At 48.6% G+C, this 57,671-nt stretch carries 47 protein-coding genes and 1 tRNA gene (1 of these 48 running past the window's edge); 29 read left to right on the forward strand and 19 right to left on the reverse strand.

The genetic code is table 11. The features are described from left to right. The first annotated feature begins 386 nt into the window (after positions 1 to 386). The 6 genes from hpnD (at position 387) to apaG (ending at position 5,444) form a co-directional block, all read left to right on the forward strand. Positions 387 to 1,235 (forward strand): presqualene diphosphate synthase HpnD, encoded by an 849-nt coding sequence (hpnD, locus tag DBY97_RS10485; protein WP_107858290.1) that lies wholly within the window; start codon positions 387 to 389, stop codon positions 1,233 to 1,235. Beyond that, positions 1,232 to 2,539 (forward strand): hydroxysqualene dehydroxylase HpnE, encoded by a 1,308-nt coding sequence (hpnE, locus tag DBY97_RS10490; protein ID WP_107858291.1) that lies wholly within the window; start codon positions 1,232 to 1,234, stop codon positions 2,537 to 2,539. The genes hpnD and hpnE overlap by 4 nt, the downstream gene beginning before the upstream one ends. A 95-nt stretch (positions 2,540 to 2,634) precedes the next feature. Next, the gene (locus tag DBY97_RS10495) at positions 2,635 to 3,354 is read left to right on the forward strand and encodes an SDR family oxidoreductase (RefSeq protein WP_107858292.1); all 720 of its coding nucleotides are present in this window, start codon (positions 2,635 to 2,637) and stop codon (positions 3,352 to 3,354) included. A gap of 187 nt (positions 3,355 to 3,541) precedes the next feature. Next, positions 3,542 to 4,498, forward strand: a complete 957-nt coding sequence (gene thiL, locus DBY97_RS10500) for a thiamine-phosphate kinase (RefSeq protein WP_107858293.1) — start codon at positions 3,542 to 3,544, stop codon at positions 4,496 to 4,498. Further along, positions 4,491 to 4,979, forward strand: coding sequence for a phosphatidylglycerophosphatase A family protein (locus DBY97_RS10505; RefSeq protein ID WP_003685386.1), 489 nt, complete (start codon positions 4,491 to 4,493; stop codon positions 4,977 to 4,979). The genes thiL and DBY97_RS10505 overlap by 8 nt, the downstream gene beginning before the upstream one ends. A 96-nt stretch (positions 4,980 to 5,075) precedes the next feature. Further along, a complete protein-coding gene (apaG, locus tag DBY97_RS10510; RefSeq protein ID WP_003682575.1) occupies positions 5,076 to 5,444 on the forward strand; it encodes a Co2+/Mg2+ efflux protein ApaG in 369 nt (122 codons plus the stop codon). 67 nt (positions 5,445 to 5,511) lie between these two features. On the opposite strand, the gene DBY97_RS10515 is transcribed toward apaG, so the two are convergent. Then, positions 5,512 to 5,808, reverse strand: a complete 297-nt coding sequence (locus DBY97_RS10515; protein WP_107858294.1) for a DUF2288 domain-containing protein — start codon at positions 5,806 to 5,808, stop codon at positions 5,512 to 5,514. Positions 5,809 to 6,078: 270 nt separating this feature from the next. Here DBY97_RS10515 and DBY97_RS10525 point away from each other — a divergent pair, with 270 nt between their 5' ends. The 4 genes from DBY97_RS10525 to DBY97_RS10540 all read left to right on the forward strand — a co-directional run bounded on the left by DBY97_RS10525 (position 6,079) and on the right by DBY97_RS10540 (position 10,346). Further along, entirely contained in the window at positions 6,079 to 6,804 is a 726-nt protein-coding gene (locus DBY97_RS10525; protein ID WP_070607635.1) for a metal ABC transporter ATP-binding protein, read from the forward strand. 76 nt (positions 6,805 to 6,880) lie between these two features. After that, positions 6,881 to 7,756, forward strand: a complete 876-nt coding sequence (locus DBY97_RS10530) for a metal ABC transporter permease (RefSeq protein ID WP_003685375.1) — start codon at positions 6,881 to 6,883, stop codon at positions 7,754 to 7,756. Between the two features lie 79 nt (positions 7,757 to 7,835). Further along, positions 7,836 to 8,741 (forward strand): metal ABC transporter solute-binding protein, Zn/Mn family, encoded by a 906-nt coding sequence (locus tag DBY97_RS10535; protein WP_107858295.1) that lies wholly within the window; start codon positions 7,836 to 7,838, stop codon positions 8,739 to 8,741. A gap of 267 nt (positions 8,742 to 9,008) precedes the next feature. Further along, positions 9,009 to 10,346 carry a sodium-dependent transporter gene (locus DBY97_RS10540; RefSeq protein WP_107858296.1) on the forward strand — a complete coding sequence of 446 codons (1,338 nt, stop codon included), beginning with the start codon at positions 9,009 to 9,011 and terminating at the stop codon, positions 10,344 to 10,346. Positions 10,347 to 10,473: 127 nt separating this feature from the next. Here the strand turns inward: DBY97_RS10540 and DBY97_RS10545 are convergent, their stop codons facing one another. Beyond that, a complete protein-coding gene (locus DBY97_RS10545) occupies positions 10,474 to 12,450 on the reverse strand; it encodes a TonB-dependent copper receptor (RefSeq protein WP_107858297.1) in 1,977 nt (658 codons plus the stop codon). Positions 12,451 to 12,789: 339 nt separating this feature from the next. Between DBY97_RS10545 and DBY97_RS10550 the strand changes: the two genes are divergently transcribed. Continuing rightward, entirely contained in the window at positions 12,790 to 13,563 is a 774-nt protein-coding gene (locus tag DBY97_RS10550; protein WP_107858298.1) for a FadR/GntR family transcriptional regulator, read from the forward strand. Positions 13,564 to 13,672: 109 nt separating this feature from the next. Beyond that, positions 13,673 to 14,866, forward strand: coding sequence for an aromatic amino acid transaminase (locus tag DBY97_RS10555; RefSeq protein WP_107858299.1), 1,194 nt, complete (start codon positions 13,673 to 13,675; stop codon positions 14,864 to 14,866). 91 nt (positions 14,867 to 14,957) lie between these two features. On the opposite strand, the gene DBY97_RS10560 is transcribed toward DBY97_RS10555, so the two are convergent. Further along, positions 14,958 to 15,033, reverse strand: a tRNA-Arg gene (locus tag DBY97_RS10560). 285 nt (positions 15,034 to 15,318) lie between these two features. Here DBY97_RS10560 and DBY97_RS10565 point away from each other — a divergent pair. Further along, on the forward strand, positions 15,319 to 16,200 hold the full coding sequence (locus DBY97_RS10565; RefSeq protein WP_107858300.1) for a c-type cytochrome: 882 nt from the start codon (positions 15,319 to 15,321) through the stop codon (positions 16,198 to 16,200). A 216-nt stretch (positions 16,201 to 16,416) separates the two neighbouring features. Continuing rightward, positions 16,417 to 17,754, forward strand: a complete 1,338-nt coding sequence (gene glmM / locus DBY97_RS10570; RefSeq protein WP_107858301.1) for a phosphoglucosamine mutase — start codon at positions 16,417 to 16,419, stop codon at positions 17,752 to 17,754. Positions 17,755 to 17,830: 76 nt separating this feature from the next. On the opposite strand, the gene lolA is transcribed toward glmM, so the two are convergent. Next, complete coding sequence (lolA, locus tag DBY97_RS10575) at positions 17,831 to 18,451, reverse strand: outer membrane lipoprotein chaperone LolA (protein WP_003682545.1); 621 nt, start codon at positions 18,449 to 18,451, stop codon at positions 17,831 to 17,833. Positions 18,452 to 18,740: 289 nt separating this feature from the next. Here lolA and DBY97_RS10580 point away from each other — a divergent pair, with 289 nt between their 5' ends. The 4 genes from DBY97_RS10580 (at position 18,741) to DBY97_RS10595 (ending at position 22,543) form a co-directional block, all read left to right on the forward strand. After that, positions 18,741 to 19,571 carry a ferritin-like domain-containing protein gene (locus tag DBY97_RS10580; protein WP_107858302.1) on the forward strand — a complete coding sequence of 277 codons (831 nt, stop codon included), beginning with the start codon at positions 18,741 to 18,743 and terminating at the stop codon, positions 19,569 to 19,571. A gap of 15 nt (positions 19,572 to 19,586) precedes the next feature. Continuing rightward, a complete protein-coding gene (locus tag DBY97_RS10585) occupies positions 19,587 to 20,531 on the forward strand; it encodes a cation diffusion facilitator family transporter (RefSeq protein ID WP_107858303.1) in 945 nt (314 codons plus the stop codon). Between the two features lie 69 nt (positions 20,532 to 20,600). Next, on the forward strand, positions 20,601 to 21,251 hold the full coding sequence (locus DBY97_RS10590) for an HAD family hydrolase (RefSeq protein WP_107858304.1): 651 nt from the start codon (positions 20,601 to 20,603) through the stop codon (positions 21,249 to 21,251). Between the two features lie 98 nt (positions 21,252 to 21,349). Next, positions 21,350 to 22,543 carry an amino acid aminotransferase gene (locus DBY97_RS10595; RefSeq protein ID WP_107858305.1) on the forward strand — a complete coding sequence of 398 codons (1,194 nt, stop codon included), beginning with the start codon at positions 21,350 to 21,352 and terminating at the stop codon, positions 22,541 to 22,543. Between the two features lie 64 nt (positions 22,544 to 22,607). Here the strand turns inward: DBY97_RS10595 and DBY97_RS10600 are convergent, their stop codons facing one another. Beyond that, positions 22,608 to 23,021 (reverse strand): YqaA family protein, encoded by a 414-nt coding sequence (locus DBY97_RS10600; protein ID WP_107858306.1) that lies wholly within the window; start codon positions 23,019 to 23,021, stop codon positions 22,608 to 22,610. Between the two features lie 274 nt (positions 23,022 to 23,295). Here DBY97_RS10600 and DBY97_RS10605 point away from each other — a divergent pair, with 274 nt between their 5' ends. The 4 genes from DBY97_RS10605 (at position 23,296) to nth (ending at position 27,569) form a co-directional block, all read left to right on the forward strand. Then, complete coding sequence (locus tag DBY97_RS10605) at positions 23,296 to 24,519, forward strand: sugar MFS transporter (protein WP_107858307.1); 1,224 nt, start codon at positions 23,296 to 23,298, stop codon at positions 24,517 to 24,519. 92 nt (positions 24,520 to 24,611) lie between these two features. Then, on the forward strand, positions 24,612 to 25,235 hold the full coding sequence (locus DBY97_RS10610; protein ID WP_107858308.1) for an alpha/beta fold hydrolase: 624 nt from the start codon (positions 24,612 to 24,614) through the stop codon (positions 25,233 to 25,235). A 180-nt stretch (positions 25,236 to 25,415) separates the two neighbouring features. After that, entirely contained in the window at positions 25,416 to 26,795 is a 1,380-nt protein-coding gene (gene nhaC / locus DBY97_RS10620; protein WP_107858310.1) for a Na+/H+ antiporter NhaC, read from the forward strand. 144 nt (positions 26,796 to 26,939) lie between these two features. Continuing rightward, positions 26,940 to 27,569, forward strand: coding sequence for an endonuclease III (gene nth, locus DBY97_RS10625; RefSeq protein ID WP_003685196.1), 630 nt, complete (start codon positions 26,940 to 26,942; stop codon positions 27,567 to 27,569). Positions 27,570 to 27,626: 57 nt separating this feature from the next. Here the strand turns inward: nth and putA are convergent, their stop codons facing one another. From putA to DBY97_RS10650, 4 genes are all read right to left on the reverse strand, one after another. Beyond that, positions 27,627 to 31,232, reverse strand: a complete 3,606-nt coding sequence (gene putA / locus DBY97_RS10630) for a bifunctional proline dehydrogenase/L-glutamate gamma-semialdehyde dehydrogenase PutA (RefSeq protein WP_107858311.1) — start codon at positions 31,230 to 31,232, stop codon at positions 27,627 to 27,629. Between the two features lie 223 nt (positions 31,233 to 31,455). After that, positions 31,456 to 32,982, reverse strand: a complete 1,527-nt coding sequence (putP, locus tag DBY97_RS10635; RefSeq protein ID WP_107858312.1) for a sodium/proline symporter PutP — start codon at positions 32,980 to 32,982, stop codon at positions 31,456 to 31,458. Between the two features lie 452 nt (positions 32,983 to 33,434). Further along, on the reverse strand, positions 33,435 to 34,229 hold the full coding sequence (locus DBY97_RS10640) for a formate/nitrite transporter family protein (protein WP_107858313.1): 795 nt from the start codon (positions 34,227 to 34,229) through the stop codon (positions 33,435 to 33,437). 198 nt (positions 34,230 to 34,427) lie between these two features. Then, positions 34,428 to 36,641: a RelA/SpoT family protein gene (locus tag DBY97_RS10650; RefSeq protein WP_107858315.1), complete on the reverse strand. Its 2,214-nt coding sequence runs from the start codon at positions 36,639 to 36,641 to the stop codon at positions 34,428 to 34,430. An 88-nt stretch (positions 36,642 to 36,729) separates the two neighbouring features. Here DBY97_RS10650 and DBY97_RS10655 point away from each other — a divergent pair, with 88 nt between their 5' ends. Continuing rightward, positions 36,730 to 37,440, forward strand: coding sequence for a GrxB family glutaredoxin (locus DBY97_RS10655; RefSeq protein ID WP_107858316.1), 711 nt, complete (start codon positions 36,730 to 36,732; stop codon positions 37,438 to 37,440). A 57-nt stretch (positions 37,441 to 37,497) separates the two neighbouring features. Here DBY97_RS10655 and DBY97_RS10660 read toward each other — a convergent pair whose 3' ends face one another. From DBY97_RS10660 to DBY97_RS10670, 3 genes are read right to left on the reverse strand one after another with little or no spacing between them, the layout of a single operon-like run. Beyond that, entirely contained in the window at positions 37,498 to 38,016 is a 519-nt protein-coding gene (locus tag DBY97_RS10660) for a PqiC family protein (RefSeq protein ID WP_107858317.1), read from the reverse strand. Continuing rightward, positions 38,016 to 39,677 carry an intermembrane transport protein PqiB gene (gene pqiB, locus DBY97_RS10665; RefSeq protein ID WP_107858318.1) on the reverse strand — a complete coding sequence of 554 codons (1,662 nt, stop codon included), beginning with the start codon at positions 39,675 to 39,677 and terminating at the stop codon, positions 38,016 to 38,018. Before pqiB ends, DBY97_RS10660 begins: the two co-directional genes overlap by 1 nt. Then, the gene (locus DBY97_RS10670; protein ID WP_107858319.1) at positions 39,674 to 40,984 is read right to left on the reverse strand and encodes a paraquat-inducible protein A; all 1,311 of its coding nucleotides are present in this window, start codon (positions 40,982 to 40,984) and stop codon (positions 39,674 to 39,676) included. Before DBY97_RS10670 ends, pqiB begins: the two co-directional genes overlap by 4 nt. 415 nt (positions 40,985 to 41,399) lie before the next feature. Between DBY97_RS10670 and DBY97_RS10675 the strand changes: the two genes are divergently transcribed. Together DBY97_RS10675 and DBY97_RS10680 are read left to right on the forward strand one after the other, a co-directional pair. Further along, a complete protein-coding gene (locus tag DBY97_RS10675; protein ID WP_107858320.1) occupies positions 41,400 to 42,023 on the forward strand; it encodes a biliverdin-producing heme oxygenase in 624 nt (207 codons plus the stop codon). Between the two features lie 175 nt (positions 42,024 to 42,198). Then, entirely contained in the window at positions 42,199 to 44,571 is a 2,373-nt protein-coding gene (locus DBY97_RS10680) for a TonB-dependent hemoglobin/transferrin/lactoferrin family receptor (protein ID WP_107858321.1), read from the forward strand. 77 nt (positions 44,572 to 44,648) lie between these two features. On the opposite strand, the gene mnmC is transcribed toward DBY97_RS10680, so the two are convergent. After that, a complete protein-coding gene (gene mnmC, locus DBY97_RS10685; RefSeq protein WP_107858322.1) occupies positions 44,649 to 46,259 on the reverse strand; it encodes an FAD-dependent 5-carboxymethylaminomethyl-2-thiouridine(34) oxidoreductase MnmC in 1,611 nt (536 codons plus the stop codon). A 124-nt stretch (positions 46,260 to 46,383) separates the two neighbouring features. On the opposite strand from mnmC, the gene DBY97_RS10690 reads away from it, so the two are divergent. Then, positions 46,384 to 46,974, forward strand: coding sequence for a tyrosine-protein phosphatase (locus DBY97_RS10690; protein ID WP_107858323.1), 591 nt, complete (start codon positions 46,384 to 46,386; stop codon positions 46,972 to 46,974). A gap of 273 nt (positions 46,975 to 47,247) precedes the next feature. Here DBY97_RS10690 and DBY97_RS10700 read toward each other — a convergent pair whose 3' ends face one another. Further along, complete coding sequence (locus DBY97_RS10700) at positions 47,248 to 47,661, reverse strand: hypothetical protein (protein WP_049331062.1); 414 nt, start codon at positions 47,659 to 47,661, stop codon at positions 47,248 to 47,250. A 268-nt stretch (positions 47,662 to 47,929) separates the two neighbouring features. Continuing rightward, positions 47,930 to 48,748 carry a serine O-acetyltransferase gene (cysE, locus tag DBY97_RS10705; protein WP_004520667.1) on the reverse strand — a complete coding sequence of 273 codons (819 nt, stop codon included), beginning with the start codon at positions 48,746 to 48,748 and terminating at the stop codon, positions 47,930 to 47,932. Between the two features lie 150 nt (positions 48,749 to 48,898). Between cysE and grpE the strand changes: the two genes are divergently transcribed. The 3 genes from grpE to DBY97_RS10720 all read left to right on the forward strand — a co-directional run bounded on the left by grpE (position 48,899) and on the right by DBY97_RS10720 (position 52,179). Continuing rightward, positions 48,899 to 49,459 carry a nucleotide exchange factor GrpE gene (gene grpE / locus DBY97_RS10710; RefSeq protein ID WP_070735055.1) on the forward strand — a complete coding sequence of 187 codons (561 nt, stop codon included), beginning with the start codon at positions 48,899 to 48,901 and terminating at the stop codon, positions 49,457 to 49,459. Positions 49,460 to 49,763: 304 nt separating this feature from the next. Then, positions 49,764 to 51,692 (forward strand): molecular chaperone DnaK, encoded by a 1,929-nt coding sequence (gene dnaK, locus DBY97_RS10715; protein WP_107858324.1) that lies wholly within the window; start codon positions 49,764 to 49,766, stop codon positions 51,690 to 51,692. A 268-nt stretch (positions 51,693 to 51,960) separates the two neighbouring features. Then, positions 51,961 to 52,179: a hypothetical protein gene (locus DBY97_RS10720; RefSeq protein ID WP_107858325.1), complete on the forward strand. Its 219-nt coding sequence runs from the start codon at positions 51,961 to 51,963 to the stop codon at positions 52,177 to 52,179. A gap of 73 nt (positions 52,180 to 52,252) precedes the next feature. On the opposite strand, the gene DBY97_RS10725 is transcribed toward DBY97_RS10720, so the two are convergent. From DBY97_RS10725 to DBY97_RS10740, 4 genes are all read right to left on the reverse strand, one after another. Next, positions 52,253 to 53,593 carry a DUF2868 domain-containing protein gene (locus tag DBY97_RS10725; protein ID WP_107858326.1) on the reverse strand — a complete coding sequence of 447 codons (1,341 nt, stop codon included), beginning with the start codon at positions 53,591 to 53,593 and terminating at the stop codon, positions 52,253 to 52,255. Between the two features lie 763 nt (positions 53,594 to 54,356). Continuing rightward, complete coding sequence (gene copM, locus DBY97_RS10730; protein WP_070440423.1) at positions 54,357 to 54,731, reverse strand: CopM family metallochaperone; 375 nt, start codon at positions 54,729 to 54,731, stop codon at positions 54,357 to 54,359. Positions 54,732 to 54,960: 229 nt separating this feature from the next. Then, on the reverse strand, positions 54,961 to 56,706 hold the full coding sequence (locus tag DBY97_RS10735) for a DUF927 domain-containing protein (RefSeq protein WP_107858327.1): 1,746 nt from the start codon (positions 56,704 to 56,706) through the stop codon (positions 54,961 to 54,963). Then, a protein-coding gene (locus DBY97_RS10740; protein ID WP_107858328.1) for a DUF7146 domain-containing protein crosses the window boundary here: on the reverse strand, positions 56,703 to 57,671 show its 3' portion. It continues 132 nt past the right edge of the window; 969 of the gene's 1,101 nt are visible here — the last part of the coding sequence; its start codon lies beyond the right edge, outside the window; the stop codon is at positions 56,703 to 56,705. Before DBY97_RS10740 ends, DBY97_RS10735 begins: the two co-directional genes overlap by 4 nt.

The following is a 57,671-nucleotide window of genomic DNA, read 5'->3' on the forward strand; positions in this document are numbered from 1 at the left end:
GGCCGAACCGCTTGCCGGTTCGGGATGAAGGGCGGCTTTGTATGGGCAGTGGCAATGAGAGTTTGGACCAGTGGGGGCTTCTATTGGGTAAAGGGATGAACGGATAAGGTGCCTCTTGTTGGATAGGAAAAGATAAAGGGAATTAAAGATATGTACTTAAAAGCATTTGACGGAAAACGGAATGGGGCAACTGTGCAGAGGGGCTACTCATTGGTACAGCTGTTGGTTTCGATATTGGCGACGTAAGATATTAGGCCGTCTGAAAGATACTTAAGAATAGTTTTCAGACGGCCTTGTTGTAAGATGAATTTTTGATATTGGCGTACTTTTTTAAATACAGATAAAATCCCTGCTAATTATTTATAACGATATTTTTAGGATACACAGTGCTTGCTTTGGATTATTGTCATCAAAAGGCTGCAGAAAGCCATTCCAGTTTTTTATCCGGCTTTCGTTTTTTATCGGTAGAAAAACGAAATGCGATCACTGTTTTATATGCTTTTTGTCGCGAACTGGATGATGTGGTCGATGGCTGTACCGATCCGAATGTAGCTCAGATAACGTTGAATTGGTGGCGCAGTGATTTGGAGAAAGTATTTAATAATGAGATGCCGGAGCATCCCGTTCATCAAGCTTTAAAAGATATTCGGGAAAATTTTGATTTGCCGAAGAATGAATTTGAAGCTTTGATTGATGGGATGCAGATGGATTTGGAGCAGGCTCGTTATGGTAGTTTTGATGAATTAAAGCTGTATTGTCACCGTGTTGCCGGAGTTGTGGGGCGTCTTATTGCACGGATTTTAGGTTTTTCCAATCCGAAAACTTTGGAATATGCGGACAAAATGGGCTTGGCTTTGCAGTTGACGAATATTATTCGCGATGTGGGCGAAGATGCGCGGCAGGGAAGAATTTATCTGCCGATAGAGGAAATGCAGAAATTTGATGTGCCTGCCAACGTCATTATGCAATGTAAACCGACAGACAATTTTGCGAAATTAATGCAGTTTCAAGTGGATAGGGCGCGTGAAACTTATCGTGAGGCTATGTTGCTTTTGCCGGCTGCGGATAAGAAATCGCAAAAAGTCGGCCTGATTATGGCGGCTATTTATTATGCGCTGTTGAATGAAATTGACCGTGATGGCGCACAAAATGTTTTGACTTACAAAATTGCGATTCCTTCTCCCCGTAAAAAACGTATTGCTTTGAAAACTTGGCTGTTTGGATTTAAACCATGAATACTCAGCGTCCAAAAATTGCTGTGATTGGTGCCGGTTGGGCAGGTTTGTCTGCGGCGGTTTCTCTAATTCATCGAGCTGATATTGCTTTGTTTGAGGCCGGGAGACAGGCAGGCGGTAGGGCGCGTGCCTTAGCCGGGAAAAATGATGGATTCAGCTTTTTGGATAATGGGCAGCATATCTTGTTGGGCGCGTATCATGGTGTTCAAACTTTGATGCAACATATTGGCGTTCAACCTGAGTCAGCCTTTTTACGCCAGCCTTTGCAATGGTACATCCATGAGGGATTGCAGTTTCAGACGGCCTCTCTGCCTACACCGTGGCATTTGCTTGTCGGTATCCTGCGTGCAAAAAATCTTTCCTTTTCATTGAAAATCAAATTGCTGTCGGATATGTCGGCATTGCAGCGGTGGGTAGCTCATCATAAAACCGATTTGACGGTTGCGAAGTGGTTGAGAACACGAAATGTTCCGCGCAGCCTGCTTGGACAATTTTGGCAACCTTTGGTCTGGGGTGCCTTAAATACGCCGTTAGAACAGGCATCGTTACGCATTTTATGCAATGTATTGAATGATGGCGTGTGGTCTGAAAAGGCGAACAGCGATTATCTTTTGCCCAAGCAGGATTTAGGGCGGATCGTAGCCGAACCAGCTTTGGATTTTCTACACAAACATGGTGCAAAAATACATCTTGAAACCCGTATTACACATTTAAACCATCATATCGATGGCCGAATTGAAATCAATGGCGAAGTATTTGATGCGGTGATTTTGGCTGTTGCGCCATATCATGTTGACGCGCTTTTGCCTGAAGATACGCCTGACTATATTCAGACGGCCTATCAATCGTTGCATTACCATGCGATTACTACGGTTTATTTGCGTTATGCCCAAGCAGTCAAGCTGCCTGCGCCTTTAACCGGGTTTGCCGATGGTACGGCGCAGTGGGTGCTGCATCGGGGGGCGTTGGGTTTGCCGGATAATGAAGTCGCGGTCGTCATCAGCGTTTCCGATTACACCGAAGCTTGGAAGGATAAAGATTTGGCCGAGAAAATTCATGCGGACATTAAGCGGGTTTGTCCGGATTTGGATAAGCCCGAAGCCGTACGCATTATTACGGAAAAACGCGCGACTACGGCGGCAACGGTTGATTTTGTACAACCTGATTTCTCATGGTTGCACCATCGCCGTATTTATCCGGCCGGCGACTATCTTCATCCGCGCTATCCGGCAACATTGGAGGCTGCTGTTCAGTCTGGCTTTGCAGCGGCTGAAAAGCTTATGCTGGATTTGAGGGTTGAATAAACTGAGGCCGTCTGAATGTTCAGACGGCCTTTTTGACTTTACAAAACTTACCAAGCCGATACAATATCCGAAACCATAAAGTTCAAGGAAAAGTCATGACGACATTAGCGAACAAAACCATCTTGATTACCGGCGCATCCCAAGGCTTGGGCGAGCAGGTTGCCAAAGCCTATGCAGCTGCCGGAGCAACTGTCATTTTGGTGGCGCGTCATCAAAAGCGTTTAGAAAAAGTATATGATGCCATTGTGGCTGCGGGCAGCCCTGAGCCGTTTGCCATCTGCTTTGATTTGATGAGCGCGGAGGAGAAAGAGTTTAAGCAATTTGCGGAAACTATTGATGAAGCAACCGGCGGAAAATTGGATGGCGTGGTGCATTGTGCCAGTTATTTCTATGCCTTGTCGCCATTGGACTTCCAAACCGTATCGGAATGGGTCAACCAATACCGCATCAATACCGTTGCGCCTATGGGCTTGACCCGTGCGCTGTTCCCATTGTTGAAGCAATCCGAAGACGCTTCTGTGATTTTTGTCGGCGAAAGCCACGGCGAAAAACCGCAAGCCTATTGGGGCGGTTTCGGTGCTTCCAAAGCCGCACTCAATTATTTGTGTAAAGTGGCGGCGGACGAGTGGGAACGTTTTGACAACCTGCGTGCTAATGTTTTGGTGCCGGGTGCCATCAATTCGCCGCAACGTATCAAATCTCATCCGGGCGAATCGAAAAGTGAACGTAAAAACTACGAAGATATCCTGCCGCAATTTATTTGGTGGGCAAGTCAAGAGAGCAGGGGGCGGACAGGCGAAATCGTCTATCTGTAAATCTACCTGCTCAGAGTGGTTTGAAAACATGAGGCCGTCTGAAATCTATATTTTCAGACGGCCTTTAACCTATTGAGTTTTATATCTAAATAATGTTGAAGTGTAATGTTTGACGTTTTAGCAGGCAAACATCAGGCTGGCACAAAATTAGATATAGTAATCTAAGTTATAGTTATATTGGATAAATATGACGGAATTTGACTTTATCAGACAATATTTGCAGCGACAAAAATCGGAAGGTCTGATTTTGGGTATAGGGGACGATGCCGCTATTATTCGCCCAAGTAACGGATTTGATTTATGTTTTAGCGCTGATATGTTGGTCAAAGGCAGACATTTTTTTGAAGATGTTTTGCCCGAAGATTTGGCATGGAAAATGCTTGCAGTAAATTTGTCCGATATGGCCGCAATGGGAGCCAAGCCGCGTTGGGTGTTGCTCAGTGCTGCGTTGCCTGAATTGAATCAAGACTGGCTCAAACGCTTTTGCGATAGCTTTTTTGCTTTGGCTGCGCGTTTTGATACGGTGTTGATTGGTGGCGATACCACCAAAGGCGATTTGGTCTTTAATGTAACAATAGTAGGTGAAGTTCCGACAGGGCATGCCCTGCGGCGTGATGCGGCCGAAGTCGGCGACGATATTTGGGTATCGGGTCGGTTGGGTTTGGCTGCCGCTGCGTTGAACAAACATCTGGGGCATTATCAATTGCCGTCTGAAATCATGGCGGTTTGCGATGATAAATTGCTCCGTCCGGAACCGCGTGTTTCATTGGGTCAGGCATTGTTGCCGTTTGCCCATGCTGCGCAAGATGTTTCAGACGGCCTGGCTCAAGATGTGGGGCATATTTTAAAAGCTTCTGCTGTCGGGGCGGAAATATTTGCCGATTGTGTGCCGTCGTTGCCTGAATTGAAAAACGTTTTGTCGCACGAACAATGGTTGTCGGCAGTATTAGCCGGCGGCGATGATTACGAACTGATTTTTACTGCTGCTCCAGAACATAGGGAACGCGTTTATCAGGTAGCGGAACAAAGTGGCGTACCGGTCGCCCGAATTGGTAAAATGACTGACTCAGGCCGTCTGAATATTTTGGATGCCGAAGGCGGCGTATTGGAACTGACTTCTTTAGGATTTGATCATTTTGGCTGAACGTAAACCTACTTTTTCTTGGCTGTTGCAAAAACCATTGTGTTTTTTAGGCTTCGGTTTCGGCAGCGGCTTGTCGCCGGTTGCGCCGGGTACGGCCGGAACGCTGGCAGCATTACCTCTGGCTTTTGTATTGTGCCTGTTGGGCATAGACGGCTGGATATTACTTTTATTGTGTATCGCCCTGTTTTTCTGGGGTATCCGCATTTGCGGTTATACCGAGAGGGAACTGGGTATTCAGGATTACGGCGGTATCGTCTGGGATGAAATTGTCGCGATGCTGCTGGTGCTGTCGCTGATTCCGTTTAAATGGAGCTGGTGGCTGGCGGCTTTTGTTATTTTCCGCTTGTTTGATGCGTTGAAACCATGGCCGATCAAATGGTTTGACCGGCGGATTCATGGAGGTTTAGGCATTATGCTTGATGATTTGATTGCGGCTGCGATGACCTTGATGGTCTTGGGCCTGTTTTATTGGATCGCGTGATGCGTTTTAAGTGTTTCGACCCTTTGCAAAAATAGGGCGGGCACGCCGGAATTATCCGGATTGAAATAAAATAAATACCATACGGGGTAAACAATTATGAATGAAATCGAGATTAACGTGGAGCCGCGTTATATGGCCGGTCAGAGCGACGTCTATCGCGACCGCTACGCCTTCAATTATCTGATTACCATCTGCAACCGCAGTGATGAAATCATTACTTTGCGTCAGCGTTTTTGGGAAATCACCGACGGACACGGTGAAACAGAGCAGGTCGGTCATGCCGGCCTGATTGAAGAGCAACCTGTTTTGTACCCGGGCGAAGCCTATGAGTACAACAGCGGTTCGCAAATCAGCACGCCTTGGGGCAGCATCGAAGGCGCGTATGAGTTTGAAGACAGCATCGGCAAACGTTTCGTTATCGGGGTGCCGAAGCTTGAATTCAAAGCAGGCTTTACTTTGCAATAGGCCGTCTGAAAAAAAACAAAACCGGAACATGTGAAATGTTCCGGTTTTGTTTTTTCAGACGGCCTTATCAGTCTTTGCAAGGCTGTACCAATACCCACGGCGCTACAACGACCGCCCACATTTCCTGATTATCCGCTAAAAATGTGCGCGCCATATCATCGCTGATGGCACCGAATTTGCCTTGTTCCATCCATTGTTTCAATGGCGCGGCTTCATCTTCGGAAACATGGCGGGCGACGGCAATCAAATCCAAATCGGGCGCCACATAGACGGCGGCTCCGCGTGCGAAGTGGGGTTGCAGCTCTTCCCATGAAATGCGGGCGGTTTCGGTATTGAGTTTTTCGTTTAAGAGTGGAATAGACATAGGACGATCATCAAATAAAAAACGGATTGTAACCGATATTCGGCCTTTTGCCCGATGCCGTCTGAAAACGAAAGAAATTTACAGGGTTAACGTTATACAGTATCATTTTAATGTTTTAATTTTCTTTCAGACGGCCTGTTGTCCGTATTCGGGCAAGGGCGGTTTTAGGCTTATGAATTCTGTATTGTTGACCGGATTGCTGCAAAGGCTGCTGATTGCGCTTGTCGCATTGGCGACGTTGTGGGCTGTATATTTTTGGGCGGTATCGCCATGAGTATCGTGGTGGAAAATCTGACGGTCAGCTATCAGCGAAGGCCGGTGGTGCACCATGTTGATATGGTGTTTGAAGATGGCAAGATGTGGACGATTTTCGGGCCGAACGGCGCGGGTAAATCGACTTTGCTCAAAGCCATTATGGGCTTGCAGAAGACGGACACGGGCAGCGTGCGCTATGAAAATATGGCGCGCAAGGACATTGCCTATCTGCCGCAGCAGTCGGATATTGACCGCAGCCAGCCGATGACGGTGTTTGAACTGGCGGCGATGGGGCTGTGGTATGAAATCGGCTTTTTCGGGCGTGTGAACGCGGCGCAGAAAAAGCGTGTGATGGCGGCTTTAGAACGCGTGGAAATGCAGGATTTTGCCACACGCCAAATTGCGCATTTGTCCAATGGCCAGTTCCAACGCGTATTGTTTGCGCGGATGCTGGTGCAGGATGCCAAATTTTTGCTGCTGGATGAACCGTTTAACGCGGTGGACGCGCGGACGACTTATGCGCTGTTGGAAGTTTTGCGCCAGTGCCATCAGGACGGTCAGGCAGTGATTGCCGTGTTGCATGATTACGAGCAGGTGAGGGCATATTTTGCCAACACGCTGCTTTTGGCGCGTGAAAAAGTGACTGCCGGTGCGACGGAAAATGTGTTGACTGATGAATTTTTGGCGCAGGCCAACCGAATGATGCAGAAACAGGAAGCGGCCGATTGGTGCGCGGTTTAATGGACAAGGCCGTCTGAAAGTAAGTGTTTTTCAGACGGCATCAGGCTTTCAGAGATTAATAAAAAAGCGATAAAACATGGATTTATATGATTTGGTCGTCGCGCCGTTCGCCGAATTTGACTTTATGCGCTATGCCTTGGCGTCGATTTTCTGTCTGGCATTGAGCGCGGCGCCTGTCGGTGTGTTTTTGGTAATGCGCCGCATGAGTTTGGTGGGCGATGCCTTGAGCCATGCAGTTTTGCCCGGTGCGGCCATTGGCTATATGTTTGCCGGTTTGAGTTTGCCTGCGATGAGTGTCGGCGGTTTTGCGGCCGGTTTGCTGATGGCTTTGTTAGCAGGTTTGGTCAGCCGGTTTACTTCATTGAAAGAAGACGCGAACTTTGCCGCATTTTATTTGAGCAGCCTTGCCATCGGCGTGGTTTTGGTCAGCAAAAACGGCAGCAGCGTCGATTTGCTGCATTTGCTGTTTGGCTCGGTGTTGGCGGTGGATATTCCGGCTTTGCAGCTGATTGCTGTTTCCGCGAGTGTCACCATTTTGCTGATGGCGGTCATGTTCCGCCCGCTGGTGTTGGAAAGCATAGACCCTTTGTTCCTTAAGGCTGTAGGCGGTAAGGGCGGCTTTTGGCATGTGTTGTTTTTGGTGCTGGTCGTGATGAATCTGGTTGCCGGTTTTCAGGCATTGGGTACGCTGATGTCGGTCGGCTTGATGATGTTGCCGGCAATTACCGCCAGACTGTGGGCGAAAAGCATGGGTTGGCTGATGATTTTGTCTGTCGCATTGGCTTTGCTTTGCGGCTTGGCAGGACTGTTGTTTTCCTACCATATCGAAATCCCGTCCGGCCCTGCGATTATTTTATGCTGCGGCACGCTTTACCTGATTTCCGTCGTGTTCGGTTGGGAAGGCGGCATTTTGGCAAAATGGCTGCGCCGCAAGAAACACCGCACGGCATGATTTTTCAGACGGCCGCTTGAATAATCAGGCGGTCTGTCTTATGATGATGTTAATGTTACGTTATATCACTGGAGAGAATATGAAACATTGGAAACTCGGCATCGTTGCCGCATTATTGACCGGTGCCGCTTATGCCGCTCCTTTGCCTGTTGTGACCAGCTTCAGCATTTTGGGCGATGTGGCCAAACAGATTGGTGGTGACCGTGTGGCCGTTCAAAGTTTGGTCGGTGCAAACCAAGACAGCCATGCCTACCACATGACCAGTGGCGACATCAAAAAAATCCGCAGTGCCAAATTGGTATTGCTCAACGGCTTGGGCTTGGAAGCCGCCGATGTACAGCGTGCAGTCAAACAGAGTAAAGTGCCTTTCGCCGAAGCGACCAAAGGCATTCAGGCTTTGAAAACAGAAGAGGGTGGCCATCATCATGACCACGATCACGAAGGCCATCATCACGATCACGGCGAGTTTGACCCGCACGTTTGGACAGACCCCGTCCTGATGGGTACTTATGCGCAAAACGTTGCCAATGCTTTGATTCAAGCCGACCCTGAAGGCAAAACCTACTATCAGCAACGTTTGGGTAACTATCAAATGCAGCTGAAAAAACTGCACAGCGATGTGCAGGCTGCCTTTAATGCAGTGCCTGCCGCCAAACGTAAAGTCTTGACCGGACACGATGCGTTCTCTTACATGGGCAAACGCTACAATATTGAATTTATCGCCCCACAAGGCGTGAGCAGCGAAGCCGAGCCGTCTGCCAAACAAGTGGCTTCCATCATCCGCCAAATCAAACGCGAGGGCATTAAAGCCGTCTTTACTGAAAACATCAAAGACACGCGCATGATTGACCGTATTGCCAAAGAAACCGGCGTCAATGTCAGCGGACGTTTGTATTCCGATGCATTGGGTGGCGCGCCGGCCAACAGCTACATCGGCATGTATCGCTACAATGTTAAAGTTTTGACCGATGCCATGAAAAAATAAAGCGGCTTAAGGATAAAGGCCGTCTGAAACCTTAAAAACAAGGTTTCAGACGGCCTTTTATATGCTTATTTTTAAAATAAACCGTCAAATTTTAAATATAAAAATAAAATTTGTGCTATTGAAAGTTTAATTATCAAAAATTCATGCTAATTTGCTTACTAAGTACGCACCATCCGTGCGAATTGCTTATCGGCTGTCCGTCAGCCACTCACGGCTTGACTTCACCCTGTTACAATTCGGCATCTTCACGTTTCTTAATATTACATCATGAGCAACCATTCGTCTTGGTCATCCAAAATCGGCTTTGTGCTTGCGGCGGCAGGCTCGGCCATCGGTTTGGGTGCAATTTGGAAATTCCCTTATACAGCCGGTACCAACGGCGGCGCCGTATTCTTTCTTTTGTTTTTGATTTTTACGATTTTGGTAGCCTTGCCGGTTCAACTGGCCGAGTTTTACATCGGCCGTACGGGCGGTAAAAACGCCATCGATTCTTTCAAAGCATTGCGTCCGGGTTCGCAGTGGCCGTGGGTCGGCCGCATGGGCGTGGCCGCGTGTTTTATTTTGCTGTCGTTTTACAGTGTGGTCGGCGGCTGGGTATTGAACTATGTGGTACACAGTTTTACCGGCGAAATTCACGTTGGCGCAGACTTTAAGGCCCTGTTTGAAAATACGATTTCTTCACCGTTTGGCTCGCTGTTTTACCAAGGTTTGTTCATGCTGATTACCATTTGGGTGGTCAAAGGCGGCGTTTCAGACGGCATTGAAAAGGCAAACCGCGTGTTGATGCCGGGTTTGTTTATCCTCTTTATCGCGCTGGCTATCCGTTCGCTGACCTTGCCCGGTGCAATGGACGGTGTGGCATTTTTGTTGAAACCGGATTGGTCGTATTTGAAACCGGGCACGATGCTGACTGCTTTGGGACAGGCATTTTTTGCCTTGAGTATCGGCGTGTCCGCGATGATTACCTATGCTTCGTATTTGGGTAAAGATCAGGATATGTTCCGTTCCGGCCATATGATTATGTGGATGAACCTGTTTGTGTCGCTGCTGGCCGGTTTGGTGATTTTCCCTGCGGTATTTGCCTTCGGTTTTGAACCCGGTCAAGGCCCAGGTTTGATTTTTGTTGTGTTGCCTGCGGTATTCATGAAAATGCCGATGGGTACATATTTGTTTGCCGTGTTTATGCTGTTGGTTGTCTTTGCGACGCTGACTTCCGCGTTTTCCATGTTGGAAACCGTCATCGCGGCAACCATCCGCCAAGACGAGAAAAAGCGCAGCAGCCACGCTTGGGTAACCGGCATTGCGATTTTCATAGTCGGTATTCCTTCGGCGCTGTCATTTGGCGTTTGGGGTGAATTTAAGATTTTCGGAAAAACCATTTTTGACTTGTGGGACTTCATTATTTCTGCCGTCATCATGCCGATTGGTGCATTGAGCGTTGCCGTGTTTACATCATGGGTTCAGGACAAACAGTCTGTCCTGCGTGATGCGGGCATGGGCAGCACCATTCCGAAACAGCTGCTTTACCTGTGGTTGGGTGCGCTTCGCTATCTTGCGCCGATTGCGATTATTGTGGTGTTCATCAATTCTTTGGGTTTGATTTAATCCGATAGTGAGCAAACAGTCTGGCGTTGCATTGCTTCGACGGACTGTTTGTTTAAAAACATCATTAAAAATATTAAGGCCGTCTGAAAAATTTTCAGACGGCCTTTTTATATACACGCGAGGCTGATTAGAACTTCGCTTGCAGTCTCAACCATGCAGTACGGCCGGGTTCGTTCACGCGCATGGTTTGTGTACCGGCAGAAGGGTCGCCGCCGCGGCTGACGAATTCAGCATAGGTTTTGTTGAACACGTTGTCCACGCCGCCTTGCAATGTGGCGTATTTGCTGAATTTCCAACCGGCGTTAAGCGAGAGTACGCCAAAGCCTGAAGAAGCGCCGATGTCTTGGCCGATGATATTGCCTTGGCCTTTGCTGTAACGGTTTTGTTTGGCTACGACGCGCCATAATGCGCCCGCGCTGAATTTGCCGTTGTCAAAGGCGAGGGTATTGTTCCACTCGAGCGGCGGAGTTTGTGCCAAAGGTTTGCCGTCGGTACGGTTTTTGCCGTGGGTGTAGGCGAGGCTGGTGCCGACTTCCCAGTTAGGCGCAAATGTCCATTTCACTTCGGCTTCGCCGCCAAAGCGTGAAGCGTTGATGTTGCGTACGTTGAAATCCATGCCTTGGCGCTCCATCATGATGAAGTCTTTGATGTTGCTGCCGAATACGGATACAGATGCGTGGAGGTTAGGACGTTTCCAGATTACACCTGCATCGATTTGGCGGTTTTGCTCTGCGCGGATGGCTTTGTTTTCAGAGCGCAGGCGTTCCCAGTAGTCAGGTGCGCGTTCGGCAATACCGAAGCCGGCATAGTATTTCAGGCCGTTGTCCGTATTTCTTTCCCAGCGCAGGAAGCCTGAGTTCAAATTGAATTTTTGATGTTTCAAAACGGGGTCGGTCACGCGCGCGGTATCGTAATGCGCTTTGACTTGGTCATGGCGCAAACCTGCTACCCAGCGTTGATTGTCGGTTTGCTGCCAAGAGGCTTCGGTGAAAATACCCCATTGTTTGAAACTTTGGTTGGGCATGTAAGGCTTGTGGCTGTAGCCGTCTCCGCCACGCTCCATGCGTGCGACGTGGACGTCATCCAGATAATCCAAACCGGTTTGCAGGTTGAGCTTGTCCCAGTCGAAAGTGGCTTTCAGACGGCCTGTATCGGTATTGCGTTTAGGGTTGTTGGCATTTTTAATCTGCTTACCGGCAGGATTGTAGATGGTACGCAGGCTGTATGTGTCCATCACGTGGTCGATTTCGCTTTTACCGTAGCGCAGTTCCAACTCGCTGAACCATGGTGTGAGGTTGCGTTGGGTAAAACGGATATTCCACGCATCACGGTCGAATTTGCTGCCGTCCATCATGCGGTCGGCGTAGGCAACCTTGGCTCTGCTGCGCTCGTATGTACCGGCAATGGTGGTGTTTTCTGTCGGGGTAACACCCAGTTGCAACATTTGGCTGTCGCGTTTGAAGTGGGAGTGAATGCGGTTGCCGTCGCCGTCTTTGTAATCGTCGGCTTCGTTATGGGAGATATTGGTACGGACATAGCCGTATTTGCCGCCGAACTCGGCTTCCAGCGAGCCGTCAAGACGGTCGTTGCTGCCTGCCGTCAGGGTGGCGTTGATGTTGTAAGGTTTTTCAGTGAAATCAGGATCTTTACGGATAAATTGCACCGAGCCGCTGACCAAACCCATACCTTGGGTGACAGTTTGTGGGCCTTTGGTGACCACGACTTTATCAAATGAATTTGGGTGAATATAGGCAGTCGGCGGGTCCATGCGCATACCGCAACCGCCATAAATAAACTGGTCGTCGGCATTGACGGAGAGGCGCGAGCCGCCCAAACCGCGAAATAACGGATCGCCCGAGCTGCCGCCTTTGCGGATGATGCTCATGTTGGGCACGGATTGTAAAAGGTCTGCCCCGTCTCCGGCAGGGAGGGGTTGCAAAGCAGCTTTGGGGTTGAAAGTAACGCGATTGGCTTTTTGTTGTTGTGTGCCGGTGACGGTGACAGGAGAAAGGGTAACCGTTTCTTCAGGTGTAGGATCGGTATCTGCCCATGCTTGGGATACAGCTAAGGCAATGGGTAAGATAAGTAATGGTGGGTATTTCATATCGTTTCTCTCTATTATTAGGAATTATGTTGATTAATACCTAAGTATTATACATAAAGTCTAGTTAAATAGAAGCAGTGGGATTTTAATCTAAATCAATATTTTCAGATTTTTGGCGTATAGGTTGTTTATTAAGATTGGTCATACCAAAATGTTGATTTGAAGGCATTGGTGAGGTTACTTGATAAAAATGAATGTGTTCGAATTAAACTGCTTGCAATGGGGAGAATGGCATTTCTTGACGAAAAAATAGGGGATTGATTAGAATGGGCGGCCAATTGGTCAATCCAATTTATGGCCGTCTGAATAAAACTGTCCTTCAATCATCAGGAATACAACATGACGAAATTGGTTCGTCCTCAAAAAATCAGCGATCAGGTCTTAGCCGTTTTGGAAGAACGTATCGCTACCGGCATTTATGAAGAAGGCAGTAAATTGCCTCCCGAACGTACGCTTGCGGAAGAATTCGGCGTGTCGCGTCCGTCGGTCAGGGTGGCGTTGAATATCTTGATTGCCAAGCAGGTTTTGGAAGCGCGGCAGGGCGATGGCTATTATGTTTCCGTCAAGCCGCAGCAGGATTTTTTACAAAGCTGGCAGGAGTTGCTCGGCAAACATAGCAATTGGGAGACAGACGTTTTCGATTTCAGTTGTCACGTTGAAGGCTGTATGGCGGCGCTGGCCGCCGAAAGACGGACTGATGCCGATTTGAAACGCATTGACTTCTGGCGGCAGAAGTTCGAGACGGCCTGCGAAAGCGGAAATTTGGAGCATCAAGCCGAAGCAGACGTCAGCTTTCATCAAACCATTGCCGATGCCGCGCACAATATCCTGTTCAGTCATCTTTCCAGCAGCCTGCTCAAAATGCTTTATCAGCAAACACGCAGCGGCATTATCTATATCCATCAAACCGAAGACCCGCGCCCGACACTGATTGCCCAGCACCGCGCTATTTTTGAAGCCATTGCCCAGGCCAAACCGGCCGAGGCGGCGGAAGCGGCTAAACTGCATTTAAATTATGTCGCCCGCCGCATTTTGCAGGACAGGGAATATCAAAGCCGCAGCGAGCATGCGGATGTATTGGCGCAAAATGATTTGAAACGGGTAGATTGGTAGCGTTTAAAAATAATCAGGCCGTCTGAATTTTTCAGACGGCCTGATTTTGCAAATAAGGCCTTTTAGTGCCACAATCTTCCTCATTCTGTCTGAAAACAAAGGAAGCACCATGTACCGTCATGTCGAGTATTATCCGGGTGACCCGATTTTGAGTTTGGTTGAAACCTTCAAGCGCGACGAGCGTCCTGAAAAAGTCAATTTGAGCATAGGCATTTATTTTGATGACGAAGGCAAAATGCCGGTTTTGGAATCTGTCCGCCGGGCAGAAGCAGAGCGTGCGGCCGTATCGCGTCCATCGCCTTATCTGCCGATGGAAGGTTTGGACACTTACCGAAGCGCAGTTCAGCATTTGCTGTTTGGCAAGGATAATCCGGCATTGGCAGAAGGTCGCGTTGCGACCGTACAGACTTTAGGCGGCTCGGGGGCGTTGAAAGTCGGTGCCGACTTTTTGCGCCGTTGGTTCCCTGATGCAAAAGCCTATGTCAGCGATCCGACTTGGGACAACCATAAAGGCATTTTTGAAGGCGCAGGTTTTGAAGTGGGGACGTATCCTTATTACAACCCTGAAACCGTCGGCGTGAAATTTGAAGAAATGACTGCGTTTTTCAAAACATTGCCGGAAAACAGCGTCTTGATTTTGCATCCATGCTGTCAAAACCCGACCGGCGTAGATATGTCGAAAGCGCAATGGGATGAAGTGTTGGATATTATCAAAACGCACAAGCTGATTCCGTTTATGGATATTGCCTATCAAGGTTTCGGCGAGGATTTGGACAACGATGCCTATGCAATCCGTAAAGCCGTCGAAATGGGCCTGCCTTTGTTTGTCAGCAACTCTTTCTCGAAAAACCTGTCGCTGTACGGCGAGCGCGTCGGTGGTTTGAGCGTAGTGTGTCCCAATAAGGAAGAAGCAGAGCTGGTGTTCGGACAGTTGAAATTTACCGTCCGCCGTATTTATTCCAGTCCTGCCGCGCATGGCGCATACATCGCTTCTGATGTGATGAACAGCAATGATTTGCGCGCTTTGTGGGAAAACGAGGTTTACGCCATGCGCGACCGCATCCGTGCCATGCGTCAGAAACTTTATGATGTTTTGACGGCCAAAATCCCCAATCGCGATTTCAGCTATTTCATCAAACAGCGCGGCATGTTCAGCTATACAGGCCTGACCGTAGAGCAGGTACACCGCCTACGCGACGAATTTGCCGTTTATTTGCTGGATTCGGGCAGGATGTGTGTGGCAGGATTGAATGCATCGAATATCGATTATGTGGCCGAAGCATTTGCCAAAGTGTTGCAATAGCCGTTCAATCTGAAATTGAATGTAGTTTTATTTGAAGTAAATCAAAAGGCCGTCTGAAAAATTTTCATCTTTCAGACGGCCTATTTATAATTGGCGCACCCAACAGGGATCGAACCTGTGACCTCCAGCTTCGGAAACTGACACTCTTCCAACTGAGCTATGGGTGCGAAAGCCGTAAGGTTAACGCATATTGGCTTTATTGGCAAAGTTTATCTTGAAAGTGTCTGAAAGTGGCATTGGCGGTCACTTTTTTGCATGGCTGGAATAATCAATTAACTACAAAGGCTTAGCAGAATTTAGATGGCCTTTTGAGGATTTTTGCGTATCTTTTTCTCAAGATGGATTGGAAAGCCTTTGCGAATTCAGTATAATCCAGCAAAATATTGTTAACTGCGTTTAACACATAAACTATAACTTACAGCACAACCTAACCTAACGGCGAGGCCTACCAAATGAAACAACTCCGCGACCACAAAGCCCAAGGCTCTGCATTGTTCACCCTTGTGAGCGGTATCGTTATTGTCATTGCAGTGATTTACTTCCTGATTAAACTGGCGGGAAGCGGTTCATTCGGCGATGTTGCCGAAACAACCGAAGCTGCGACTCAAACCCGTATCCAGCCAGTCGGCCAACTGAAATTGGGCGACGGTATTCCAGTCGGCGAGCGTCAAGGCGATCAGATTTTCAACAAAATCTGTATCCAATGTCACGCGGCGGACAGTATCGTTCCTAATGCGCCTAAATTTGAAAACAAAGGCGATTGGGCACCTCGCATTGCACAAGGTTTCGATACTTTGTTCCAACACGCTCTGAACGGTTTCAACGCAATGCCTGCCAAAGGCGGTGCGGCTGATTTGACCGATCAAGAATTGAAACGAGTCATTACTTACATGGCCAACAAAGCCGGCGGTACTTTCCCTGATCCTGATGCCGCAGCTCCTGCCGATGCAGCCGCTTCCGGTGAAGCCGCTTCCGGTGAAGCCGCTTCAGCTCCGGCGGCTGAAGGTGCAGCTCCTGCAGAAGCCCCTAAAGCAGATGCGGCCAAAGCAGATGACAAAGGCGCGGCAGCTCCAGCAGCCGGTGGCGCAGACGGCAAAAAAGTTTACGAAGCCAACTGCCAAGCATGTCACGGCGGCGCAGTTCCAGGTGTTCCTCATGTGGGTAAAAAAGAAGACTGGGCTCCTCGTATCAAACAAGGTAAAGACACCCTGCACAAACACGCACTCGAAGGCTTTAACGCAATGCCTGCCAAAGGCGGTAACGGTAGCCTGAGCGATGATGAAGTGAAAGCTGCAGTTGATTACATGGCTAATCAGTCTGGTGCTAAATTCTAAGATTTGATTTTGAATCTCGAATAGAAGGCGCATTCTGCAAAAGGATGCGCTTTTTTCGTGCAGGAAATCCAGATCTTGCTATAATACTGAAGTAGTAAATTATTCTCATGATCAAGGGTCGTCTGAAAGATTCAGACGGCCTTCGAATACAATCAAGATTCTTTTAAAGAAGTTCAACCATATTCACATACGACAAAACAATCACGGAGTTATCTCATGGCAAAAAAATATTTCGGTACTGACGGTGTGCGCGGCGAAGTCGGTCAGTTTCCTATCAATCCTGATTTTGTCCTGAAATTAGGCTATGCGGCAGGTCAGGTTTTGGTGCAGCACGAAGGCGAAATCAAACCAACCGTCTTGATCGGTAAAGACACGCGTATTTCAGGCTATATGCTGGAAGCTGCGCTGATTGCCGGTTTTACCGCCGCCGGTGTCAATGTTATTCAAACCGGCCCTCTGCCGACTCCGGGCGTGGCGTATTTGACCCGTGCTTTGCGTTTGTCTGCCGGTGTGATGATTTCTGCTTCCCACAATGTTTATTCCGATAACGGCATTAAATTCTTTGCCGAAGGCGGTGTGAAGTTGAGCGATGAAATTGAGTTGGAAATCGAAGCCAAAATCGATGAAGAAATGAAAACCCAGCCGTCCAGCCGTTTGGGCCGTGCGCGCCGGATTAATGGTGCGGATGACCGCTATATCGAGTTCTGTAAATCCACTTTCCCAAGCCATTTGGACTTGCGCGGTCTGAAATTGGTGGTCGATACCGCGAATGGTGCGGGCTATGCAGTTGCGCCTAAAGTATTCCACGAATTGGGTGCGCAAGTGGTCAGTATCGGTGATGAGCCAAACGGCTACAACATCAATGAGAAATGCGGTGCGACCCATCCGAAAGCTTTGCAAGCTGCCGTACTGCAAAATGAAGCCGATTACGGCATTGCCTTGGATGGCGATGGCGACCGTTTGATGATGGTTGACCGCAATGGCAAAGTGTATGACGGCGACAGTCTGATTTATGTGATTGCCAAAGCACGCGCACACGAAAGTGTGGAAATCGGCGGCGTGGTGGGTACGGTAATGACCAATATGGCGATGGAAGTTGCTTTAAAAGAGCAGGGTGTTGATTTCTGCCGCGCCAAAGTGGGCGACCGCTATGTGTTGGAACAGCTTCATCAACGCGGTTGGCTGATTGGCGGCGAAGCCAGCGGCCATATTTTGTGTATGGACAAACACAATACCGGTGACGGCATCATTTCTGCGCTGCAAGTTTTGGCTGCACTGCAAACCTTGAATCAAGACCTTGCCACCGTTTGCGCCGATTGGCAGCCGTATCCGCAAACCATGATTAACGTCCGCATCAAAAAAGGCCAAAACTGGCAGGATGCTTCTAAAGATGCTTTGGCCGAAGTGGAAAAAGAACTCGAGGGCAAAGGCCGCGTAGTCTTGCGTGCATCCGGTACCGAACCTGTCGTACGCGTGATGGTGGAAGCCAAGCAGGCAGACTGGGCGAAAAAAGGTGCAGAAAAAATTGCCGCTGCCATTCAAGGTCAAAAGTAACAGTGTGTTTGATTTTGAATTGAACTAAATAAAAGGCCGTCTGTTGTTCAGACGGCCTTTGTGTTTTATTAGAAGCTTAGTTGCTCAAGACATCAACGCCTTTAGGAGGCGTAAATTTGAACATACCACTGGAAAGGTTAGGCTTGGTGTTCAAACCGCTGAAGCTGATGCTGGTTTGGTTGCCGAAGCTGTCTTTTAGCTGCATGGCGGCGAGGTTGTCGCCTTTGAAGCCGATGCGGATGTATTGATAGCCGGCGTTGTTTTTCTTAGGCGTAGCCAAAACGTAGTCGATACCGTTAGCTGAACCGTCTTCTTTCAGCGTGTAGCTGCTGTCCAATGCCGTTTTGTTGGAGAGGATGGCGGCAGGGCTGTCGCCGATGGTTTGGTCTTGTGAGGACTTGGTTACTTGCGCCAAATCTACGTCATAGAGCCAAATGGTTTTGCCGTCGCCAACGATGGTTTGTTTGTAGGGTTTGGTGTATTCCCATTTGAACAAGCCAGGGCGCAGGATTTTGAATGTGCCGTGTGTGGTTTGGGTTTTCTTTTTGCTGTGAACGGTTTGGCTGAAGTTGCCGCTGATACCGTCAGCGTCATTATTGAATTTTTTCAGGGCATCCACTGCGCCAGCTTGTGCAAAGCCGATGGCTGAAGAAAGCAGCGCGGCAGCGGTCAGGGTGAACAGTCGGGTAGTTTTCATGTTTTGGTTCCTTGTTCGGAGAGATGGGTTCAGTATAGACGTTATGGTGTAACAGGCAAGGGGCTGAATGGCGGGTTTAATTTGTGTAAATATGAAAAATCCAATCAAGTGACTGAAATAATTTTATTTCTTCAGATGGCCTGCATTTGGTTTTGACGTTTTTTTAATGAAGCACACAATGGTTTGGTGTGGTATTTAATGTCATTTTACGGAAAGCGTGAAATTATAGTCTTTCTGTTTGCTTTTTAAAACGGTTATAATATTTATCTTTTGAAAACAATGGTTTTGTATGCATCTGAATCCTTATCCTTTATTGGAACAGGCTTTGCTGTCGGACAATCCGGATGAAAAGGGAAGATTGACGCAGGCCTTGTTTGCGCAGTTGGGCGAGGCGGAAGGTTTGACGGTTGAAGAGTCGAAACCTGTGGATTGCCGTTTTGCCGGACATCCGCCCCGTCCGCGTTTGGTTGCGCCTTCGGAGGTTACGCCGCGCAAGATGAATACGGTCGAAGGTTATGCGGCGATGTTGCATGCGATTGCACACATTGAGTTTAATGCGATTAATCTGGCTTTGGATGCGGCGTATCGTTTTCGCAATATGCCGTTTCAGTTTGTACGCGATTGGGTAAGGGTGGCGAAAGAAGAAGTGTTTCACTTCGGCTTGATGCGTGGCCGTCTGAACAGCTTGGGCTACGATTACGGCGATTTTGAAGCGCATGGGCATTTGTGGGATATGGCGTATAAAACCGCTTACGATCCCTTGTTGCGCATGGCTTTGGTACCGCGGGTATTGGAAGCGCGCGGTTTGGATGTTACGCCGGGTATTCGTGCAAAAGTGGCACAGCGTGGCGATGTGGAAACCTGCGATGTGCTGGATATTATTTATCGCGATGAAGTGGGGCATGTCGCCATCGGCAATCATTGGTATCAGCATCTTTGCCGTGAGCGCGGTTTGGAACCGGTTGCCTTGTTCCGCAGCCTGATTGCGCGTTACGATATGTTTATCTTCCGCGGCTACGTCAATATCGAAGCACGGGAACGTGCAGGATTCAGCCGTTTCGAGCTGGATATGTTGGAAGATTTTGAGAAAAGTTTGAAACAGGATAAAAAGGCCGTCTGAAACGGTAAAATCATCATGGCACATCATCACGATCATTCGCACGCGCACACGCATACCGCCAATAAGCAGGTATTGCGTATTTCATTTTTTGTCATTGCCGGATTTATGCTGGTTGAAGCGGTCGGCGGTTGGCTGACCAACTCTTTGGCCCTGCTTTCCGATGCGGGGCATATGTTCAGCGATGCGTTTTCGCTGGGCGTAGCATTGTGGGCATTCAAACTTGGCGAGAAACAGACCACGCTGCAAAAGACATTCGGTTACAAGCGTTTTGAAATTTTGACGGCGATGTTTAACGGATTGTCGCTGGTGTTGATTGCGGCGATGATTTTTTATGAGGCAGTCAAACGATTGTTTTATCCGCCGGAAATTTTGACGGGCGGCATGTTGGTGGTCAGTATCATCGGATTGCTGGTCAACATCGGCGTCGCCGTTTATATGTTGAAAAATGGCGATACCGAAGAAAACGTCAATATGCGCGGCGCGTATCTGCATGTAATCAGCGATTTGTTCGGCTCGATAGGGGCGATTGTTGCAGCAGTGCTGATAATGGCGTATGGCTGGCAATGGGCGGATACAGTTGCCAGCGTATTGGTGGCGGCTTTGGTAGGGCGCAGCGGTTGGACGCTGTTTAAACAGACTTTGCACATTTTGATGGAAGGTGCACCGGAAAACATCCATACCAATGAGTTGCTCAGCGTGATCCGCAATACGGAAGGCGTAAAATCCGTTCATGACTTGCATGTTTGGACGATTACCAGCAATATCCACGTTTTATCCTGCCATATTGTTGTCGATGGTAGCATGACGGTTGCCGAATCCGAACAAATCGCCTACCGCATCGAACATGAATTGGCGCATCACAACATCGGACATTGTACGATTCAGATTGAAAGCGAACGGCACCCGCATAAAGATGAAGTTTTGTGTTTGCAGGAAATGCACGAACACCATCACCATTAACCATATTCAGGCCGTCTGAAACTTGTTGAATTGTTCAGACGGCCTTCTAAAATCATCAAAGGAACACTTATGACCCAAGCCGTATTATTCGACCTTGACGGCACGCTTGCCGATACCGCACTTGATTTGGGTGGCGCGCTCAACACGGTATTGCGCCGACACGGTTTGCCTGAAAAAAGCATGGATGAAATCCGTCCGCAGGCCAGCCACGGTGCGAGCGGTTTGCTCAAACTTGGTGCAGGCATTACGCCCGACCATCCGGACTATATGCAATGGCGTAAAGAGTTTTTGGACGAGTACAGCCGCTGCTATGCCGACCAAACCATCTTGTTCGACGGCGTAAACGAAATGCTGGAAGCCTTAGTTCAACGCGGTATCCAATGGGGCATTATCACCAACAAGCCTATGCGTTTTACCGATGTCCTCGTGCCTAAGCTCGGGTTTACCGTGCATCCTGCCGTGATTGTCAGCGGCGATACTTGCGATGAACCCAAGCCCAGCGTGAAGCCTATGTTTTATGCGTGTGAACGGATAGGTATCGAAGCGCAGCGATGCTTTTATGTCGGCGATGCCGAGCGCGATATGCAGGCAGGCAAAAATGCAGGCATGACGACCGTGCTTGCCGATTGGGGCTATATTTCTGCCGAAGACCAAACCGAAAACTGGCTTGCCGATTTTCGTATTGCCACGCCTTTGGATTTGTTGGCAATCTTGCGTTAAAACCCTGTAATAATCCGTTTTCAGACGGCCTGAAACGGCGTAAAATTACATAAATTTGTATTTTTTCAACCGTTTTACTACTTGTAAAGAGAAAAATCATGTTCTTCAAGCATATCGAAGCAGCTCCTGCTGATCCGATTTTAGGTTTGGGCGAAGCGTTTAAAGCTGAAACCCGTCCCGAAAAAGTCAATCTCGGCATCGGCGTGTACAAAGACGCGTCCGGCGCGACGCCTATTGTCAAAGCCGTCAAAGAGGCTGAAAAACGCCTGTTGGAAAGCGAAACAACCAAAAACTACCTGACCATCGACGGCGTTGCCGACTACAACGAGCAAACCCAAATTCTGCTGTTTGGCAAAGACCATGAAATCATTGCCAGCCGTCGCGCCAAAACAGCGCAAAGCCTTGGCGGTACAGGCGCATTGCGTATTGCGGCCGAGTTTGCCAAGCGTCAGTTGAACGCGCAAACCATCTGGATTTCCAATCCGACTTGGCCAAACCACAATGCCATCGCCAAAGCGGTCGGTATCCAAGACAAACCTTATCGCTACTATGATGCCGCCAAACACGGTTTGGATTGGGACGGCATGATTGAAGATTTGAGCCAAGCGCAAAAAGGCGACATCGTCCTGCTGCACGGCTGCTGCCACAATCCTACCGGCATCGATCCTACGCCCGAACAATGGGAAACTTTGGCAAAACTTTCTGCCGAAAAAGGCTGGCTGCCACTGTTTGACTTTGCCTACCAAGGCTTCGGCAATGGTTTGGAAGAAGATGCCTACGGCTTGCGCGTGTTCTTGAAACACAATACAGAATTGCTGATTGCCAGCTCTTATTCCAAAAACTTCGGTATGTACAACGAGCGCGTTGGCGCGTTCACTTTGGTGGCCGAAGATGAAGAAACAGCAGCCCGCGCCCACAGCCAAGTCAAAACCATCATCCGCACCTTGTATTCCAACCCGGCTTCACACGGCGCGAACACCATTGCGCTGGTGTTGAAAAATGATGATTTGAAAGCACAATGGATTGCCGAACTCGATGAAATGCGCGGCCGTATCAAAGCCATGCGCCAAAAATTTGTCGATTTGCTCAAAGCCAAAGGTGCAACCCAAGACTTTGATTTCATTATTGAACAAAACGGTATGTTCTCTTTCAGCGGCTTGACTCCCGAACAAGTTGACCGTTTGAAAAACGAGTTTGCCATTTATGCCGTCCGCTCCGGCCGCATTAACGTTGCCGGCATTACCGATGACAACATCGATTATTTGTGCGAGAGCATTGTGAAAGTCTTGTAATTGTCGAATTAAAGGTAAAGGCCGTCTGAATCATTCAGACGGCCTTTATTTTTGACTTGTAAGCTTATACGGCAACTGCGTTCATTCCCCAATAAATCATGGCATAGCGCAGCAGTTTGCCTGCAATCAGAATGATGGCGCAATGCAAAGCATTAAGCCTGAGCCAGCCTGCGGCAAGGGGGAGGGCATCGCCGATAATCGGCAACCATGCAAATAATAGCGGCCAAATTCCCCATCTTTGTATACGCGCCAATACTTTTTCAGACGGCCTTTTCTTGGCTGGAAACATTCTGCCCATGTAATACGAAACCATACTGCCCAAGCCATTCGCCAAACCGGCACACAAACATGCGCCGAGGGCATGTTGCGGATATTGATACATAAATGCGGCGTATGCCGCCTCGGATGTACCCGGAAGTAGTGTGGCTGAAGTGAAGGCAGAAGCAATCAGGGCAAGGTAAGCGTAAAGAGGGGGCATGTTTTGAGTTACATCAAGTGATATTGTAAAAAAGAAATAACAGGCTTAATAAGAGGATTATGCCTTTATTTTCTAATCTAATAAAAGATAAATCCAATATTATTGAAATTTTTAAAATTAAACGACTGAAGGATAATGTAGTCGGCTGTTAGAAGATAGTTTTCAAAGTGACGGATTATCAGTATGATACGGGCGGCTGTTAATGGGTGTTAAGTTTAATGAACTGATTTAAGCTCATTTTTCCAGCAAATCTTAACAAAACGAAAGGCAAATCATGTCTGCGCATTCACAACAAAATCATACTCCTGCGCTGGTTGTCCTAACCACACTCTTTTTCATGATGGGTTTCATTACCTGCATGAACGATATTTTGATTCCGCATTTGAAAGATATTTTCGACCTAACTTATGTTCAGGCGATGCTGATTCAATTCTGTTTCTTTACCGCTTATGCGATTATGTCGATCCCGATGGGTTATTTGGTCGGCAAAATCGGCTATAAAAACGGCGTGATTAGCGGCTTCGTATTGACTGCCATCGGCTGTCTACTCTTTTATCCTGCTGCCGGCAGTCATTCTTATGCAACTTTTTTGGGTGCATTGTTTATTTTGGCTTCAGGTGTAACACTGTTGCAAGTAGCGGGTAATCCTTATGTGACTTTGCTGTCCAAACCGGGTAAAGAATCTGCAACACTGACTTTGGTTCAGGCATTCAACTCCTTGGGTACGACCATTGCTCCGCAAATCGGTGCATTCCTGATTTTGGCTGATGCGACACGGACTGTCAGCAAAGCCGAGCAAATTTCTTCTGTTCAAATTCCATATTTGGGTTTGGCTGGTTTGCTGATTATTTTGGCTGTGTTCGTCAAAATGATTCGTTTGCCTGATGCGCGTAAAATTGCTGAAGAAGAGAGCGAACACAACCATGATGGCAAACACAGTGTTTGGCAATACTGTCATTTGGTTTTTGGTGCGGCCGGTATTTTCTGTTATGTCGGTGCGGAAGTATCCATCGGTTCTTTATTGGTCAGCGTGTTGGGCTATCTGAAAGGTTTGGATCACGCATCTGCCGCGAAATATTTGTCGTTCTACTGGGGCGGCGCGATGGTCGGCCGTTTCTTAGGCTCTGCCATCATGGCGAAAATTGCGCCTAACCGCTATTTGGCATTTAACGCTACTGCTGCTGTTGCCTTGTTGGGTGTTTCTATGTTGGCAGGTAAAGCCAGTGCAGATGTTGCAATGTGGGCATTGTTGGCTATCGGCTTCTTCAACTCCATCATGTTCCCAACCATTTTCTCTTTGGCAACCAAAGGTCTGGGTCGATTTACCAGCAGCGCTTCCGGTGTATTGTGTACTGCGATTGTCGGCGGTGCGGTTGTGCCTGTGGTACAAGGTTGGGCTGCGGATACTTACGGCTTGATGATTTCTTTCGTTGTATCGGCGATTTGTTATGTATACATCGTCTTCTTTGCTATAAAAGGCTACAAAGCTGACGAATAATCTATCCTGATAAAAGGCCGTCTGAAACCTTATTGGATTTCAGACGGCCTTTTTACTTTGTGGCATAATGATTTAAATGACAGGAGGAAAAAATGACCAAAATCATTTTGCTGCATGGCTTGCACATGCATTCATGGGTAATGAAACCGCTGGCGTATTTGCTGGAACAAGAAGGTTTTGAAGTTGCGCTGTTCGATTATTACAGTGTTTTACATTCGATGAACCGACATGTTGAAGATCTAGTGCGATGGATTGATGAGAACCATGCTGATGAAACGCTGCACTTTGTCGGTCATAGTTTGGGCGGGTTGGTCTTACGTAATTTTGCGGCGGCATATCCGGATAAAGTCAGCGGCCGTATCGTTACCATGGGTACGCCGCATCAAGGCAGCCGTGCCGCGCAACGTGTGTTCAATTTGGGTTTGCAAAAGCCGGTATTGGGCGGCTCTTACAAAGGGGCGTTGGACGGCAGTATGCCTGAGTTGCCTGTCGGTATTGAGCTGGGCAGTATTGCCGGTAACAAACCGTATGGGCTGGGCCGTGTTTTAGGTTTGCATGGCGAACATGATGGTACGGTTTTGGTCAGCGAAACGCATTGTCCGAATATGCGCGATCATGTCGTTTTACCTGTCAGCCATAGCGGTATGCTGTTCAACCGCAAAACGGTCGAGCAAGTAGTGGCATTTTTGCATGATGGATGTTTTAAAAAGCAATAAAATTTCATTTATTTTAATTTAAAAGTATTTAATGTTAATAATTTGATATATTTTAAATAAAGTGTCGCAGTTTTGCTGGGGCTGTTTTTATAAAATAACAGGCAGGCCGTCTGAAAATCGGGTTTCAGACGGCCTGTTATGCTAAAATCTGTTAAATACTTATTAAAAAGGCAAAAAACAATGTTTGCTTTCAAATCCTTACTTAATATGCCACGTTTTGAGGCCATCGCTGTGGCCTTGGCTTTGGTGGCGGCAATGGGCTATACGATTATTTCGCTTGAATGGCTGCCGCATATGTCGATTGTGACGGCGATTGTGGTCTTGCTGTTGTATGGTTTGATGCGCGGCTTGAAATATCAAGACATGCAAAACGGTATGATAGGCGCGGTCGGGCAGGGCATGGGTGCGATTTATCTGTTTTTCTTTATCGGTCTGATGGTCAGCGCGCTGATGATGAGCGGTGCGATTCCGACGCTGATGTATTACGGTTTCGGATTGATTTCGCCTACTTATTTTTATTTCTCGGCGTTTGCGCTCTGCTCGATCATCGGTATTTCCATCGGCAGTAGTTTGACGACTTGTGCGACTGTCGGCGTGGCATTTATGGGTATGGCGGCTGCGTTTCATGCCGATATGGCGATGACGGCAGGAGCGATTGTGTCGGGTGCGTTTTTTGGCGATAAAATGTCGCCGCTTTCGGATACGACCGGTATTTCCGCTTCGATTGTCGGCATTGATTTGTTCGAACACATCAAAAACATGATGTACACCACTGTGCCTGCGTGGTTGATCAGTGCGGCCTTGATGTTGTGGCTCTTGCCCAATGTTGCCGCGCATGACATGAACAGCGTCGAGACTTTCCGCGCGCAATTGGAAGCAACCGGTTTGGTGCATGCCTATTCGCTGATTCCGTTTGCCTTACTAGTTATCCTTGCCCTGATGCGCGTAAATGCCATTGTGGCCATGTTGTTTACCGTTGTGGTGGCGCTGATTGTCACTTACTTCCACAGTACGCCTGATTTGAAACAGCTGGGCGCGTGGTTTTACAGCGGATACAAACTTGAAGGCGAAGAATTCAAAGACATTGCCCGCTTGATTTCGCGCGGTGGCTTAGAAAGCATGTTCTTTACGCAAACCATCGTGATACTCGGCATGAGCTTGGGCGGCCTGTTGTTTAGCATCGGTGTGATTCCGTCTTTACTGGAAGCCATTCGTGCGTTCTTGACCAATGCCGGACGCGCTACTTTCAGCGTGGCCATGACATCGGTCGGTGTCAACTTCCTGATTGGCGAGCAATATTTAAGTATCCTGCTTTCCGGCGAAACCTTTAAGCCGGTTTATGACAAACTTGGCCTGCATTCGCGCAACCTTGCCCGTACGCTGGAAGATGCGGGTACGGTCATCAACCCGTTGGTGCCTTGGAGTGTCTGCGGCGTATTTATCAGCCATGCCTTGGGCGTGCCTGTTTGGGAATACCTGCCTTATGCCTTCTTCTGCTACTTGAGTTTGGCTCTGACGCTGGTGTTTGGCTGGACAGGGCTGACTTTGAGTAAGAAGTAAACAGTAAACAGCATTTAAAATAGCAATGCTTTTATAAAACAAGGCCGTCTGAAAACAATTTCAGACGACCTTGTTTTACTTGAAGTAGCCGTATCAACATGATTTCACTATAATTGCTGCGCCAATAAAAAAATAATCTAAACAATGAACAAACAAATCCGCCAAGAAATTTTCGAGCGTTTCCGCGCTGCCAATCCTCATCCGACTACCGAGTTGAATTTCAGCTCGCCGTTTGAGCTGCTGATTGCCGTTTTATTGTCTGCACAAGCGACTGATGTCGGCGTGAACAAGGCGACTGCCAAACTCTTTCCCGTTGCCAATACGCCGCAAGCTATGTTGGATTTGGGGCTGGACGGCGTGATGGAATACACCAAAACCATAGGCCTCTACAAAACCAAATCCAAACACATCATGCAGACTTGCCGTATTTTGCTGGAGAAATACAACGGCGAAGTACCTGCCGACCGAGAGGCTTTGGAATCTTTGCCCGGCGTTGGCCGTAAAACCGCCAATGTGGTGTTGAATACTGCATTCGGGCAACCTGTTATGGCGGTCGATACCCATATTTTCCGTGTTTCTAACCGTACCAAAATTGCTCCGGGCAAGGATGTGCGCGAAGTTGAAGACAAGCTGATGCGCTTTATTCCCAAAGAATTTTTGATGGATGCCCATCATTGGTTGATTTTGCACGGCCGCTATACATGTAAGGCTTTGAAACCGCAATGCAGCAAATGTTTGATTAATGATTTGTGCGAATATCCGGCAAAAATGTAAATAAAAAAACATAAAAAAGGCCGTCTGAATTTCAGACGGCCTTTGATTTGGCTACGATTAGTCGGCAACTGCCATCAGGCTGGCGTTACCACCGGCAGCGGTAGTATTGATACTGCAAGAGATTTCTTCAAATACTTGCAGGATATCCAGACCTTGTTCAGAAGGCAGGATGCGGATGAGCGCACCGTCGCGGCCGGCCAACTCTTGTTTGCGCTCGCTGCTCAAAGGCTCGATGGCGGCAACATGGCTGATGCCTGCATTTTCAGGTTTGCTGTTGACTTGCAACAAACCGTCCAAATCGGCTGAGTAGGAAGCCAGTGGGCTGTTTGGCTCAACAACGGTTTGAATGCCTGCGGCTGCCAGCTCGGTCAGGGCAGAGAAGGCTTGCAGCAGATTGCCGCCATGCACCCAAACACGTTTTGGAGAGCGCCAGCTCAATGAGTTGCGTTCGCCGGTCGGGCCGACCAATACGGTTTCGGCTTTGCGCAGGGTACGGACGCGTGCGTGACCCAAAGCTGCGGCCGCGGCTTTTTTCTCTTCTGCGTTAAACGGCAGTTTGTGAACCAGGGTTTCCAAACGTTTGAGTGCGTCTTCGTCTGCTTGGCCGATGCGGCTGAGGGTTGGGGCAACCCATTCAGGAGTACGAACCAGGCGTTGCAGATAGAATGAACCGCCTGCTTTTGGACCGGTACCGGACAAGCCGTGACCGCCGAAAGGTTGTACGCCGACAACAGCACCAACGATGTTGCGGTTAACGTAGATGTTACCGGCTTCGATGCGGTCGCGGATATGGTCGACAGTGCCTTCGATACGGCTGTGTACACCGCTGGTCAGAGCATAGCCTTTGGCGTTGATTTGGTCGATGAGTTGATCCAATTCGCTGGCGCGGTAGCGGACAACGTGCAGTACAGGACCGAACACTTCGCGTTGCAACTCGTTCAGGTTGTTCAATTCAAACAGAATTGGACGAACGAAGGTAGAGTTGTTGTCATCAACGTCGGCGGCAGTTTTGATTTCGTGGTAAGCCTTTGCTACGCCTTTCATTTTGTTGATGTGGGCCAACAGGTTTTGTTGGGCTTCAGCATCGATGACAGGACCGATGTCTGTGGTCAGTTGGGTCGGTTTGCCGACAACCAGCTCGTCCATTGCGCCTTTGATGATGTTGATCATTTTATCGGCAACATCTTCTTGAACACACAAGATACGCAGGGCGGAACAACGTTGGCCCGCGCTGTCGAAGGCAGAGTTCAATACGTCGAGGCAGACTTGTTCCGGCAGGGCGGTAGAGTCCACGATCATCGCGTTTTGACCGCCGGTCTCGGCAATTAGGACAGGGCTGTCGTCGCGTTTGGACAGGGCTTTGTTGATCAGGCGCGCTACTTCGGTAGAACCGGTAAAGATCACGCCGCCGATGCGGGCATCGCCGGTCAGGGCAGAGCCGACATCGCCTGCGCCGAGTACGAGTTGCAGCGCAGAAGTCGGAATACCGGCTTGATGCATCAAGGAAACGGCGTAAGTAGCAATCAGGCTGGTTTGTTCGGCAGGTTTGGCGATAACAGTGTTACCGGCTGCCAATGCAGAAACCACTTCGCCGGTAAAGATGGCCAATGGGAAGTTCCATGGGCTGATGGCAACGATTGCGCCGACAGCTTTGGCATCTTTAGGCAGGGTGTTTTCAGCTTCGTTGGCATAGTAGCGGCAGAAGTCAACGGCTTCGCGTACTTCAGCAACGGCGTTGTTCAAAGTTTTACCGGCTTCACGGACGGCCAGCATCATCAATGCAGGCGTATGTTGTTCCAACAGGTCGGCAAAACGGCGCAGGCTGTCGGCGCGTTCTGAAGCAGGTTTGGCGCTCCACTCTGGCAGGGCGGCAACGGCTGCACCAATAGCTTCTTGAGCCAATGCCGCATCGGCAAAGCTGACAGTGCCGACAACATCGTTGTGGTCTGCAGGGTTGCGGACGGGTTGCGCTTCGCCCACGTTACGCGCTTCGCCATTGACGATAGACGCGGCGTGGAAGTCTTCGGAAGAAGCTTGGTTGAGTTTTTCTTGCAGATTTTGCAATACGTTTTCGTTGCTGAAATCGACGCCTTGGGAGTTCAGACGGCCTTTGCCATACAAATCGCGCGGCAGAGGCAATGCCGGATGCAGGTGGATGCCTTGTTCGGCGATGGTGTCGAACGGGCTCTTAATCAGGCGGTCGATGCTGATGTTTTCGTCAACGATTTGGTTCACGAAAGAAGAGTTCGCACCGTTTTCCAACAGGCGGCGTACCAAGTAGGCAAGCAGGGTTTCGTGTGTGCCGACCGGAGCATACACGCGTACACGGCGACCTAAGTTTTGCGGGCCGACCACTTGGTCGTACAGGGTTTCACCCATGCCGTGCAGACATTGGTGTTCGAAGTCTTTGCCTTTACCCATTTGGTAGATTGCGCCCAAAGTGTAGGCGTTGTGGGTGGCAAATTGTGGGAACACGGCATCTTGCGCATCCAAAAGTTTGCGTGCGCAGGCGAGGTAGGAGATGTCGGTGTGGACTTTACGGGTGTAAGTCGGATAGCCTTCCATGCCGTCTACTTGAGCCCATTTCACTTCGCTGTCCCAGTATGCGCCTTTAACCAAACGGATCATCAGTTTTTGGTTGTTGCGGCGAGCCAGGTCAATCAGATAGTCGATAACGAACGGGCAACGTTTTTGGTAGGCCTGAACAACGAAACCGATACCTTTGTAGCCGGCCAAGTCAGGGTCGGAAACCAAAGCTTCCATCAAGTCCAAAGACAATTCGAGACGGTTGGCTTCTTCGGCGTCGATGTTGATACCGATATCGTATTTTTTACCCAAAAGGAACAATTCTTTCAGGCGTGGCAACAGTTCGCTCATAACGCGTTCGTGTTGGGCGCGTGAGTAGCGTGGGTGGATGGCGGAAAGTTTGACGGAGATACCGTTGCCTTCGTAAACACCTTGGCCTGCGGCATCTTTACCGATGGCGTGAATGGCTTGAACGTAGTCGTTGTAGTAGCGGTTGGCATCCTCTTCGGTGTATGCGGCTTCACCCAACATATCGAAAGAGAAGCGGTAACCCATTTTCTCACGCTCTTTACCGTTTTGCAGCGCTTCTTCAATGGTTTGACCGGTTACGAATTGTTTGCCCAGCAGGCGCATGGCGTAGTTCACACCTTGACGGATCAGAGGGGCGCCGCCTTTGCTGATCAGACGGCTCAATGCGGAACTCATCTGTTTGTCGTTTGTCGCGGTCAGTTTGCCGGTAATCAACAGACCCCATGCAGCCGCGTTAACGAAGAGAGAAGGGCTGTTGTTCAAGTGGCTTTTCCAGTTGCCTTCGGAGATTTTGTCGGCAATCAGGCGGTCGCGGGTTGCATTGTCCGGAATACGCAGCAGGGCTTCGGCCAGACACATCAGTGCAACACCTTCTTCACTGGAGAGAGAGAATTCGTGCATCAAGGCATCTACGCCGCTTGCTTTGGTGCGGCTGGAGCGGACTTGAGTAACCAAACGACGGGCAAGCTCGGAGGCGGCATTGCGCTCTTCGTCGGTCATCTGTGCACGTTGCAACATATCCTGAACGGCCTCGATTTCGTCGCGGCGGTAGGCATCAGTTACAGCTTGACGCAGAGGAGTTTGTGTTGGAAAAGCGAAGTTAAACATTATTTATGTTCTCCAAAGGTTTTTTCATGATTTCAGACGGCCTGAATTAAGACTGCTAAAACAAGCATTCTGAAGGATAGTAATATCGTAATAAAATTATGATGCGGATACAAGATGCATCCGCATAAATTGCTGTTTTTTCTGATAAGGCTCAGATTATTTTGAAACAGTTTATTTCGTAAAGACGGCCTGCACGGAATCATGCAGGCCGTCTGAAAACGTCTTATTTAGAGGCGCGGTATTCCGCGTCTGCTTTTTCGAAACGTTCTTGCAATTCGCGTGAAGGTTTTTTGTCGATCAGAGAGACCAAAACAATTACGAGGGTACAAGCGATAAAGCCTGGAACGATTTCATATACGGTAGAGAAGCCTGTTTCTTGTGCGGTCAAAGCAGGTTTTTTGATCCACTCAGCCCAAACAACCACAGTCAGCGCACCAGCAATCATGCCGGAGAGTGCGCCGTAGGCAGTAATGCGTTTCCACAGTACAGACAGGATAACAACCGGACCGAATGCGGCACCAAAGCCGGCCCATGCATAAGCCACCAAGCCCAATACTTTGCTGTTAGGATCAGAAGCAATCAGGATGGAAATCACGGCAATCGCCAAAACCATCAGACGGCCAATCCATACCAACTCGGCTTGTTGTGCTTTTTTACGCAGGAAGCCTTTGTAGAAGTCTTCGGTAATCGCGCTGGAGCAAACCAACAATTGGCAAGACAGGGTGGACATTACGGCGGCGAGAATCGCGCTCAAGATGATACCGGCAATCCAAGGGTTGAAGAGCAGGGTGGCCAAAGCGATAAAGATACGTTCGTGGTTGCCGTTCATTTCATCAACGTGGGCAGGATTGGCACCGAAGTAAGCGATACCGAAGTAGCCGACAGCTACGGCACCGGCCATACACAGAATCATCCAAGTCATACCGATGCGGCGTGCTGAAACCAGAGATTTAGCGCTTTCAGCAGCCATGAAACGGGCCAAAATGTGTGGTTGGCCGAAATAGCCCAAGCCCCAAGCAGCGGTAGAGATAATGCCGATGAAAGTAGTACCGGCAAACAGGCTGCCGTATTCTTTACCGGTAGAAGCGGCAACTTGTTGGATGGCAGCATTCATTTGATCTGCGCCGCCCAAACCCAAGTACACCATTACAGGAGTCAGTACCAATGCAAAAATCATCAAAGAAGCTTGCAGGGTATCTGTCCAGCTTACGGCCAAGAAACCGCCCAAGAAAGTGTAGGCGATGGTCGCACCGGCACCCAGCCACATGGCTTGAGTGTAAGACATACCATGGAACAGGCTTTGGAACAGGGTAGCACCGGCCACGATGCCTGAAGCACAGTAAATAGTGAAGAAGAACAAGATAATCAGTGCAGAAACCACTTTCATCAAGTGACCGCCGGCACCGAAGCGGTGGAAGAAGTAATCAGGAAGCGTCAGTGCGTTGTTGGCGTATTCGGTATGCACGCGCAGACGGCCTGCAACCAAGAGCCAGTTGAGGTATGCACCCACAATCAGACCAATGGCAATCCAAGCTTCATTCAAACCGCTCAGGTAAATGGCACCTGGCAAGCCCATCAAAAGCCAACCTGACATATCGGAAGCACCGGCAGACATCGCGGTCACGAACGGACCTAAGCTGCGGCCGCCGAGAATGTAGTCGTCGAAGTTTCGTGTTGAAAAATAGGCGGCGAGGCCGATCAGTAATACGGCGACCAAATAGATCGCGAAAGTGATATACATGGGATTCATGTACTTATTCCTCATCTAACTTTTAAAACGGGTTTGAAATTGCAAGCAATTCATACCCAAACTTTTTTCTAATAAAAATACAGCTTAAAAATCCTGTTTTTTGCGAGAGAGACAGGATAAATTATTTTCAAATACAATAAAATACGAAATCTTAATGCATTAAATTGTAAATAATTTAAACCAGCATACCGCAAAAAGTCGCTTTTGCAAAGCGAAGAACTCAGCCTTTATTCGAAATTGATGCCGCCTTTTGGCTAAGTCATTTAAAAACATAAAAATATATAAATTTTTACTGATGATGACGAAGGAAAGTGTGTGAAACTATCTTTCCTGATGTTTTTTGGGGATTAAAGAGAAAAAGTAATTAAACGACTTGGACTTTCAGACGGCCCTGTGTAGAACCCCCGTATCTGTGTCGGGTAGATACGGGGTTTTTAGAAAAAAAGACTACATTAAATAGAAAAATCGTCTTTTAGTAAGTGTTTGTAAGCAAAGAGATAAGAGGCTGCGACAAAGGATGACCCGCCCAGAACGTTGCCTAAGAAAACGGGAATCATGTTGTAGAAAAATTGACCCCAGCTGACGTTTGCGCCCGCCCAAATGCCGGCCGGAATGATGAACATATTGGCAACAAAGTGTTGAAAGCCGATTAATACGAAGATCATAACAGGGAACCACATGGCTAAGATTCGTCCTGAAGTATGGCGTGCGCCGAAGTAAAACCAGATGCCCATACACACCATCCAGTTACATGCGATGGCAGAAACGAATGCGCGGCCGAAGTCCATATTGACTTTAGCTTCGGCAATGGCAATGGTTTTCGCTGTGGCCGGCCCTTCGGCAAGGCCGACGTAGTGGCCGAGAAAATAGGCCATGGCAACGGCGCCTGCCAGATTGCCCAAGCTGACAATCAGCCAGTTGCGCACCAATTTGTGGGTGCTGACGCGGCCGGTCAATCTGCCCAAAGCCATAATCATCATATTGCCTGTTGCCAACTCGCCGCCGCCGATTAAGATACAAATCAGTGCGATAGGGAACACGGATGCGCCCAACAGGGCGGCCAGACCGTTCCATTCGGTAGGAATGCCGCTGATGACGCGCAGGCAGGCAAGATAGCCGAAGCCGACATAACCGCCGCCTAAGAAACTCAAAATCACCAACATTTTGATGCTGAATTCAGATTTGGCGCAACTCTTGCCGATGGCGTCCTGCAAAATTTCATGAGGGAACAGGTCTCGTGTATCCATGAAGTTTCCTTAAGGTTAATATAAGAATAAAAATATCTTTCTTTATCATACGGATGGCGAGTTTGCCTGAGAATATGGCGGACAGGAAATAACGGCTGATTGTAAGGATAGAAGCGTAGGTTATATATTGGTAGCCGATGTGTGAAAGGCCGTCTGAAAGCAATACTTTCAGACGGCCTTTAGATGGGGGAATGGGAATTATAAGCGCGTTACGCTTAAAACGCCTTTGATGTCGCCCAAGCTGGCTAATACGCGCGGCAGGTCGTTGACTTGGCGGACTTCAAGGGTAAAGCGCATACTGGCTTCCAAATCGCGCGATTGGGTTTGCACCGCGGTAACGTTGAGTTTATGACGCGCCAGCGCATCCGAAACGTCGCGCAGCAAACCGGAGCGGTCTTGGGCGCGGATTTCAACATCGACGGCAAATACTTGTCCTTCTTGCAAGGCTGCCCAGCTTGCATTTAACACTTTTTCCGGAGCCTGCTCGGCAAGGTGGCGGAAAGAAGGGCAGGTGCAGCGGTGGACGGAAATGCCGCGGTCGCGGGTAACAAAGCCCACAATATCGTCGGACGGCGCGGGTTTGCAGCATTTGGCAAGCGTGGTCATCAGGCCGTCTTCGCCGTCAATCAAAATGCCGTTTTTGCCACCTTTTTTGATTTTAGACTGTTTGACGATATTGGTTTCATCAATCGGTACAGGAGGCGGCTCATTCAGAGCGCCGCAGGCTTTGTGGATGGCGCGGTTGGAAACTTCTCCCTGACCGATGGCTGTATAAAGTTCATCGGTTTTTTTGAAGCCGAGTTTTTCCGCCAATGCTTGCAGATTGGGTTTGGGGAAGATTTTTGACAACTGTTTGTCCAACTGGGCGCGGCCTTCTTCGCGCACGGTATCCGCATTTTGCTGGCGGATGTAGGCACGGATTTTACTGATGGCGCGGTTGGATTTGACCCAGCCTTCGTAGAGCCAGTTGACGGAAGGATTTCCCTCTTTGGCGGTAATGATTTCAACGCGTTGTCCGTTTTCCAACGGCGTTGACAGCGGTACGATTTGTCCTTCGACTTTTGCGCCGCGACAACGGTCGCCCACGCTGCTGTGCAGGGCATAGGCAAAGTCGATGGGGGTGGCGCCCGTAGGCAGGGAGAGGACTTTGCCGTGCGGAGTCAAAACATAAATCGTATCGTTGAACAGCTCGGTTTTAAAGGCGGCGGCAAGGTCTTCTTTACCGCTTTCGGCCATGTTTTCACGCCAATCTAGGAGTTGGCGCAACCAGGCGATTTTCTGTTCGTAGGCGGAATCACCCTTGCCACCTTCTTTATAACGCCAGTGGGCGGCAACACCGAATTCGTTGAATTGGTGCATGTCGAAGGTGCGGATTTGGACTTCCACACCTTTGTCTTCCGGTCCGACGATAACGGTGTGCAAACTTTTGTAGCCGTTGCCTTTCGGGTTGGCGATGTAGTCGTCAAACTCGCCCGGAATCGGCTGCCAGAGGCTGTGGACAATGCCCAAGGTGGTATAACACTCGGGAATGGTGTCCACCAAAATCCGTACGGCGCGGATGTCGAACAAGCCGTCGAAAGTGAGCTTTTTCTTCACCATTTTTTTGTAAATGGAATAGATGTGCTTCGGTCTTCCGGCAACTTCAAAATGAATATTGTATTTTTTCAGTTCCGTACGCAGGATATTGAGGAAGTTTTCGATGTATTCGAGGCGCTCGGTGCGTTTTTCATCCAAAAGCAGGGCGATTTCACGGTATTTTTCCGGCTCTTGATGACGGAAGCCCAAATCTTCGAGCTGCCATTTGAGTTGCCACACGCCCAAGCGGTTGGCGAGCGGGGCAAAAATGTCGAGGGTTTCTTTGGCAACGGCGCGTTTTTCAGGATTGTCGGGAACGTTGCTTAAAAATTGGAGGGTGCGCGTACGCATGGCCAGTTTGATCAGGACGACGCGGATGTCAGTAACCATCGCCAACAGCATTTTACGCATGGTTTCGGCCTGTTGGGCGCGCTCTTCCGGCGTGGCAAGGCTGTCTACGCGGGCGAAGTGGGTCAGTTTCTGCACTTCGTCCACACCTTTGACCAGCTCGCAAACGGTGCTGTTGCAGCGTTCGGTAACCAATTCGCGCCAAGTGGGAACGTATTTGCCGATGTCGGACAAAATCGTAGCGGCCACGGCATCGGGCAAGAGGTCGAGTTCGCTGACGATTTGCATCGAGCCGAGGAAATGTTCCATCAATGGCTCGCCGTAAGTCGTTAGGGCATCGGCAGGATAATGTTCTTTAGACAGGTCAAAGGCCGTCTGAATCAGGTTTTTATCGGGATCAGGCAGCGCGGCAACATAGCCGTCGAACCATGCGAGGAGGCCTTCCAGCGTTACGCTCGATGTTTGGGGCGTTTGGCGAATAGTGGTCATGGCGTGCGTTTTTTTCTTTCTGATAAAAACGCTGCTATTGTAACAGTTTATTGCCAACAGCCCTAGATTTGTATGCGAATGCTGCACTATGTTTCAGGAAGCCTTGTTTCAGACGGCCTTGGGTGTTATGGTTAACCGTTTTGAAATTTTAAGGAGCATTTCGATGAAGCTGTATATTTACGACCATTGCCCGTTTTGCGTCCGTGCGCGGATGATTTTCGGCTTGCGCAATGTGGCGGTGGAAGAAGTTGTCTTGGTAAACGATGACGAAGCTACGCCGATTGGCATGATTGGCTCAAAACAAGTGCCGATTTTGCAAAAAGAAGACGGTTCGTTTATGGGCGAGAGTTTGGATATTGTCCGTTATATCGATCAAGGCCGTCTGAAAGAAGAAGTTCGCCCAGAAATTCAGGCTTGGTTGGACAAAGTGGGCGAATACAATAACAAATTGGTACAGCCGCGCATGGTCAAAATCGGCCTGCCCGAATTTGAGACCGATGAAGCGAAAAAATACTTTATCGACAAAAAAGAGAAAAGTATCGGTAATTTTGAGACTAATCTGAACAAAACGACGCAATATCTAGAGCGTCTGCATCAAGATTTGGCAGAACTGGAAGCGCTGGTGTGCGAAGGCGAGGGCTTGGGCGGTGAAATCAGTTTGGAAGATATCTTGACGTTCCCTATTTTGCGCAACCTGACCGTTGTGCGCGGTATTCAATGGCCGCAAAAATTGATGGATTATTTGTTAGCGATGAGCGAGCGTTCCGGCGTGGCTTTGTATTTTGACCGCGCGTTGTAATGAATGTTTGAAACATAAAAAAAGGCTGTCTGAAAGTTTTTTCAGACGGCCTTTTGTTTAATAAGCAATCGTATCGGCAACCTGTGACAAACCGTTTTCCAGCGATTCGAGCATGGCGGTATAGCCGTCACCTTGTTGCGGCGTGACGGCGTTAAACGGTTTGCTGCGTCCGTCCGACCATTGTGCATATCCGCTGATGGTGGTCTGCCCCTGATAGCTGCCTTGGAAGGCTTCGATATAGACTTTCAAGGTTTGGCTGCTTTGGCTGCGTGAAGCAGGCACGAAGGTGCGATGCGGATTGAGGCGGTTGAGCTTGTTGCTGAGGTTTGCCGCCAATGCGCCATCGAGCGGTGCCGCCCAAAGGTGGTTTTTCGCCAGATTCACATGATAGGCATCGGTTTGGTAAACGAGGCCGCCGTTGGCAAGCGGTTCGGCAAGGTTGACTTTGACCGCGATCTCGTTGCCATACGCAGCAGGTCGGATGTACTGGCTGTCGGGTAGGACGAAATATTGTGTGCTTTGAGCAGTGCCGCAGGCGGCAAGCGTCAGGGCGGCGGCAATCGGGAAGAGGCGCATTATCGGCTTCCTTTCGGGATAGGGTCTTTGCTGCTGCTGTTGAAAATCAGCGCGTTGGGTTTTTCTTTCAAAGTATTAATCACGGGTTGAACGTCTTTTAAGGTTTTGTCCAAACTTTGCAGCGTATTTTGTACGTCGCTGTAGATAGGCGATTGAGGCGATACGCCTTGCAGGGTTTGACGCAACTCTTTCAGGGTTTGGTTCAACTCGTTCGGAATGTTTTGAGTCTGCGGTTTGCCGACCAGTTTGTCGATGGAGCTTAGGGCGGCATTGGCAGATTTGAGTGTGGACTTGAGTTCGGCAAGCGAACCGTTCAAGCTGGCAACGGTTTTATCCAATGGCAGATTGTTGAACTTGTCTAACAAGTCAGCCACTTTTGCCTGCAAATCGTCTAAACCGCCGCCTTGGGTTGCGATAACGGTATCGCCTGCATAAACGGTATGCGGTCGCAGCTTAGGCGAGGCGGAAGGCTGATCGTTTAACTCAATCATTTTGCTGCCGGTCAGCAGGTTGTTGCTGGAGATGGTGGCAGTCAGGCCTTTGTTTAAGGCCGTCTGAAATTGTTGTTTCCAATGTTCTTTGCTTTGTTCGTCGGCATTGATTTCCAAACGGGAAGGCTCGATGCGGATGCGTACGGGAATCCAACCGTTTTCAAACAAATGCAGGCTGTCGTTGCGGTCGAAATAAGGGACATCGGAAACCACGCCGACATTCAGGCCTTTGTATTCGACAGGCGAACCGGCAGTCAGGCCGCGTACGGATTGTTTGAAGAATGCAGTGTAATACAGCGAGCGGTCGTCAGGCAGATTGGCCACTTCGCTGCGGCTGTCATAAAGCGTGAAGCTGTCTTCGCTCTTGACGTTTTTGCTGTCGCTTGTTTTAGGAGAGTCAAAGGAAATCGCGCCGGACAGCAGGGCAGGCAGAGGGGCGGAATTGAGTTTGACACCGCTGCCTGTGGTTTCGATATTAATGCCGCTTTCCAGCCAAAAACGGCTGGCGGAATTAATCAGTTTGTCGTTGGGGCTTTGGATGAAGATGGTGTAATGCACACTTTGGTCGGACGGGTCGAAATGCGCGCTTTCTACTTGGCCGACCATAAAGTTTTCATACAAAACAGGGCTGCTGACGTTGAGGATACGGTCGTTTTTGCCGATCAAATTCAGGCGCAGGCCGCTTTGACCGATGGCGGCAATCGGCGGAATGTCTTGGACGACAAATACATCTTTGGTTTCTTGGCTTTTGCCCGGTGTAAATGCAATATATGAGCCGGAAAGCAAGGTTCCCAAGCCGGTAACGCCGCTTTGGTCGATACGCGGTTTGACCACCCAAAATTGGGTATCACTGCGGATAAGGTCTTTGGCGTCGGCGCTGAGCTGGGCAGTAACTTCCACGCCTTTTTGGTCGTCGCGCAATTTGATGCGGGTAACGTGTCCGACATCGACGTTCAACACCTTAATAACGGTGTTGTTGACTTCGATGCCTTCGGCGCTGTCCATCAACAGCGTAACGACAGGGCCGCGGTTGCGGATGTCTTTAATCAAAAGCCAGCCGCCGGCAATCAGCGCAATCAGCGGAATCAGCCACACGATAGAAGTGAAGACATTGGTTTTCTTGACACGCGCCGGGGCGTGGTAATTGGGTGAAGAATCGTGTTTTTTCATTGTGTTAAGGTCTGGTCAGAATCAAGGCCGTCTGAAAGCTGCTGTTGCTTGTCCCAAATCAGACGGGGATCGAAATAATAGGCCGAAAGCATGGTCAAAATAACGACCAGGCAGAAGTAAATCGCCGCGCCACCCGGCACGACGCGCGCCATATTGGTGTGGAACGAACTCATCAAAATAATAATCACAAAAATATCAATCATCGACCAGCGGCCGATGGATTCGGTAATCCGATACAAAACCGACATTTTGTCCGCGCTCATCACGGGTTTGAAGTATGCGGAATAAATCAAAACTGCCATCGCAATAATCTTCAATACCGGCACCATAATACTGGCGCTGAAAATAATTACCGCAATCAACCTGTCGCCGTCGTTCCACATATACACAATACCGTTGAAAATCGTATTGATCTCCAAAGCCGTCGGATTGGACGAAATCATAATCGGCAGGATGTTGGCAGGGAAATACAGGATAAACGCCGCAACTAAAAACGCCAGCGAAATACTCAGGCTTTTCGGGCGGCGGCGGTATAAGTCTGCGCCGCATACGCCGCAAGGCTGCTCGTCTTTATTGCGGAAATACAGGCAGCGGCTGCAACAGATTTTGTCTTCAGTGGCCGTCTGAACCGCATGGCCGCCGGTTAAACGGTGAATCTTATAATAAACCCAATGCTGCGGAATCGATACCGAAGTCCGAATCAGCATGACCGACAACGGAAACATCAGATAAAACGCTGAGCCGAATTCCACTGTGGCAACGGACGAGAGCTTGATATACGCCACCAAAGTGGAAATGAAAAACACATCCACCATAATCCAATGACGCAGCCGAACCAATACACGCGTCGCAAAGCGCAGCGCAGGGTAGGCCTTTTCGCGTATCAAAGCCGTATAAACATACAGGCAGAGCAGTAAAAACAGTAAAGGCGCGCCAAAGGTGAGGACAAACATCACTTCCGCCAGAAAACCGTAATCCAGCGAAATCAAAAGTCGCATCATTTGCGGCAACGATAAAATCGATGTCACGCCGAACAAATCGACGCGGATATACACCATATTGTACGCGAACGCCATCAGAATCAAGGTTGTCAGCGCATAGGCGATCGGCGCGATATACGGATTGTTTTCCACCTCCACAATTTCATGGTTGCACACCGGACAATGTGCTTCCTGCCCCTGACGCAGGCGCGGAATATCCATACGGCAGCCGCAATCCGGGCATTCCACCGTATGTGCAGGCAGCGTCGCATCAGGAAGATAAGACTTGTAGCGCCACCAGCGATGGTAGGCAGGAATCCGTTTCATGGTTCGGTAGGGGGATAAAGAAGGTGCAAAGAGTGTCGCATTATAAAGGAAAACAGAAGGATAGCCCAAATTTAGGTTGATATTTGATTGAATGGCGGCTGTTTAATAAGGTTTAGGCCGTCTGAAAAGTTTGAAAAGACTTTGGAAGATTATTGCTATGGGCTGTTAAATTTTATTAATAGGTCTTAGTATGGTTTATTGCCATTAGGATAAAAATAAGATATATTCTCAATATTTGGAAACACGATAATCCTTGTATATTTGTGGAAGGTACGCGGTCAACGAACCTGAAGCAGGCTAAAAATTATCTTCTTTGTTTTTAAAACGATTCTTTTCAAATTAGACGGTATTTTTAACCATAAAGGCCGTCTGAAACCATCTGAAACTATTAGTCTCTTAATTCGAAGGAAACATCATGAGTGAAACCCAAGAGCTGACTTTCGCCAAACGCTTGAAAGAGCAAACCACGACAACGCACGACAGCGTTGATAACTTGGTTATGTCCGTTCAGCCTTTTTCCAGCAAAGAAAACTACATCAAATTCTTGAAACTTCAATCTGTTTTCCACAAGGCTGTCGACCACATCTATAAAGATGCCGAATTGAACAAAGCTATTCCCGAACTTGAATACATGGCGCGTTACGATGCCGTGACTCAAGACTTGAAAGACTTGGGTGAAGAGCCTTACCAATTTGACAAAGAATTGCCACACGAAACCGGCAATAAAGCCATCGGCTGGCTGTATTGCGCCGAAGGTTCTAATTTAGGAGCGGCATTCTTGTTCAAACACGCTCAAAAACTCGAATACAACGGCGAATTCGGCGCACGCCACCTGGCTCCTCATCCGAACGGCCGCGGCAAACACTGGCGTGCTTTTGTCGAGCATCTGAACGCTTTGAACTTGACTCCCGAAGCCGAGGCGGAAGCCATTCAAGGCGCGCGCGAAGCTTTTGAATTCTATAAAGTGATTCTGCGCGAAACCTTCGGTCTGCCGGAAGGTGCGGAAGCGCCTGAAGGTATGACGCCGCACAGACTCTAAAAAAATAATTAAATCAAACAGACAAGGTCTCGGCGTAGATGTTTGCAGGGGCCTTTAATTACACAACAAAGTTTTGTTTGAATGGGTTGCTGTCTTATTAATCATTAATGATTATCAGAAATTTTTTATGCATTAACTGATGGATGAACAATCCATTACATCTTGAGTTGATAATATGAAACCATTACAAATGCTCCCTATTGCCGCGCTAGTCGGCAGTATTTTTGGCAATCCAGTATTAGCAGCAGATGAAGCTGCAACTGAAACCACACCCGTTAAAGCAGAAATAAAAGAAGTCCGCGTTAAAGGTCAGCGCAATGCGCCTGCAGCCGTGGAACGTGTCAACCTTGGCCGTATCCAACAAGAAATGGTACGTGACAACAAAGACTTGGTACGTTATTCCACCGACGTTGGCTTGAGCGACAGTGGCCGCCATCAAAAAGGCTTTGCCGTACGCGGCGTGGAAGGCAACCGTGTCGGCGTCAGCATTGACGGCGTAAACCTGCCTGATTCCGAAGAAAACTCGCTGTATGCCCGTTATGGCAACTTCAATAGCTCGCGTCTGTCTATCGATCCCGAACTCGTGCGCAACATCGAAATCGTGAAGGGCGCAGACTCTTTCAATACCGGTAGCGGTGCATTGGGTGGCGGCGTGAATTACCAAACCCTGCAAGGTCATGATTTGCTGTTGCCTGAGCGTCAGTTCGGTGTGATGATGAAAAACGGTTACAGCAGCCGCAACCGCGAATGGACAAATACACTTGGGTTCGGTTTGAACAACGACCGCGTGGATGCCGCTTTGCTGTATTCGCAACGCCGCGGTCATGAGACTGAAAGCGCGGGCGAGCGTGGTTATCCGGTAGAGGGTGCCGGCAGCGGAGCGAATATCCGTGGTTCTGCTCGCGGTATTCCTGATCCGTCCCAACACAAATACCACAGCTTCTTGGGTAAGATTGCTTATCAAATCAACGACAACCATCGTATCGGCGCATCTCTCAACGGTCAGCAGGGCCACAATTACACGATCGAAGAGTCTTATAACTTGACCGCTTCTTCTTGGCGCGAAGCCGATGACGTAAACAGACGGCGCAATGCCAACCTGTTTTACGAGTGGACGCCCGATTCGAATTGGTTGTCGTTGTTGAAAGCGGACTTCGATTATCAGAAAACCAAAGTAGCGGCGGTTAACAACAAAGGCTCGTTCCCGATGGATTATTCTACCTGGACGCGCAACTACAATCAGAAGGATTTGGACGAAATCTACAACCGCAGCATGGATACAACCTTCAAACGCATTACATTGCGTATGGACAGCCAACCGTTGCAACTGGGCGGCCAACATCGCTTGTCGTTTAAAACTTTCGCCAGCCGCCGTGATTTTGAAAATTTAAACCGCGACGATTATTTCTTCAGCGGCCGCATCGTCCGAACAGCCAGCACCATCCAGCATCCGGTGAAAACCACCAACTACGGTTTCTCGCTGTCTGATCAAATCCAATGGAACGACGTGTTTAGCAGCCGTGCGGGCATCCGTTACGACCACACTAAGATGACGCCTCAGGAATTGAATGCCAACTGTAATGCCTGCGACAAAACACCACCTGCAGCCAACACTTATAAAGGCTGGAGCGGATTTGTCGGCTTGGCGGCGCAGCTGAGCCAAACATGGCGTTTGGGTTACGATGTAACTTCCGGTTTCCGCGTGCCGAATGCGTCTGAAGTGTATTTCACTTACAAACACCGCTCAGGTAACTGGTTGCCTAATCCGAACCTGAAAGCCGAGCGCAGCACCACCCATACCCTTTCTCTGCAAGGCCGCAGCGAAAAAGGTACTTTGGATGCCAACCTGTATCAAAGCAATTACCGCAACTTCCTGTCTGAAGAGCAGAAGCTGACCACCAGTGGCGATGTCGGCTGTACTCAGATGAATTACTACTATGGTATTTGTAGCAATCCTTATTCCGAAAAACTGGATTGGCAGATGCAAAACATTGACAAGGCCCGAATCCGGGGTCTTGAGCTGACAGGCCGTCTGAATCTGGACAAAGTAGTCTCTTTCGTACCTAAAGGCTGGAAGCTGTTCGGCTCGCTGGGCTACGCGAAAAGCAAACTGTCGGGCGACAACAGCCTGCTGTCCACTCAGCCTCTGAAAGTGATTGCCGGTGTCGATTACGAGAGCCCGAGCGAAAAATGGGGCGTGTTCTCCCGCCTGACCTATCTGGGAGCGAAAAAGGCCAAAGACGCACAATATACCGTTTATGAAGACAACGGCTGGGGTACGCCTTTGCAGAAAAAGGTAAAAGATTACCCGTGGCTGAACAAATCGGCTTATGTGTTCGATATGTACGGTTTCTATAAACCGGCTAAAAACCTGACTTTGCGTGCAGGCGTGTACAATATGTTCAACCGCAAATACACCACTTGGGACTCCCTGCGCGGCCTGTATAGTTACAGTACTACCAACGCAGTAGAAAAAGATGGAAGAGGTTTAGATCGTTACCGCGCCCCCGGCCGCAATTACGCTGTATCGCTGGAATGGAAATTCTAAGCAGTTAACGGATAGCTAAAGGCCGTCTGAAAGTTTTGATGACTTTCAGACGGCCTTTTTTATTTAAAACGAAATCTTTAAACGGATAACAACGGCTGCTGCCGAACAATCGCGCGGATGATGGCGCGGTTGGGGTGTAGCGCGGTTCTCAGCCTTTGCGATAGCGGATGGGGCAAGCCGAGTATTTCGGCTGCAATGGCGGCGGCGCAGATAGGGGCTGTCGCCAGGCCGCGTGTGCCGTGTGCCGTATTGATGTAGGCATTGGGCAGGTAAGGGCAGGGGATATTGTCGAGGCGGTAGTTTTTGTCCAATGCCAGCTTGGCGTAGGCGGACTGCATGGCGGCGATGTCGCCGAGTGCGCCGACAACGGGCAAGTGGTCGAGGCTGTCGCAACGCAGGGCGGCATGGCCTTGTGTGGATTGGAGCGGGGGAGTTTGCAGGCCGTCTGAAAATAGGGATTGTGCTAATGGCGGATTAAGCTGGTGCAAGGCGGCGCGGTTGTCGGCTTCTTCGTGCGGATACCAAGTTTCATCGTTGCTGTTGAGGACAAATGTCGCGCCGTAGCAGTGGCGGCCTTGCCAGCTCGGGCTGATGTAGCTTTCGCCGGAAATGGCGCAATGCAGCTTTTGTGAAAACGGGCTGGCGGACACAACGCCGGTTTGGCCGCGGATTTGGCGGAAAGGCAGAGCGGAGACGTTGGTGTCGGCGGCATTCGGGCTGTGTGCGCCCATACAGTAAACGATATGGCTGGCATTGAAATGTGCGTTTGGCGTGTGTGCCGTCCATTGTGTGCCGTTATGCGATACGGCGGTCAGCGGCGAGTGTTCGTGCAACTCAATCAGCGGATGATTCAATAAGGTATGCACGACGGCGGGCGGATTCAGCCATACGCCTTGCGGCCAGTAAAGGCCGTCTGAAAATACGTTTATGCCTGCAATGTGTGCAGCTTCTTCGGCAGATACGCTGCGGTAAAGGTGTTTATGCTGGTGTTGCAAACCCAAGGCTTGATTGCGTTTGCGTTCACTGTCGTCAAAATTTAAATGCAATACGCCGTCTCCGCCCCATACGTCGGAATCGGGCAGCAAGTCTTCCAGCAATCGGCGCGTGTAGCCGTAGCCTGTCAGCAGCAGCTCGGTTTGTTCGGTATCGTGTGGTGAGATTTTGGCGTAGAGCAAGCCTTGGCGGTTGCCGCTGCCTGCCTGCGCTGCTTTTCCGGCCTCTAAAACGGTAACGCGTACGCCGTGTTCCGCCAGTTTGCGTGCGGTCGCTGCGCCGGCGATGCCTGCGCCGATAATCAGGACGTGTTCGGGTGCGGCTTGATGTTCAGGCCGTCTGAACCAAGGTTTTAGGGGAGTTGGGGTGGATTGAGGTATGGCTTCGGTTTGCCATTCGATATGAGGGAAATGTTCGTGTAAGCGGTCGGCGCGGTGTGGCGGAACCAGCCAGAAATGTACATCAGGCAATAGGTTTTCTAAAACATTGACGCTGTTGAACTGAAGACATTTCATGGCTTGAACGAGGCGGTTGTTCAGACGGCCTTCAAGCTCGGATGGCTGATTCGATAATGGAAAATCGGGAATATGGTTTTCAGGCAGGCAGACAATCAAATAAAGCGGCGTGGTATGTTGTTCGATGGCGCGGCAAAGGTCGGCAAGGGCGGGTGTGGTGTTCCAAGCAAGGCAGGTCATGATGAAAGGCCGTCTGAAAAAAGAGGCTTTATTGTAACGCGGTTTGCGCGGATAGAATATCCGGACGGGTTTTGATAAAATCTTTCGATATTTGTTTTCTCATTGATTTTCATACAGGAATTTTATGCGCCGTCTTTTATTGTGCCTTCTCGTTTCCGGCTTGCCCGTTGCCTGTTTATCCGCGCCGCCGGATAACGGCGGCAAAGCCTTTCAGTCCGAACGGTGGGCAACACCCATTAAACACGATGCCAACCTTTATCGCATCGATGACAAGCTTTACCGCAGCGAGCAGCCCGTTGCCGAAGATGGCGAAGCCATTGTCAAGCTGGGCATTCAAAGCGTGATCAACCTGCGCTTTTTCGACCGAAACGATGACGACCATTTGAAGGCGTATGGTTTGACCTTGTTAAACCGTCCGTTGCTGTCATGGAGCATTAAGCCGAAAGAGATTGCGGAAATCCTATACCTGATTGAAAAACAACAGCAAAACGGCGCAGTGCTTATCCATTGTTATCACGGCGCGGACCGTACCGGTTTGATTGCCGGAATGTACCGCATCATCTATCAAGGCTGGCCGGTAGAAGAGGCAAAAGCCGAAATGCAACATGGGCCTTACGGTTATCACAGCATTTGGAAAAACATTGCCAAGCTGTTTACCGAAGAGAAAGTCAAGCAGGTTAAAACGCATTTGGAAGCCTTGCGCAAACGCGGTTGATGCCAAGATTCAAAACATAGAAGTTCAAGCCTGTTTTCATCCCGACCAACTTGGCCTTCACTCCCTATAAAGCCAATTTCTCCCCCACTACCGTCCTGGGCAAAGGCCTGACAAGCTAGAGAATATTCCTCATCGTTGTTAGAAAACTGCACCTCTCTAATGTGATCATAAAAGTAAATATCACACTCATCTAAAAGTAATCTTTTTAAATGCTGATTATTTCTGATTATTTGTAGCCTATCCATCTTTATCCCTCTCCAATATTTGGAATTGTCAGTGAATGATGACTTTGATATGATAGTTTTTCGTTTCATTTTTTAGATTTCTGACAAGCTTATCATTCTCTTTTGATTGGCCAAAGAAAAAGGCCAGAGCTTTTCCGTTCTTTTGTTGGATACTCAAAAAATATCTAGCTCCATTCAATTTAACACTTGGAATAAAATGGACCTCAATCTTTTTAATATTATTCAGTGGTATAATTCGCTTTCTAAAAACATAAGCATTATGGATATAAAATCTTCCCTTAGCAATATGAAATGGGGCAAAAAAGTTTCCACCACTTTGACGCACAATGATATAACGGCGCCATAGAATCAGTAAAAGAAGGAAGGACACAAAGTAAATAGCAAAAGTCAAAACCGAGCTTTTCATCATCGATTTTATCCCAATCAAAAAATAATCTATCATAATCAAACCGCCTTTTTACCTTATTTATACCACTTTTATTGAGCAACTAGTTTTATGGACATAGTATCTCAAAACATATGCCTTTGCCTGTTCGTAAAACCCCTTCAATACGAGAATTTCTTCCATTTTCTTTATCTTCTCCCAGCAAAGAATTATTTTTCTCTATAAAATCAGATTACCACTTCATCATTTCCATGAATTTTTAAACCAATTAAAAGGCCGTCTGAAAGATTTGTTTTTTCAGACGGCCTTTTTAATGACAGACGGTTTAAATCACAAAATCCGTAGTCGATAATTGAATGCTTTGATCCATATCGGCAGACGGAGTTTTGGAAGAGCGGCCGACCGGTTTGGCCGGTACGCCGACAACGGTAATCGAAGACGGTACGTCGGCAACCACCACGCTGCCTGCGCCGATTTTGGCATTTTCGCCGATGCGGATGTTGCCCAGAATCGAAGCGTTCGCACCAATCATCACGCCATTGCCGATTTTCGGGTGACGGTCGCCGCTTTCTTTGCCCGAACCGCCCAGCGTTACGCCGTGGAGGATGGAAATGTTGTTGCCCAAGACGGCGGTTTCACCGGCGACAAAACCGGTGGCATGGTCGAGCATCAAACCGTGACCGAAACGGGCGGCAGGGTGAATGTCAACACCGAAGACTTCCGACATGCGGTTTTGCAGGAAATACGCCAGCGTTTTACGGCCGTTTTGATAGAGCCAGTGGTTGATGCGGTGTGCCTGTACGGCGTGGAAACCTTTGAAATACAACAGCGGCAGCGAATATTCATCACAAGCCGGGTCGCGCTCGTAAATGGCTTTTAAGTCGGCCTCGACACATTTGCTGATACGGGTGTCCACGCTCAAAGCCTGCTGATAAATTTCAAACAGCGCGCGCACGTCCATAATCGGACTGCCGAGCTTGCTGGAAAGATGGTAGGCAAGTACCGAATCGAGCGAATCGTGGCGCAACACGGTTTGATGCAGGAAGCTTGCCAGCATCGGTTCTGCCGCGGCGGCAGCTTCGGTTTCTTCGCGGATGGTATGCCACAGATTAAAATCGGTTGAATTCAAATGGTCTTTTTTCATATTCGAGGCCGTCTGAAGAATAAAATCAGATGGCTATCTTACCGTTTCCCAACGTCTTTTAACAAGGCATTTGATAATCGACGTTCAAATGCTTGAAGTTTTTTCAGACGGCCTTATATATGAAACATCAAATATCAACACGCTAAAAGGATGTCAGAAATGACGGAGCATAACGAACAACATCAACACGAAGCAGAAGAAGCGGCAGCCGTAGAAACTGCCGAAACCGTTGAAACCGAACAAGCCGAACCGACTTACGAAGAACTTCAGGCGCGTGTCGCCGAGTTGGAAGGCCAGCTCAAAGACAGCGAATTGCGCGGTCTGGCAAACGAGCAAAACCTGCGCCGCCGCCATCAGCAGGAAATCGCCGATACCCATAAATTCGCCGGACAAAAATTTGCAGCAGAAATGTTGCCGGTTAAAGATTATCTCGAAATGGCACTGCTGGACCAAAGCGGCAATTTCGATGCCCTGAAAATGGGCGTGCAAATGACTTTGAACGAGCTGCAAAAAGCATTTGATGCCACACACATTAAAGAAATCAACCCACAGCCGGGTGACAAACTCGATCCGCACCAACATCAAGCGATGCAGGCAGTCGTCAGCGAGCAAGAGCCGAACACCATCGTCAGCGTAATGAAAAAAGGCTACACATTATCTGACCGCGTGCTGCGTCCTGCGATGGTTGTCGTGGCGAAAAAAGAAGATTGAAGGCACCGCTTGATAAAGTTTATCAAGCATAAAATCTTCAGACGGCCTTATCCGGTTTCAAAGCCCGATGTTCCGCTATTGGAAAATCATTCCGATAAACCGGAATCGGAAAATTAAAGCCGGCCATCTGAAAAAAGAATAAACGGCTTGTGGATAAATAAATCAAGTACTTGAATTTAATTTAAAAAAAAATTCAAATTAAGCCTTGAAAAAAAATGAAGCAACCTTATTTACAAGCCATCGGAACGAAATGTTCCACAGGATTATTAATTTAGAAAAGTTTATTTATTAGGAGCAACATAATATGGCAAAAGTAATCGGTATTGACTTAGGTACAACCAACTCTTGTTTGGCCATTTCTGAAAACGGTCAAACCAAAGTGATCGAAAATGCAGAGGGTGCACGCACCACTCCTTCCGTTATCGCTTATTTGGATGGCGGCGAAATCCTCGTCGGCGCGCCTGCAAAACGCCAAGCGGTAACCAACGCTAAAAACACTATTTACGCCGCCAAACGTTTGATCGGCCACAAATTTGAAGACAAAGAAGTTCAACGCGACATCGAATCTATGCCTTTCGAAATCATCAAAGCCAGCAACGGCGACGCATGGGTGAAAGCGCAAGGCAAAGAGCTGTCTCCTCCTCAAATTTCCGCAGAAGTTTTGCGTAAAATGAAAGAAGCCGCTGAAGCTTACTTGGGCGAGAAAGTCACCGAAGCCGTGATTACCGTTCCTGCCTACTTCAACGACAGCCAACGTCAAGCGACTAAAGACGCAGGCCGCATCGCAGGTTTGGAAGTAAAACGTATCATCAACGAACCAACCGCTGCTGCCTTGGCATTCGGTATGGACAAAGGCGACAACAAAGACCGTAAAGTAGCCGTATATGACTTGGGTGGCGGTACTTTCGATATCTCCATCATCGAAATCGCCAACCTTGACGGCGACAAACAATTTGAAGTATTGGCTACCAACGGCGATACTTTCTTGGGCGGTGAAGACTTCGACCAACGCTTGATCAACTACATCATTGACGAGTTCAAAAAAGAACAAGGCATTGATTTGAAACAAGACGTAATGGCTCTGCAACGTCTGAAAGAAGCTGCTGAGAAAGCCAAAATCGAATTGTCCAGCGGTCAGCAAACTGAAATCAACCTGCCATACATCACTATGGACGCAACCGGTCCGAAACACTTGGCCATGAAAATTACCCGCGCCAAATTCGAAAGCCTGGTTGAAGACTTGATCCAACGTTCTATTGAGCCTTGCAAAATCGCATTGAAAGATGCCGGCTTGAGCACCAGCGACATCGACGACGTAATTTTGGTCGGTGGTCAAAGCCGTATGCCGAAAGTACAAGAAGCCGTTAAAGCCTTCTTCGGTAAAGAGCCTCGTAAAGACGTGAACCCTGACGAAGCTGTTGCCGTAGGTGCAGCGATTCAAGGCGAAGTATTGAGCGGCGGCCGTAGCGACGTATTGCTGCTGGACGTAACTCCTCTGTCTTTGGGTATCGAAACCATGGGCGGCGTGATGACCAAGCTGATTCAAAAGAACACTACTATTCCGACTAAAGCGTCTCAAGTGTTCTCTACTGCCGAAGACAACCAAAGCGCAGTAACCATCCATGTACTGCAAGGCGAACGCGAACGCGCTTCTGCCAACAAATCTTTGGGTCAGTTCAACTTGACCGACATCGCACCTGCACCACGCGGTATGCCGCAAATTGAAGTTACTTTCGACATTGACGCCAACGGTATCTTGCACGTTTCCGCCAAAGACAAAGGTACAGGCAAAGCGGCCAACATCACCATCCAAGGCTCTTCAGGTTTGAGCGAAGAAGAAATCGAACGCATGGTGAAAGATGCCGAAGCCAATGCTGAAGAAGATAAAAAACTGACTGAATTGGTCGCTTCACGCAACCAAGCCGAAGCCCTGATTCACTCCGTGAAAAAATCTCTGGCTGACTACGGCGACAAACTCGACGCTGCCGAGAAAGAAAAAATCGAAGCTGCGTTGAAAGAAGCTGAAGAAGCCGTTAAAGGCGACGATAAAGCCGCTATCGATGCCAAAGCCGAAGCTTTGGGTACAGCCAGCCAAAAACTGGGCGAAATGGTTTACGCTCAAGCGCAAGCCGAAGCACAAGCAGGCGAGGGCGCACAAACCGAGTCTTCTGCTAAGAAAGACGACGACGTTGTAGATGCCGACTTTGAAGAAGTAAAAGACGACAAAAAATAATTGATGCCGTCTGAAAAAAAGCGCGAATCGAAAGGTTCGCGCTTTTTTTCGTTTGGGAAATGTGTAAAGACGCTTTGTCAAAATTGACGGTAAACTTTCAAAATCATGCTACATCATTGTGTTGCCATACTTCTATTGCCGGATTTTGAACAGATTTCGCCGACATCTGACAGCAGCTGACAGTTAAAGCCATTAATATTTGACCATCGCTTGAGTGCGAATAAATTCTTATTTTTACCTCAAATCAACTCCTTGAAAGAAGATAAATATGAAAAAACTGATTCAAATGACCTCTTTGATGGTTGCGGCTGCCGGCTTGGTATTGGCTCCTGTCGCTTCTGCACACGGCAAACATGAAATGCATCCGAAACAAGAGCGTATGCACAAAAAAGCCAAACCGCAAAAAATGAAAAAACCTGCGTCTAAAGCCAAACACCATGCAGCCAAGCCTAAACATCATCAAGAGCATCGCCACGAACATCATTAAGATGAATCCTCAACAATAAATAAGGCCGTCTGAAACCCAAACATCAGGTTTCAGACGGCCTTCGGTTTATCTGTCAAATAATGCTTTGCCGTTTTTCTTGTGCCAAACGGGTCGGCTCCAGCCAGGCAATGTTTCTTTCTGCCAGCGCATCGCGCCAATAATCCAGTTTGGTATCCAAATCTTCAGAGAAACTGTCTTGATTCAAAAGCTGAATGATAACGCCTCCGTCCGTAGCTTCGGCCAAACGGCTGATTTGCCGCAAAATGCCGCGGTCGGGAACAGTTTGCGTGCGTACGCCAATGAGAAGTTGTGCCGGAGTTTGTTTCAATTCGGTTTCTAATTGTTCCAAATCTTTTCTGCCGGCGGCCACGCCTTTATCTATCCATTCTTGCGCCAAAACACCTGAAAACCAAAGCGGCTCAGGCCATTCCGTTTCCAGTGTAACGGCCCATTTAGGCGCATTATTCAGCGTAATTTTAGATGAAACGGGAACGATGTTTTCCTGAAAATCATCGGCATCAACAATCTTCGTTTGCCATGTGCGGAGAATGTTTTGATAGTAGGGCTGATTCAAATCCAAACGTTCTCGAAGGGTTTTTAAAGTAATCTTGCAAGCCAGCCAAGCAATCAAACGCGGCAGAATGCCATAGCAGATAATGCTGCCGATGAGTAAACCAGCCCAAGCGCGTGCATCTTCGATATGATTGTTCAGACGGCCTGCAATCACAGCCTGACTGTCAGGAACAGGAAAGCCCAAACGTTCCGGCAGCCATGACAAAGCCTCAACCGTTTTCACCAATGCCGTATTGCTTAAAAGCGTACTTTCCCAGTTGAACGTATATTGACGCACCAAAAGCAGCAGCAAAACAGAAACCAACATTCCCGACAGCGTGCAAAGCCACAGACCGTGTGAAGTTGCACCAATCAGCCAACGCGTTTGCGGTTTGCGCCATTCATCCACATAAAGCCGCAAAATTGCCTGATTGACCGGGTCTTTACCTCGGAACCAAGTTGCCGGACTGCTGATAAAGTGCACATTTTTCAAACGCAGGAATAAAGTCGCCAGCCACACCAGCAGCATGACTGTATTCATGCCCAAAATCCCGGCCAATACCAGAAAAAAGTTCAGCCCCTGATTGTCCATCAAAAGATAAGTGCTGGAAAAACCGACCGTAAACAACAACGTCGCCGCAACAATCCAAAGCCAAAACGAGCCTGTCTCCACCTGTTGCAGCACATATTTCAAATGCTGGTCGCGGTCGATAATTTGAGCACGGCGTATCAGTTTTTCCTCGTTGCCGCCATCAATATGCCGCAACGCTTCCGTCGCCTGCACAGGATCTCCCGGAAAAATATAGGCACGTTCTTCAAGGATACGGACCAATTCGACAAGTTTTTGCGATGGATTCAACATAAATGATAGGCCGTCTGAAAGATAAAATGGAAACGTCTGTTATACCCCCAAATAAACCCCTTCTTTGCAAAGGTCAAAAAATTAAAAGCAGTTTTGATTTTGAATAGGGTACATAGTGGAATAGATGTAAAAAAAGCAGCCCGAAAGCTGCTCATTTTGAGTGTGGCGCGGCGGAGGGACACAAACTAAAGGCATAATTCATTGTTTTATATTGTAAAAATAATAAAGCAATCTAAATATACCCACAAATATTCCCACATTTTGCAAAGGTCAAAAAATAATTTAGCAGTTTAGGCCGGTCATTATAACTTTTTTTGGGGCGTGTTGTTATTTGAGTGATTAGGCCGGCGGCTTCTCTCTCAAATTTAAACCGCTATATATATACAAAATGCACTGGTTACTCTGGTTACCTGGTTACCAGCCCCTAAAAACCTTTATAAATCAACGATAATGCGGTAACCAGTTATGCCCTTGTCATTGGTTACCAGTGCCGGTTAAGTGGTTACCCGCTGATTTTTGCTTTCTTTTTATGGACTCCAAAAATTCAAGGGGCTGCTTTTCTCTCGCGCGCGCGCGTATTGGTCTTGAAATTATTTATTCACTGCCTGCCTTTTGGGTAGATATGGCGTAAATAGGCTAAAATTGCGCTGTAAGCGTGTTTCATTGATTGGGTAGCAACTGTATTTTTACCAGACGGGGTGAAAAATACAGTTGCTACACCTTGGTTTTAAAGAACGCGGTTAGCGGGGATGCAGGCTACGGCTTACTTTTTTTTGTTGTGTGCTTTAAGCCATTTTTGCATTTGTTCAATTTCCGCTTGTTGTGCGTTAATAATATCCTCAGCAAGCTTACGCATCTCAGGATCCTTTCCGTATTTTAATTCAACTTCCGCCATTTTTACTGCGCCAATATGGTGTGGCAACATACCTGCTGCAAAAGCAACATCAGGATCTTTATATTGCGCGGCTGCCATCATGTCTTGATTCATTTGATCCATACCTTGCATTAATTCTTGTTGCATTGCAGAACCTGTCGACATTTGCATATTCATGTGTGCTTGATGCGGTTGCTCATTAGCTTGGGCATAATTTGAAATTGCAATAGCGCTAAGTGTGATAAAAGTCATAAGTTTTTTCATGTTTTTCGCCTATGTGATAACTAAAGGAACACAAATCATAAACTTTGACCTAAGGTTAAAGTCAATATTTATTTCGATACACAAGGGTTGGTATAAGGAAAGGGTCAAACAGTCCTAATTTTTGAGATTTAGGGGCTTCCTGTCGATTTTATGCTTTATTGGTTGGTCTGCCTGAATGTTTGGACGTAAAAAAGCCCGCCATTGTCGGTAATAGCGGGCTTGCTCTTGGTTATTCGTCAAAGTCGGGCGGGGCTTCTCCCATCAAAACATAGAATCGGCTTGCACTGCCGTTGCGTTTGCGCTGGTGTTGCCATCTGCCGTTATTGGTTTTTTTCGCCCATTTGCGAGTATGTAGGACTTCACACACTTTACGCGGGCTATATCCTTTACAGACTTCATCTTCAAAGACTACGGGGATTATCCAATACTCATCTATGCTTCCCTCTTGTTTCCGATAACCTGCGTGATGTTGGTTTACGGTTTGGGCGTTCCAGTCTGAAAAGCGCATTGACAGTGCGTTAACGTCCATAAAAGCGATTACTTGCTCAATGATTCGGCGATCCTCGCGGTTTCCTGTGCCGTTTTCTTCAAGCCATTCATTGAAACATTGCCTTACTCCTGCTTCTCCTGCTCCTTGTCTCATGCCGGTAATAGGGGCGGCATATTCCAAGACGGCGGCCAAAAGGGCGAAGCGGCGGGCAATTCTTCGCGCCTGTCCTTCCATTGGTGGCAAGGTATCAAGGAATCGGGCGCGGCCGGCTTCTACGGCCTGGGCGACGGCTTCTTTTCCGTCTTTGAGGATTTGGCGGATAAGGGCGCGGCCTGCTGTTCCTCGCTGCTTGGCTGTGGCTTGGTTGATATGCTCCGACAGTTTCGCGCCATCTGCAAAGCCGTGCAACGTGTCGTAAATGCCATATCTTGCCTCTGCCTGTATGTCAGGTAACCTAACATGATTGCCCGCTTTCCATTGGGCGCGGTCTCCTATCAGGCTCTCTGGGTTTATTTCGCCGGTTGAAAGGATCAGATTGCGCCATGTTTTCTGCCGGCGGTTGCCGCCATCTTTTGCGCCTTGTGTTTTTGACACGCCGTTGATCACGCTGTAAACCATTTGCGGGATTTTTCGCGGGTCGGCTGATTGCCCGATTTCATCTAACACCAGCAAGCCATCATTGCGGGCTAAAGCTAAATTCTGCAAGCCAAGCGGGGTAGTATCCCAATTTCCTTTAGTGGTTTCAGGGTCGCCCCATACGCTCAAGGCAAGCCGCGCGGCGGTTGTTTTGCCTTTTGAGGAATCGCCCGCCAAATGGAAACCGCCTCCCTCTTCGTTCAAAAGTGCCAAGAATGGCGCGGCCATGCTTAAACCTAAAGCAAGGCATAGGCGGCTATTGTTCTCTGCGTATCGCGCGGCCTGCTCCTGCCATTCCTTGAGGCTGCCTTTTTCTGTGTAACCGTCTTTTTGGCTGGTGTCTCCGTTGTATAGAATGTTTGTGCCGTCTGCGTTAACGGCTTCCCCGCCTGCCAGTATGTAGGCTTCCCCGTTCCAACCGGCGCGGTCGGTAATGGTAAAGGCTATCGGGCTTCCCTCTTTCTGCAAATAGTCTGCCAGTCTTTCCCTTTTTGCCCGCCCGCTCATGATGACTAGGCCGAAATTCTGCAAACGCTGCCAGCCTTGAACCGTGCCGATTTCTGCTTGTGGTAGGGCGGCGGTCTTTTGTTGGCGTGTGATTTTGTCTTTAAACTTGATAATCCGATAATACGCGCCGTCATTGTCTTGCCCTGTGCCTATGATGTCGATAGGGTCGGAAAGCAATAGCGGCTCTGATTCGATAATATCGCCGTCTTTATCGGTTCTAACGTTTACCCACCATACGCCCCGATTATCGATCTCAAAGTGAGGGCGCGGGCGGAATGGCTCGATATTCTCAAGGTTGTAGTCGTTAGGGCTTTCCTGCTTCGCTGTTTCGGTATTTTTCATGCTGTCTGTCCTCCGAAATGATTGTCTGATTGCTTCTTCTCGTTTAGTTCGTCCAGTGCGTCATAGCCTGGCGTTTTGCTTTGCCAAATGCTCGCCTTGATTCCCTGCTTAATGGCTCGCATTGCCAAGTCATAAGCGGCTCTGTAACCAACGGGGCGGGGCGTGTCGTTATCGGCAATAATTGCAATTTCTTTTATACCGTTCAAAAAGTGAAAATTTGCCAAGCTGTTTGCGCTCAAGGCCGCGCATAAGCCCCAATCGTAAGCCTTGCATAATTCACGGGCGGCAAGGGCGGTTTCTATGCCCTCTGCAATGACAAGGCGGCCATTTTCAGGAATCGGGAACAAGTGGACGGCTTGCCCCGATATACTGCCTTGCTTACGGTTTCGCATTTTCTTAGCCGGTAATGTTTCGCCTGTTACAGGGTCTTTGATTGCCAGTTTCTGATAGCGCGGGGCGTGTAGTCCGTCCTCCCCGCATGGCTTGTCATAGCTCGCCTGCAAATAGGTCAGGTGTAAGCCTTGTAGCTCTTCGTCCATATCGCGGATAGCGCAAACCATACAGGGGAAACTACCAAGCAACAGCGGCTTATCTTCGCCTGTTGTCCAATAGTCTTTTTCAGGTAGGAAACGGACGTTTTCGGGCAAATGCGCCATATCCAAACCGCGTGATCTCAAATACTGGATAACAGGGGAATCGGGGCGGATAGGCTCTGTGCTTCTCCACAATGCGGCCAGCTTCTCGATTTGGTCTTTTTCGGGGTATGGTTGCGCTTGTGGGCGTGTTGGCGGTATCGGCAAAGGGTCTGCATTATCCATGCCTAAAACGCCTGAAACCTGCTTTAAGGCCGTCTGAAAATCACACCCGAAAAAGTGCATTACCAAGCCGAAACCATCGCCCGCGCCGTTGTTGTAATGGCTGCAAATGAATGTGCCGTTTCCGTCCTTGTCGTCATATCTGAAACG

This window comes from Neisseria subflava (genome assembly GCF_003044645.1).
Lineage (GTDB): Bacteria > Pseudomonadota > Gammaproteobacteria > Burkholderiales > Neisseriaceae > Neisseria > Neisseria subflava_B.

Bases quoted from the DNA above. Each gene is read 5' to 3' on its own strand.
- nth (WP_003685196.1), top strand. From the start codon at position 26,940: ATGAACAAACAAATCCGCCAAGAAATTTTCGAGCGTTTCCGCGCTGCC.
- DBY97_RS10640 (WP_107858313.1), bottom strand. From the start codon at position 34,229: ATGGATACACGAGACCTGTTCCCTCATGAAATTTTGCAGGACGCCATC.
- DBY97_RS10515 (WP_107858294.1), bottom strand. From the start codon at position 5,808: ATGTCTATTCCACTCTTAAACGAAAAACTCAATACCGAAACCGCCCGC.
- DBY97_RS10580 (WP_107858302.1), top strand. From the start codon at position 18,741: ATGCATCTGAATCCTTATCCTTTATTGGAACAGGCTTTGCTGTCGGAC.
- DBY97_RS10600 (WP_107858306.1), bottom strand. From the start codon at position 23,021: ATGCCCCCTCTTTACGCTTACCTTGCCCTGATTGCTTCTGCCTTCACT.
- putP (WP_107858312.1), bottom strand. From the start codon at position 32,982: ATGAATCCCATGTATATCACTTTCGCGATCTATTTGGTCGCCGTATTA.
- DBY97_RS10700 (WP_049331062.1), bottom strand. From the start codon at position 47,661: ATGATAGATTATTTTTTGATTGGGATAAAATCGATGATGAAAAGCTCG.
- DBY97_RS10610 (WP_107858308.1), top strand. From the start codon at position 24,612: ATGACCAAAATCATTTTGCTGCATGGCTTGCACATGCATTCATGGGTA.
- DBY97_RS10655 (WP_107858316.1), top strand. From the start codon at position 36,730: ATGTTTCAGGAAGCCTTGTTTCAGACGGCCTTGGGTGTTATGGTTAAC.
- DBY97_RS10675 (WP_107858320.1), top strand. From the start codon at position 41,400: ATGAGTGAAACCCAAGAGCTGACTTTCGCCAAACGCTTGAAAGAGCAA.
- apaG (WP_003682575.1), top strand. From the start codon at position 5,076: ATGAATGAAATCGAGATTAACGTGGAGCCGCGTTATATGGCCGGTCAG.
- dnaK (WP_107858324.1), top strand. From the start codon at position 49,764: ATGGCAAAAGTAATCGGTATTGACTTAGGTACAACCAACTCTTGTTTG.
- DBY97_RS10725 (WP_107858326.1), bottom strand. From the start codon at position 53,593: ATGTTGAATCCATCGCAAAAACTTGTCGAATTGGTCCGTATCCTTGAA.
- DBY97_RS10670 (WP_107858319.1), bottom strand. From the start codon at position 40,984: ATGAAACGGATTCCTGCCTACCATCGCTGGTGGCGCTACAAGTCTTAT.
- DBY97_RS10585 (WP_107858303.1), top strand. From the start codon at position 19,587: ATGGCACATCATCACGATCATTCGCACGCGCACACGCATACCGCCAAT.
- DBY97_RS10525 (WP_070607635.1), top strand. From the start codon at position 6,079: ATGAGTATCGTGGTGGAAAATCTGACGGTCAGCTATCAGCGAAGGCCG.
- cysE (WP_004520667.1), bottom strand. From the start codon at position 48,748: ATGAAAAAAGACCATTTGAATTCAACCGATTTTAATCTGTGGCATACC.
- DBY97_RS10555 (WP_107858299.1), top strand. From the start codon at position 13,673: ATGTACCGTCATGTCGAGTATTATCCGGGTGACCCGATTTTGAGTTTG.
- DBY97_RS10590 (WP_107858304.1), top strand. From the start codon at position 20,601: ATGACCCAAGCCGTATTATTCGACCTTGACGGCACGCTTGCCGATACC.
- DBY97_RS10605 (WP_107858307.1), top strand. From the start codon at position 23,296: ATGTCTGCGCATTCACAACAAAATCATACTCCTGCGCTGGTTGTCCTA.
- putA (WP_107858311.1), bottom strand. From the start codon at position 31,232: ATGTTTAACTTCGCTTTTCCAACACAAACTCCTCTGCGTCAAGCTGTA.
- lolA (WP_003682545.1), bottom strand. From the start codon at position 18,451: ATGAAAACTACCCGACTGTTCACCCTGACCGCTGCCGCGCTGCTTTCT.
- DBY97_RS10565 (WP_107858300.1), top strand. From the start codon at position 15,319: ATGAAACAACTCCGCGACCACAAAGCCCAAGGCTCTGCATTGTTCACC.
- pqiB (WP_107858318.1), bottom strand. From the start codon at position 39,677: ATGAAAAAACACGATTCTTCACCCAATTACCACGCCCCGGCGCGTGTC.
- grpE (WP_070735055.1), top strand. From the start codon at position 48,899: ATGTCAGAAATGACGGAGCATAACGAACAACATCAACACGAAGCAGAA.
- DBY97_RS10540 (WP_107858296.1), top strand. From the start codon at position 9,009: ATGAGCAACCATTCGTCTTGGTCATCCAAAATCGGCTTTGTGCTTGCG.
- thiL (WP_107858293.1), top strand. From the start codon at position 3,542: ATGACGGAATTTGACTTTATCAGACAATATTTGCAGCGACAAAAATCG.
- DBY97_RS10495 (WP_107858292.1), top strand. From the start codon at position 2,635: ATGACGACATTAGCGAACAAAACCATCTTGATTACCGGCGCATCCCAA.
- glmM (WP_107858301.1), top strand. From the start codon at position 16,417: ATGGCAAAAAAATATTTCGGTACTGACGGTGTGCGCGGCGAAGTCGGT.
- mnmC (WP_107858322.1), bottom strand. From the start codon at position 46,259: ATGACCTGCCTTGCTTGGAACACCACACCCGCCCTTGCCGACCTTTGC.
- hpnE (WP_107858291.1), top strand. From the start codon at position 1,232: ATGAATACTCAGCGTCCAAAAATTGCTGTGATTGGTGCCGGTTGGGCA.
- DBY97_RS10545 (WP_107858297.1), bottom strand. From the start codon at position 12,450: ATGAAATACCCACCATTACTTATCTTACCCATTGCCTTAGCTGTATCC.
- DBY97_RS10680 (WP_107858321.1), top strand. From the start codon at position 42,199: ATGAAACCATTACAAATGCTCCCTATTGCCGCGCTAGTCGGCAGTATT.
- DBY97_RS10595 (WP_107858305.1), top strand. From the start codon at position 21,350: ATGTTCTTCAAGCATATCGAAGCAGCTCCTGCTGATCCGATTTTAGGT.
- DBY97_RS10530 (WP_003685375.1), top strand. From the start codon at position 6,881: ATGGATTTATATGATTTGGTCGTCGCGCCGTTCGCCGAATTTGACTTT.
- DBY97_RS10650 (WP_107858315.1), bottom strand. From the start codon at position 36,641: ATGACCACTATTCGCCAAACGCCCCAAACATCGAGCGTAACGCTGGAA.
- DBY97_RS10720 (WP_107858325.1), top strand. From the start codon at position 51,961: ATGAAAAAACTGATTCAAATGACCTCTTTGATGGTTGCGGCTGCCGGC.
- DBY97_RS10735 (WP_107858327.1), bottom strand. From the start codon at position 56,706: ATGAAAAATACCGAAACAGCGAAGCAGGAAAGCCCTAACGACTACAAC.
- DBY97_RS10535 (WP_107858295.1), top strand. From the start codon at position 7,836: ATGAAACATTGGAAACTCGGCATCGTTGCCGCATTATTGACCGGTGCC.
- DBY97_RS10550 (WP_107858298.1), top strand. From the start codon at position 12,790: ATGACGAAATTGGTTCGTCCTCAAAAAATCAGCGATCAGGTCTTAGCC.
- DBY97_RS10690 (WP_107858323.1), top strand. From the start codon at position 46,384: ATGCGCCGTCTTTTATTGTGCCTTCTCGTTTCCGGCTTGCCCGTTGCC.
- DBY97_RS10660 (WP_107858317.1), bottom strand. From the start codon at position 38,016: ATGCGCCTCTTCCCGATTGCCGCCGCCCTGACGCTTGCCGCCTGCGGC.
- copM (WP_070440423.1), bottom strand. From the start codon at position 54,731: ATGAAAAAACTTATGACTTTTATCACACTTAGCGCTATTGCAATTTCA.
- nhaC (WP_107858310.1), top strand. From the start codon at position 25,416: ATGTTTGCTTTCAAATCCTTACTTAATATGCCACGTTTTGAGGCCATC.